Origin of the sequence: Streptomyces sp. NPDC088730, assembly GCF_044751215.1 — a bacterium.
Lineage (GTDB): Bacteria > Actinomycetota > Actinomycetes > Streptomycetales > Streptomycetaceae > Streptomyces.
Genome location: NZ_JBIVLK010000007.1, coordinates 227,747 through 284,303 on the forward strand (window position 1 = coordinate 227,747; position 56,557 = coordinate 284,303).

At 71.8% G+C, this 56,557-nt stretch carries 54 protein-coding genes (2 of these 54 cut by a window edge); 26 read left to right on the forward strand and 28 right to left on the reverse strand.

Going from position 1 to position 56,557, the window contains the following annotated elements:
• The 6 genes from ACIP89_RS22480 to ACIP89_RS22505 all read right to left on the reverse strand — a co-directional run.
• Positions 1–219: the 5' portion of an NADP-dependent succinic semialdehyde dehydrogenase gene (locus tag ACIP89_RS22480; protein ID WP_401929163.1), read on the reverse strand. The gene continues 1,194 nt to the left of window position 1, outside the view; 219 of the gene's 1,413 nt are visible here — the first part of the coding sequence; it begins with the start codon at positions 217–219; its stop codon lies off the left edge, out of view.
• Positions 220–387: 168 nt separating this feature from the next.
• On the reverse strand, positions 388–918 hold the full coding sequence (locus ACIP89_RS22485; protein WP_401928286.1) for an ATP-binding protein: 531 nt from the start codon (positions 916–918) through the stop codon (positions 388–390).
• 198 nt (positions 919–1,116) lie between these two features.
• Complete coding sequence (locus ACIP89_RS22490) at positions 1,117–3,216, reverse strand: xanthine dehydrogenase family protein molybdopterin-binding subunit (RefSeq protein WP_402116354.1); 2,100 nt, start codon at positions 3,214–3,216, stop codon at positions 1,117–1,119.
• A 19-nt stretch (positions 3,217–3,235) separates the two neighbouring features.
• Positions 3,236–4,222 carry an FAD binding domain-containing protein gene (locus ACIP89_RS22495; protein ID WP_402116356.1) on the reverse strand — a complete coding sequence of 329 codons (987 nt, stop codon included), beginning with the start codon at positions 4,220–4,222 and terminating at the stop codon, positions 3,236–3,238.
• Positions 4,219–4,785 (reverse strand): 2Fe-2S iron-sulfur cluster-binding protein, encoded by a 567-nt coding sequence (locus tag ACIP89_RS22500; RefSeq protein ID WP_402116357.1) that lies wholly within the window; start codon positions 4,783–4,785, stop codon positions 4,219–4,221. Before ACIP89_RS22500 ends, ACIP89_RS22495 begins: the two co-directional genes overlap by 4 nt.
• A 91-nt stretch (positions 4,786–4,876) precedes the next feature.
• On the reverse strand, positions 4,877–5,287 hold the full coding sequence (locus ACIP89_RS22505) for a hypothetical protein (RefSeq protein WP_401928276.1): 411 nt from the start codon (positions 5,285–5,287) through the stop codon (positions 4,877–4,879).
• A gap of 199 nt (positions 5,288–5,486) precedes the next feature.
• On the opposite strand from ACIP89_RS22505, the gene ACIP89_RS22510 reads away from it, so the two are divergent.
• From ACIP89_RS22510 to ACIP89_RS22520, 3 genes are all read left to right on the forward strand, one after another.
• The gene (locus ACIP89_RS22510; RefSeq protein WP_401928274.1) at positions 5,487–5,819 is read left to right on the forward strand and encodes a DUF6479 family protein; all 333 of its coding nucleotides are present in this window, start codon (positions 5,487–5,489) and stop codon (positions 5,817–5,819) included.
• Positions 5,820–5,946: 127 nt separating this feature from the next.
• Positions 5,947–6,768, forward strand: a complete 822-nt coding sequence (locus tag ACIP89_RS22515; protein WP_401928272.1) for a VOC family protein — start codon at positions 5,947–5,949, stop codon at positions 6,766–6,768.
• A gap of 155 nt (positions 6,769–6,923) precedes the next feature.
• On the forward strand, positions 6,924–7,313 hold the full coding sequence (locus tag ACIP89_RS22520) for a VOC family protein (protein WP_402116359.1): 390 nt from the start codon (positions 6,924–6,926) through the stop codon (positions 7,311–7,313).
• Between the two features lie 69 nt (positions 7,314–7,382).
• On the opposite strand, the gene ACIP89_RS22525 is transcribed toward ACIP89_RS22520, so the two are convergent.
• Both ACIP89_RS22525 and ACIP89_RS22530 read right to left on the reverse strand, forming a co-directional pair.
• Entirely contained in the window at positions 7,383–7,874 is a 492-nt protein-coding gene (locus ACIP89_RS22525; RefSeq protein ID WP_401928267.1) for a GNAT family N-acetyltransferase, read from the reverse strand.
• 57 nt (positions 7,875–7,931) lie between these two features.
• Entirely contained in the window at positions 7,932–8,336 is a 405-nt protein-coding gene (locus ACIP89_RS22530; protein WP_402116360.1) for a DUF1992 domain-containing protein, read from the reverse strand.
• 210 nt (positions 8,337–8,546) lie between these two features.
• Between ACIP89_RS22530 and ACIP89_RS22535 the strand changes: the two genes are divergently transcribed.
• Both ACIP89_RS22535 and ACIP89_RS22540 read left to right on the forward strand, forming a co-directional pair.
• Entirely contained in the window at positions 8,547–9,125 is a 579-nt protein-coding gene (locus ACIP89_RS22535; RefSeq protein WP_401928262.1) for a hypothetical protein, read from the forward strand.
• On the forward strand, positions 9,122–9,799 hold the full coding sequence (locus tag ACIP89_RS22540; RefSeq protein WP_402116362.1) for a hypothetical protein: 678 nt from the start codon (positions 9,122–9,124) through the stop codon (positions 9,797–9,799). The genes ACIP89_RS22535 and ACIP89_RS22540 overlap by 4 nt, the downstream gene beginning before the upstream one ends.
• 24 nt (positions 9,800–9,823) lie before the next feature.
• Here the strand turns inward: ACIP89_RS22540 and ACIP89_RS22545 are convergent, their stop codons facing one another.
• Both ACIP89_RS22545 and ACIP89_RS22550 read right to left on the reverse strand, forming a co-directional pair.
• On the reverse strand, positions 9,824–10,621 hold the full coding sequence (locus ACIP89_RS22545; RefSeq protein WP_401928258.1) for a tyrosine-protein phosphatase: 798 nt from the start codon (positions 10,619–10,621) through the stop codon (positions 9,824–9,826).
• Between the two features lie 461 nt (positions 10,622–11,082).
• Positions 11,083–11,448 (reverse strand): hypothetical protein, encoded by a 366-nt coding sequence (locus tag ACIP89_RS22550; RefSeq protein WP_402116363.1) that lies wholly within the window; start codon positions 11,446–11,448, stop codon positions 11,083–11,085.
• A gap of 222 nt (positions 11,449–11,670) precedes the next feature.
• Between ACIP89_RS22550 and mutA the strand changes: the two genes are divergently transcribed.
• The 7 genes from mutA (at position 11,671) to ACIP89_RS22585 (ending at position 22,283) form a co-directional block, all read left to right on the forward strand.
• The gene (gene mutA, locus ACIP89_RS22555; protein WP_402116365.1) at positions 11,671–13,530 is read left to right on the forward strand and encodes a methylmalonyl-CoA mutase small subunit; all 1,860 of its coding nucleotides are present in this window, start codon (positions 11,671–11,673) and stop codon (positions 13,528–13,530) included.
• Positions 13,530–15,731 (forward strand): methylmalonyl-CoA mutase, encoded by a 2,202-nt coding sequence (gene scpA, locus ACIP89_RS22560; protein WP_402116367.1) that lies wholly within the window; start codon positions 13,530–13,532, stop codon positions 15,729–15,731. Before mutA ends, scpA begins: the two co-directional genes overlap by 1 nt.
• Positions 15,732–15,742: 11 nt before the next feature.
• Positions 15,743–16,729 (forward strand): methylmalonyl Co-A mutase-associated GTPase MeaB, encoded by a 987-nt coding sequence (gene meaB / locus ACIP89_RS22565; RefSeq protein ID WP_402116369.1) that lies wholly within the window; start codon positions 15,743–15,745, stop codon positions 16,727–16,729.
• A 145-nt stretch (positions 16,730–16,874) separates the two neighbouring features.
• Positions 16,875–17,936, forward strand: coding sequence for an ATP-binding protein (locus ACIP89_RS22570; RefSeq protein ID WP_402116371.1), 1,062 nt, complete (start codon positions 16,875–16,877; stop codon positions 17,934–17,936).
• Positions 17,933–19,762 carry a hypothetical protein gene (locus ACIP89_RS22575; protein ID WP_402116372.1) on the forward strand — a complete coding sequence of 610 codons (1,830 nt, stop codon included), beginning with the start codon at positions 17,933–17,935 and terminating at the stop codon, positions 19,760–19,762. Before ACIP89_RS22570 ends, ACIP89_RS22575 begins: the two co-directional genes overlap by 4 nt.
• Before the next feature lie 321 nt (positions 19,763–20,083).
• Positions 20,084–21,253 (forward strand): transcription termination factor Rho, encoded by a 1,170-nt coding sequence (gene rho / locus ACIP89_RS22580; RefSeq protein WP_401929192.1) that lies wholly within the window; start codon positions 20,084–20,086, stop codon positions 21,251–21,253.
• 31 nt (positions 21,254–21,284) lie between these two features.
• On the forward strand, positions 21,285–22,283 hold the full coding sequence (locus ACIP89_RS22585; RefSeq protein ID WP_402116374.1) for an aldo/keto reductase family protein: 999 nt from the start codon (positions 21,285–21,287) through the stop codon (positions 22,281–22,283).
• 56 nt (positions 22,284–22,339) lie between these two features.
• On the opposite strand, the gene ACIP89_RS22590 is transcribed toward ACIP89_RS22585, so the two are convergent.
• The 4 genes from ACIP89_RS22590 to ACIP89_RS22605 all read right to left on the reverse strand — a co-directional run bounded on the left by ACIP89_RS22590 (position 22,340) and on the right by ACIP89_RS22605 (position 28,491).
• A complete protein-coding gene (locus tag ACIP89_RS22590) occupies positions 22,340–23,701 on the reverse strand; it encodes an NAD(P)/FAD-dependent oxidoreductase (protein WP_402116376.1) in 1,362 nt (453 codons plus the stop codon).
• 130 nt (positions 23,702–23,831) lie between these two features.
• Complete coding sequence (locus ACIP89_RS22595) at positions 23,832–24,176, reverse strand: hypothetical protein (RefSeq protein ID WP_401928560.1); 345 nt, start codon at positions 24,174–24,176, stop codon at positions 23,832–23,834.
• A 35-nt stretch (positions 24,177–24,211) separates the two neighbouring features.
• Positions 24,212–25,942 carry a cytochrome c oxidase subunit I gene (gene ctaD / locus ACIP89_RS22600; protein ID WP_401929197.1) on the reverse strand — a complete coding sequence of 577 codons (1,731 nt, stop codon included), beginning with the start codon at positions 25,940–25,942 and terminating at the stop codon, positions 24,212–24,214.
• Between the two features lie 326 nt (positions 25,943–26,268).
• On the reverse strand, positions 26,269–28,491 hold the full coding sequence (locus ACIP89_RS22605; protein WP_402116378.1) for an NADP-dependent isocitrate dehydrogenase: 2,223 nt from the start codon (positions 28,489–28,491) through the stop codon (positions 26,269–26,271).
• 194 nt (positions 28,492–28,685) lie between these two features.
• Between ACIP89_RS22605 and ACIP89_RS22610 the strand changes: the two genes are divergently transcribed.
• Entirely contained in the window at positions 28,686–29,186 is a 501-nt protein-coding gene (locus tag ACIP89_RS22610) for a tetratricopeptide repeat protein (RefSeq protein WP_402116380.1), read from the forward strand.
• Positions 29,187–29,231: 45 nt separating this feature from the next.
• Here the strand turns inward: ACIP89_RS22610 and ACIP89_RS22615 are convergent, their stop codons facing one another.
• Positions 29,232–30,263, reverse strand: a complete 1,032-nt coding sequence (locus ACIP89_RS22615; protein WP_401929201.1) for a glutathione S-transferase family protein — start codon at positions 30,261–30,263, stop codon at positions 29,232–29,234.
• 81 nt (positions 30,264–30,344) lie between these two features.
• Positions 30,345–31,838, reverse strand: coding sequence for an MFS transporter (locus ACIP89_RS22620; protein ID WP_402116381.1), 1,494 nt, complete (start codon positions 31,836–31,838; stop codon positions 30,345–30,347).
• Between the two features lie 226 nt (positions 31,839–32,064).
• Between ACIP89_RS22620 and ACIP89_RS22625 the strand changes: the two genes are divergently transcribed.
• The 7 genes from ACIP89_RS22625 (at position 32,065) to ACIP89_RS22655 (ending at position 38,825) form a co-directional block, all read left to right on the forward strand.
• A complete protein-coding gene (locus ACIP89_RS22625; RefSeq protein ID WP_401928224.1) occupies positions 32,065–32,460 on the forward strand; it encodes a molybdopterin-binding protein in 396 nt (131 codons plus the stop codon).
• A gap of 333 nt (positions 32,461–32,793) precedes the next feature.
• On the forward strand, positions 32,794–33,780 hold the full coding sequence (gene dhaK, locus ACIP89_RS22630) for a dihydroxyacetone kinase subunit DhaK (protein WP_401928558.1): 987 nt from the start codon (positions 32,794–32,796) through the stop codon (positions 33,778–33,780).
• A 60-nt stretch (positions 33,781–33,840) separates the two neighbouring features.
• Positions 33,841–34,455, forward strand: a complete 615-nt coding sequence (dhaL, locus tag ACIP89_RS22635) for a dihydroxyacetone kinase subunit DhaL (protein ID WP_401929204.1) — start codon at positions 33,841–33,843, stop codon at positions 34,453–34,455.
• Positions 34,452–34,862, forward strand: a complete 411-nt coding sequence (locus ACIP89_RS22640; protein WP_401928219.1) for a PTS fructose transporter subunit IIA — start codon at positions 34,452–34,454, stop codon at positions 34,860–34,862. The genes dhaL and ACIP89_RS22640 overlap by 4 nt, the downstream gene beginning before the upstream one ends.
• Before the next feature lie 56 nt (positions 34,863–34,918).
• On the forward strand, positions 34,919–35,425 hold the full coding sequence (locus tag ACIP89_RS22645; protein ID WP_401928216.1) for an NUDIX domain-containing protein: 507 nt from the start codon (positions 34,919–34,921) through the stop codon (positions 35,423–35,425).
• Positions 35,426–35,734: 309 nt separating this feature from the next.
• On the forward strand, positions 35,735–35,881 hold the full coding sequence (locus ACIP89_RS22650) for an RICIN domain-containing protein (RefSeq protein ID WP_402116505.1): 147 nt from the start codon (positions 35,735–35,737) through the stop codon (positions 35,879–35,881).
• 196 nt (positions 35,882–36,077) lie between these two features.
• Positions 36,078–38,825 carry a hypothetical protein gene (locus ACIP89_RS22655; protein WP_402116383.1) on the forward strand — a complete coding sequence of 916 codons (2,748 nt, stop codon included), beginning with the start codon at positions 36,078–36,080 and terminating at the stop codon, positions 38,823–38,825.
• A gap of 112 nt (positions 38,826–38,937) precedes the next feature.
• Here the strand turns inward: ACIP89_RS22655 and ACIP89_RS22660 are convergent, their stop codons facing one another.
• Together ACIP89_RS22660 and ACIP89_RS22665 are read right to left on the reverse strand one after the other, a co-directional pair.
• Positions 38,938–39,831 (reverse strand): SDR family oxidoreductase, encoded by an 894-nt coding sequence (locus ACIP89_RS22660; protein ID WP_401929212.1) that lies wholly within the window; start codon positions 39,829–39,831, stop codon positions 38,938–38,940.
• A 107-nt stretch (positions 39,832–39,938) separates the two neighbouring features.
• Entirely contained in the window at positions 39,939–41,426 is a 1,488-nt protein-coding gene (locus ACIP89_RS22665) for an MFS transporter (protein WP_402116385.1), read from the reverse strand.
• Between the two features lie 165 nt (positions 41,427–41,591).
• Between ACIP89_RS22665 and ACIP89_RS22670 the strand changes: the two genes are divergently transcribed.
• On the forward strand, positions 41,592–42,170 hold the full coding sequence (locus tag ACIP89_RS22670) for a TetR/AcrR family transcriptional regulator (RefSeq protein ID WP_402116387.1): 579 nt from the start codon (positions 41,592–41,594) through the stop codon (positions 42,168–42,170).
• 67 nt (positions 42,171–42,237) lie between these two features.
• On the opposite strand, the gene abc-f is transcribed toward ACIP89_RS22670, so the two are convergent.
• The 3 genes from abc-f to ACIP89_RS22685 form a co-directional block, all read right to left on the reverse strand.
• A complete protein-coding gene (gene abc-f, locus ACIP89_RS22675) occupies positions 42,238–43,881 on the reverse strand; it encodes a ribosomal protection-like ABC-F family protein (RefSeq protein WP_402116389.1) in 1,644 nt (547 codons plus the stop codon).
• A gap of 266 nt (positions 43,882–44,147) precedes the next feature.
• Positions 44,148–45,086 carry a M56 family metallopeptidase gene (locus ACIP89_RS22680; RefSeq protein ID WP_402116391.1) on the reverse strand — a complete coding sequence of 313 codons (939 nt, stop codon included), beginning with the start codon at positions 45,084–45,086 and terminating at the stop codon, positions 44,148–44,150.
• On the reverse strand, positions 45,083–45,415 hold the full coding sequence (locus ACIP89_RS22685) for a BlaI/MecI/CopY family transcriptional regulator (protein ID WP_401928557.1): 333 nt from the start codon (positions 45,413–45,415) through the stop codon (positions 45,083–45,085). The genes ACIP89_RS22680 and ACIP89_RS22685 overlap by 4 nt, the downstream gene beginning before the upstream one ends.
• 308 nt (positions 45,416–45,723) lie before the next feature.
• On the opposite strand from ACIP89_RS22685, the gene ACIP89_RS22690 reads away from it, so the two are divergent.
• Both ACIP89_RS22690 and ACIP89_RS22695 read left to right on the forward strand, forming a co-directional pair.
• Positions 45,724–46,368, forward strand: coding sequence for a DedA family protein (locus tag ACIP89_RS22690; RefSeq protein WP_401928556.1), 645 nt, complete (start codon positions 45,724–45,726; stop codon positions 46,366–46,368).
• A complete protein-coding gene (locus ACIP89_RS22695; protein WP_402116392.1) occupies positions 46,368–46,982 on the forward strand; it encodes a phosphatase PAP2 family protein in 615 nt (204 codons plus the stop codon). Before ACIP89_RS22690 ends, ACIP89_RS22695 begins: the two co-directional genes overlap by 1 nt.
• Positions 46,983–47,093: 111 nt before the next feature.
• Here ACIP89_RS22695 and ACIP89_RS22700 read toward each other — a convergent pair whose 3' ends face one another.
• The 7 genes from ACIP89_RS22700 to ACIP89_RS22730 form a co-directional block, all read right to left on the reverse strand.
• Positions 47,094–47,414 carry a DUF6191 domain-containing protein gene (locus ACIP89_RS22700; RefSeq protein WP_073737983.1) on the reverse strand — a complete coding sequence of 107 codons (321 nt, stop codon included), beginning with the start codon at positions 47,412–47,414 and terminating at the stop codon, positions 47,094–47,096.
• 112 nt (positions 47,415–47,526) lie between these two features.
• Positions 47,527–48,567, reverse strand: a complete 1,041-nt coding sequence (locus ACIP89_RS22705) for an NAD(P)-dependent alcohol dehydrogenase (RefSeq protein WP_401928197.1) — start codon at positions 48,565–48,567, stop codon at positions 47,527–47,529.
• 57 nt (positions 48,568–48,624) lie between these two features.
• Positions 48,625–49,398 carry an SDR family NAD(P)-dependent oxidoreductase gene (locus ACIP89_RS22710; RefSeq protein WP_401929220.1) on the reverse strand — a complete coding sequence of 258 codons (774 nt, stop codon included), beginning with the start codon at positions 49,396–49,398 and terminating at the stop codon, positions 48,625–48,627.
• Entirely contained in the window at positions 49,395–50,066 is a 672-nt protein-coding gene (locus ACIP89_RS22715; protein ID WP_401928192.1) for a TetR family transcriptional regulator, read from the reverse strand. The genes ACIP89_RS22710 and ACIP89_RS22715 overlap by 4 nt, the downstream gene beginning before the upstream one ends.
• Before the next feature lie 133 nt (positions 50,067–50,199).
• Entirely contained in the window at positions 50,200–51,414 is a 1,215-nt protein-coding gene (locus tag ACIP89_RS22720) for a PP2C family protein-serine/threonine phosphatase (protein WP_401928189.1), read from the reverse strand.
• A 325-nt stretch (positions 51,415–51,739) separates the two neighbouring features.
• Positions 51,740–52,513, reverse strand: a complete 774-nt coding sequence (locus ACIP89_RS22725) for a GNAT family N-acetyltransferase (protein WP_401928186.1) — start codon at positions 52,511–52,513, stop codon at positions 51,740–51,742.
• Positions 52,510–53,430, reverse strand: a complete 921-nt coding sequence (locus tag ACIP89_RS22730; RefSeq protein WP_401928183.1) for an NADP-dependent oxidoreductase — start codon at positions 53,428–53,430, stop codon at positions 52,510–52,512. Before ACIP89_RS22730 ends, ACIP89_RS22725 begins: the two co-directional genes overlap by 4 nt.
• 685 nt (positions 53,431–54,115) lie before the next feature.
• On the opposite strand from ACIP89_RS22730, the gene ACIP89_RS22735 reads away from it, so the two are divergent.
• The 3 genes from ACIP89_RS22735 to ACIP89_RS22745 all read left to right on the forward strand — a co-directional run.
• A complete protein-coding gene (locus ACIP89_RS22735; RefSeq protein WP_402116506.1) occupies positions 54,116–54,976 on the forward strand; it encodes an RNA polymerase sigma factor SigF in 861 nt (286 codons plus the stop codon).
• Positions 54,977–55,091: 115 nt separating this feature from the next.
• Entirely contained in the window at positions 55,092–55,982 is an 891-nt protein-coding gene (locus ACIP89_RS22740) for a TetR family transcriptional regulator C-terminal domain-containing protein (protein ID WP_402116395.1), read from the forward strand.
• A gap of 130 nt (positions 55,983–56,112) precedes the next feature.
• Positions 56,113–56,557: the 5' end (the start) of a 3-keto-5-aminohexanoate cleavage protein gene (locus ACIP89_RS22745; RefSeq protein WP_401928179.1), read on the forward strand. The gene runs 449 nt beyond the window's last position; 445 of the gene's 894 nt are visible here — the first part of the coding sequence; its start codon is at positions 56,113–56,115; its stop codon lies off the right edge, out of view.

Consider the following 56,557-nt stretch of genomic DNA (forward strand, 5'->3'; position numbering starts at 1 on the left):
CATCTCCAGGGTCATGGTGCGGGCGATGTCCTGCTGGTCCTCGTCCAGGAGATCGGCGGCCCGGTTCAGCAGCCGGGAGCGCTCACCGAAGCCGGTGGTGCGGTACTCCCGGAAGGCGGCGTCCGCAGCGGCGAGCCGCCGCTCGATCTCGTCCGCTCCTAGGGCGTCGAACGTCCTCAGGGTCTCGCCGTTCGCGGGGTTGACCGTCGCGATGGGCATGACTGTGGCCTCCTTGCCTCGGTACTCCGACCGTGCCGTGCCGCGCCCGGTGACGCAACGCGGGCCCGGCACACACGTACCCGTCCGGCGGGGATCATGCGTGCGGTACGCACACGATCCGCGCCGGACGGGAGGACTGCGGGGTGGCCGTGCTCCGTGCCGCGCGCCTCAGACGAGGGCGGGGGCGTGGGCCGGCTCGGCGGCGTCGCTCCCGGCGGGGGCCGCCGCCGCGGCCGCGGGGAACTCCGTGACCACCGCGGGCGGGCGGCGGAACTCGCGGACGTCGGGCAGCGGCGGGAGCGGCACCAGCTCGATGTGCTGCGGCTCCTGCGCGTACCGGGTGAACCAGACGACCTTGCCCTCGGCGGTCCGGCAGGTGCCCCAGCTGTCGCTGAGGGCCATCACCCGGCTGAGCCCGCCGCCCTCGTGGAGCAGCCGGGGCATTTCGGCACCACTGTCAGCGACGGAGACCGTGAGGTGCCGTCCGGACCAGCGGAGTTCGAGGACACAGGTGTTGTCGTCACCGACGTGCCGCTGGACGTTGGTCAGCAGCTCCTCCACAGCACGGCACACGGGCCGTACGTGGAGTTCGAGACTCCAGTGGCGCAGATGCGCGGCGACGATCCGCCGCAGCTGGGACACGCGCTCTGCCGAAACCTGGAGTTCGACCAGATAGTGCCGGTCGAGTGGAACGGTCATCGTCGAGGCTCCTCACATCGAGGCCCACATGCTTCACCCCGTTGAACCAACGACCCCCGAATGCAAAGAGTGAGCAGATGTCACTTCTGGGTCACTCCTTAGGGTGACCCGGTAGAGCCGGTTGCGCAACACATCCGGCCGCACACCCCCGGTGACCAGCGCATTTGCCTCTGCGGGGACCCAGGGGCACCACCGCCCTCAGGGCAGGTGCGGCAGCAGCCTGTCCGGGGTGAGCGGGAGGGTGCGGAGCCGGACACCGGTGGCGTGCCGGACGGCGTTGCCGATCGCCGCCGCCGTGCCGACGATGCCGATCTCACCGATGCCCTTGCTGCCCATCGGGTTGAGGTGCGGGTCCTTCTCGTCGATCCAGTGCGCCTCGATGCCGACCGCGTCCGCGCAGGCCGGCACGTGGTAGGAGGCGAGATCGCTCTCGGTGAAGTCCCCGAAGACCGGGTCCATGGTGCTGGACTCGGTCAGCGCCATCCCGAGCCCCATGGTCATCCCGCCGATGAACTGGGAGCGCGCGGTACGGGAGTTGAGGATGCGTCCGGCGGCGAAGACCCCGAGCATCCGGCGCACCCGGACCTCGCCGGTCCTGCTGTCGACGGCGACCTCGGCGAAGTGCGCCCCGAAGGCGTGCCGGGCGTACGGGGACTCGGCCGCCGTCTCGCTCCCGGTGTCGGCGGTGACCGTCACTCCCTCGCCGGGCAGCGCTCCGGTGCGCTCACCGAGCCGGCGTGCGAGGCCGGTCGCCGCCTTGTGCACCGACCAGCCCCAGGAACCGGTGCCGGAGGAGCCGCCGGCCAGCGGGGCGTCCGGCAGATCGCTGTTGCCGATGTCGACGCTCACGTTCTCGACCGGGGTCTCCAGCGCGCTCGCGGCGATCTGGGCGAGGACGGTGCGGGCGCCGGTACCGATGTCGGTGGCGTTGACCGCGATGCGGTACGAGCCGTCGGCTGCCGCGTGGGCCGAGGCGTGGGAGGCGCTCAGGTAGACGGGGTACGTGGCCGAGGCGACGCCCGTACCGAGCAGCAGCGCCCCTTCCCGGCGGATCGCGGCGCGGGGATCGCGGCCGTGCCAGCCGAAGCGCTCCGCACCCTCCCGCAGACACGCGGCCAGACCTCGGCTGCTGAAGGGTTTCCCCGAGTCGGGCTCTTCGGGCGGGTCGTTGCGCAGCCGCAGTTCGACCGGGTCGATGCCGAGCTCCACGGCGAGTTCGTCCAGGGCCGATTCGAGCGCGAACATGCCGGGGGCCTCGCCCGGTGCGCGCATCCACGAAGGGCTCGGGACGTCGAGGGCGGTGACCCGGTGGACGGTGCGGCTGTGCGCGGAGCCGTACATCACCCGGGCCGGTACGGCTGCCTGCTCCACGAACTCCTTGACGGTGGAGGTGTGGGTGACGACCTCGTGGGCGACCGAGGTGAGGGTGCCGTCGGCCTCCGCACCGAGCCGGACGCGCTGGAGGGTGGGCGCGCGGTGACCGACGACCGCGGCCATGTGGCGCCGGGGCATGGCGAGTTCGACGGGGTGACCGGTGTGCAGCGCGGCCATGGCGGCGAGCACGGCCTGGGGGCGCGGAGTGCCCTTGGAGCCGAAGCCGCCGCCCACGTGCTCCGAGACGACGGTGACCTGGTCCGGCCGCAGCCCGAACACCGTGGCGAGACTGTCGCGCACCTTGGTGGCGCCCTGACCGGAGTCGTACACGGTGAGATGCCCCTCCGGCGACCAGTGGGCGGTCGTGGCGTGCGGCTCCATGGGGTGGTTGTGCAGGGCGCCGAGCGTGTACGTGGCGTCGATCCGTACCGGCGCGGCGGCGAACGCCTGGTCGAAGTCGCCGCGTTCGCGTACGGCCGGGTAGCCGCCGTTGGCGGTCTCCGGGGTGTACAGGCCGGGGTGATCCGCAGTCAGTACGACGTCGTGCGGGGCGCTCTCGTAGGTGATGTCCAGCGCCCCGGCACCCGCCCGCGCGCTTTCCAGGGTGTCCGCCACGACGAGGGCGATCTGCCATCCCCGGTGCGGCACACGGCCGTTCTGCAGGACGGCGAGGATCGGATCGTCCGGTTCCCGGGTCCGCGGCGCGTTCTCATGGGTGAGGACGGCGCGGACTCCGGGGAGTGCCATCGCGTCCGCGGTGCCGATCGCGGTGACGCGGCCGCGCGGGACGGTGGCGGGCACCGGCCAGGCGTACAGGCAGCCGGGCAGGTTGCGTTCGGCGGAGTAGCGCGCGGCGCCGGTCACCTTGTCGCGGCCCTCGCGGCGGACGACGGGTGCGCCCAGGGGCTGGCGGGTGTGGCTCATGGTGGGAGTCCTCGGCTCTTCAGGGGCGGGCGGCGAGTTCGGCCAGCGCGTCGACGGCCAGCCGGCGGGCCAGGGTGACCTTGAACGCGTTGTCGCGCAGCGGGCGGGCCGCGGCGAGTCCGGCGTCCACCGCGGATTCGTAGGTCGCGTCGGTGGCGGGTGCGCCGCGGAGGACCTCCTCGGCCTCGCGAGCCCGCCAGGGGCGGTGTGCGAGGCCTCCGAAGGCGAGGGCCGCGTGTTCGGTCCGGCCGTCGCGGACGCGCAGGACGACGGCGACGGAGGCCAGGGCGAAGGCGAAGGAGGCGCGGTCGCGGACCTTGCGGTAGAGGGAGACCGTGCCGTCGGGCAGCGGCGGCAGGAGGACTTCGGTGATGAGTTCGCCCGGCCGGATCACGGTGTCGGTGGCCGGGTCGTCCCCGGGCAGCCGGTGGAAGGCGGTGGCGGATACGGTCCGTTCGCCGCCCGGTCCGTGCAGCACGACCGTCGCGTCGAGGGCGGCCAGGGCGACCGCCATGTCCGAGGGGTGGGTGGCGACGCACGCGGTGGAGTGGCCGAGGACGGCGAGGTCGCGGTGGGCTCCCTCGCGGGCCGGGCAGCCGCTGCCGGGCTCGCGTTTGTTGCAGGGCTTGGAGGTGTCCTGGAAGTACGGGCAGCGGGTGCGCTGGAGGAGGTTGCCGCCGGTGGTGGCGGTGTTGCGCAGCTGCCCGGAGGCGCCGGCCAGCAACGCCTGCGAGAGGGCGGGATAGCGGGTGCGTACCGCGGGATGTGCGGCCAGGTCGCTGTTGCGTACCGTCCCGCCGATGCGCAGCGCGCCGTCGGCGGATTCCGTGACCCGGTCGAGCGGGAGCCGGCTGACATCGATGAGCAGGCCGGGGGTCTCGACGCCCAGCTTCATCAGGTCGACGAGGTTGGTGCCGCCGCCCAGGAAGCGGGCGCCGGGATTGGCCGCGCTCTCCCGGACCGCCTCGGCGACGGATCCGGCGCGCAGATAGCCGAAGGGTTTCACGGTGCCACGTCCCCGATCGCCTCGACGATGTGCGGATACGCGCCGCACCGGCACAGGTTGCCGCTCATCCGTTCGCGGATCTCGGCAGCGTCCAGGTGGGCCGGAGCGGTGACGGGCGCGTCGTGCCCGGTCGCGTGGGAGGGGAAGCCCTCGGCCGCCTCGTCCAGCACTCCGACGGCCGAACAGATCTGGCCGGGCGTGCAGTAGCCGCACTGGAGCGCGTCACGGTCCAGGAAGGCCTCCTGGAGGGGGTGCAGCCGGTCACCGTCGGCCAGTCCCTCGATCGTGGTGACGCGGGCGCCGTCGTACGCGACGGCCAGGAGCAGGCAGCTGTTCGCCCGCCGGCCGTCCACCAGGACGGTGCAGGCGCCGCACTGGCCGTGGTCGCAGCCCTTCTTCGCGCCGGTCAGGCCCAGGTGGTGACGGAGCGCGTCCAGGACGGTGGTGCGGTGGTCGAGCGTCAGGGTCCGCTCTGTTCCGTTGACGTTCAGGGTCAGTGCGGAGCGGCCGGCGGTCGCCCGCGAGCCCCCTGCGCCGCCTTCCCGCCGGATGGTGGGATCCACGTGCCGCAGCCTTTCACTCGGGGTCGGTCTTGGGTGTCCTGCCGAACGGCGGCGCTTCGGCCCGTTTCGGCTCATGCCGCCTCACGCCACTTCACGGCGTCGCGGAGCCGGACTGCTTGTTCGCCAGCCTCAGCCGCACTTCCTCCTCCTGGTCGCCGGAGACGGTGCCCACGACCCGGACCGCGAAGGCTCCCGCCAGGCTGTGCCTGAGCCGTTCGACCGCCCAGTAGCCGCCCTGGACGTCGACCGTGACGCTCGCGCCGAGCTGTACGGTCCCGGACACGACGCGCTCCTCGGTGACGTCGACGGTCGCGGCCCAGACGGTGGGCCGCTTTCCCGTGACGTCCTGTGGCACGTCGGCCGAGGCCCGGTCGGTGACGAACGCGGCCCGCAGCACGTCGAAGACCGTGCCGGCGTCGTCCTTCGCGCACCCGCTGAGGACGACCGACACCTCTCCGCCCTGCTGGTTCTCCGCCGCCTGTACTTCCCCTGTGCTGTTCACCGCGGTTCCTTCCTGAGGGTGTGTCTCCAGGCTCTCCCCGCGGCCGGGTGTCTGCGAGGCGAGCGGAGCCCGCCGTCGCGGGATGGCCGATGCGGAGCGACTTGTACCGATCGAAACGCTTTTCGCTTTTATATCCACTTAAAACATGAATTCGACCTCCGTGCCGAATGACAGCCCGGTCCGGGGGTATCCCGCATGCATGGACGTATCGAATGGAGCCCTGAATTCTCTGGCCCTCACCCTCGCGGACGGGCGGGGAGCGACCGGGGTGGTGATGGCCGTCGTAGGCGTGGTCCTGGTGGCCATGCTGATCGGTGCCGTGTGGCTGGGCAGGCGGCGGCAGGCCCAGGGACCACCCCCGCCCCGGCCGGAGGAGCAGCCGGTGGCGCCGGACCACCGCACCCACGTCGAGGAGTCCGACGTCCACGGCGACGACCGCTTCCCGGCCGACGGCCACGGGCTCTCGCCGTACGAGCTCGGTGAGCACCAGGACGGGACCGTCCGCCGGGAGAACGACGAGCAGCGCGACTGAGGCGGGAGCAAGGGCGACCGGTCCGGTCCGGCGCGTGTTGCGGGAGCGGGCGGCCGCGGTGAGGCTGGTGAGGACCCGCAGGCCATCGGCACATATCTGCCGCACACCCGATGAAGGCAGTAGGACCATGACCGCAAGCAGCTCTGGCACGGCACCCGCTCCCCTGACCGGTCCCGCGGCACCGTGCTGGGTCAACCTCATGACCCGGGACCTGGAGTCGGCCCAGGAGTTCTACGGCCCGGTGATGGGCTGGACCTTCCGGCCGGGCAAGCTCGGCCAGGAGTTCTCGGTGGCCCGCCGCGGGGACGTGCCCGTCGCCGGGATCGGCGCGGTGGCGACCACGTTCCGCGTCGCGGTGGCGTGGACGCCCTACTTCGCCGTCGGGGACGCCGATGTGGCCGCTTCCCGGATCCGTGAGCGCAGCGGCACGGTGGCGGTGGGGCCGCTGGCCCTGGGCAAGGGGCGCGGCGCGCTGGCCGCCGACCGCGAGGGGGCGGGGTTCGGCATCTGGGAGCGGACGGAGCCCGCGACCTCGCCGCCCGCGCCGGACGGCCATTCGCACGCCTGGCTGCGGCTGCACACCAGGAGCGCCTTCGACGCCGCGATCTTCTACGGCGAGGTGCTGGACTGGGCGAGCGGGCAGCCCGGCTCCTGCGAGGTGTCCTATGCGAAGGACGAGGTGATCGTCACGTGCGGCGGGCGTCAGCTGGCCCGGATCAGCTCGGGCGCGGTCGAGGCGGCCCCCGATCCACTGGTCCGTCCGCACTGGCAGGTCAACTTTCCGGTCCCGGACGTGGCCGCCGCCGTCGCGGCGGCGCGGGAGCACGGCGGTTCGCTCGTCGAGGAGCTGTCGCGGCCCGACGCCCGGGAGGCGACGCTGCTCGACCCGGACGGCGGACTCTTCACCCTCACGGACGTCCACAACCCCGCCACGACCGCCCTGGCGTGACGGACCTGGCCTGATCACAGCTCCCGGACGTCACCGGGAGGGCTCGACGATCCGGGGAGGGCGCGCCTAGGATCCCCGGTACGGCATCGCGCGTCGGTCACCGGCCGGGTGAGGCGTGGAGGTGCCCGTGAGATGCCCGTTGGAGGCATTCCACAGTGTCAGTCGAGTTGAATCACACCATCGTTCACGCCCGGGACAACCGGGAATCCGCAGAGTTCCTGGCCGGCATCCTGGGGCTGGAGACCGGCCGGGAGTGGGGCCCGTTCATCCCGCTCAGCACGGCCAACGGAGTCACTCTGGACTTCGCGACCATCCCCGCCGAATCCATCACTCCCCAGCATTACGCCTTCCTCGTGTCGGAGGCGGAGTTCGATACCGCGTATGCCCGCATCCGCGAGCTCGGGGCCCCGTACTTCGCCGATCCGCACGGCAGGCAGCCGGGCGAGATCAACCACAACGACGGTGGCCGGGGCGTCTACTTCACCGATCCCTCCGGGCACGGGATGGAGATCATCACCCGTCCGTACGGGGGCTACGAGTCCTGACGGCCGGGCACCGCTCCGGGGCCCGGCCGGATCCGCCGTACGCGGGTCCGGCCGGGCCCTTCGCCGTCCTCAGGTGACCGGGAGCAGCAGTTCGGGCCGGTCCCACATCACGGCGGGCGGAGCGGCTCGCTCGGTGCCGGTGCGCAGGGCGCCCAAGCTCCGGTAGAAACCCTCGGCCGGCGGGTGCGAGACGATGCGGACGCCGGTGAGGCCGGCCTGCCGCGCCTCGTCCAGCAGGTGGCCGGCGAGCAGTCGGCCGATGCCGCCGCCCTGTACGTCGTCGGCGACGAACATGAGGTCGAGCTCGGGCGGATCCAGGACGAGGGAGTAGAAGCCGAGCAGCCGTCCGGTGGCCTCCTCGACGGCCGCGAAGACCCTGTGCGCCTCGATGTAGTCGGGGCCCACCCGGTATCCGGCGACCATCGGGGCGTACGGCCCCTCGTAGGCCCGCGAAGCCTGGACCAGTCGGGTCAGCCGCCTCGCGTCCCGGGCGACCGCCCGCCTGATCCGTACGCCTTCGCCCGGCGCCGGGCGCCCCGACTGCGTAACACTTGATCTCATGCGCCGAGTATTACGCACTCGGAGCGCGGGACCGTCGGTGGTCCACCTGCCACCGGCTCAGGCGGAGTCGCGCGCCGCGCGCCACTCCCCGGCCAGGGCCTCGACGTCGAACGGCTTGAGGTTCAGGAGGGGTCCCGGCGGCGGCCGTCTGACGGTCTCGGCGATCTTCTCGTTCACCTCGGTCAGCATCCGCCGCACCTCGGCCTCCGTCCGGACTCCGGGCAGAGCCGCGAGGACGTCCTCCGCCTCCTTGCGCAGAGCCAGTGTCGGCGGCAGCACCGATACGCCCTCGCGCTGCATCTTCGCCTTGATCCACCACGTCTCGTCGTACGGGCGGTCGAGACCGTCGAGCGGTTTGCCGAATCCCGGCAGCTGGGAGAAGTCACCGCGCTGTTCGGATTCGCGGATCTGCTTGTCGACCCAGGACTCGAAGCTGATGCCCGCCGGTTTGCGTTCGGTCACCGTGACGCCCCTCTCGGAGAATTCCTGATGGCCCCTTCACGATACCGAGGAGCCGTGGGCGGACCCGCGCCGGAGGCGTCGCGCAGCGTTCGCACCACCGCCGTCCGGCAAGCAACTCGCGGTTTCGGGGCATGAATCCGTGCGGCGGGGTACACGAGCGGCACGCCCGGACCGAATCTCGGCCGGGGCACGGACCGAAAGGAATGGAGCATGACCACTGTCGTGATCATCGTCGCGGTCGTCCTGGTCGTGGCCGCCGGACTCTTCTTCGCCTTCGGCCGGAAGACGGGCGGGCGCGGTCTGCAACGCCGCTTCGGACCGGAGTACGACCGGGCCGTCGCACGCCATGACGGCGACGCCAAGGCCGCCGAACACGAACTGAGCGATCGGTTGAAGCGTCACCGTTCGCTCGACGAACGCCCGCTCTCACCGGAGGCCCGTGCGCGGTACGCCGAGCGCTGGACCCAGATACAGGGCGGGTTCGTCGATGCCCCGCAGCAGGCCGTCGCCGAGGCCGACGCCCTCCTCGCGGAGCTGGCCCGGGACACCGGATTCCCCGACGGCAGCGACTTCGAGGAGCAGACAGCGGCCCTCTCCGTCCACCACGCCGAACATCTCAACGGCTATCGCCGGGTGCACGCCGTCCAGCGGGGCGAGGGCAGCACCGAGGAGATGCGCGAAGCCATGATCGAGGCCCGCGGCCTCTTCGACGTCCTGGTCTCCAACGGTAACGAGAACCCGGTCCGAGAAGGCCACCACCACCATGCCGAAGGAAGTGGCACAGCATGACGTACGACACCGAACGCACCCCCCGGATCCCCACCGGATCGCCTGCGGCCGCCGAGCAGTCACCGGTCACCACCGACCGGTCCGCCGAGCAGTCACCGGTCACCCCTGACCGCACCACCGGCCGCGCCAACGAGCAGTCACCGGTCACCACCGACCGCGCTGCCGGAAAGTCCCCGGTCACCACCGACCGCGCCAACGAGCAGTCACCGGCCACCACCGACCGCGCCACCGGACAGTCCCCGGCCACCACCGACCGCGCCACCGGACAGTCCCCGGCCACCACCGACCGCGCTGCCGAGCAGTCCCCGGTCAGCACCGACCGGTCTCCGGCAGGCCACGGCCGGAGCGCCGGACAGCCGCACACCGGCTCCTCCCCGACAGGCGACACCGCCGCCCCGGCCAACCGGCCGCTTTTCCGGGAGGGCGATCAGGAAAAGCTGGCGCTGCGGCTCCAGCAGGCGGTGACCGAATTCGTCGAGAACCCCCTGCGTGCGGTGGAGGAGGCCGAAGGCACCTTCGACGCGGCAGTCGACGGCCTCGCGCACGCTCTCAAGGAGCGCCGGCGCGAGATAGACGTCCAGCAGCAGGGCAAGGAGTCCGGAACCCGGACCGAGGAACTCCGGATCGCCCTGCAGCAGTACCGCGATCTCACCGAACGGCTGCTGAAGATCTGAGCCGACCGGGAAGGGAAGAGCCCCTCAGGCGGTAGCCACCAGTTCGGCACGCAGGCGCCGCAGGGCCTCTTCGGGGAGGCGGAGCCCGTCGCGCACATAGCCGTCGAGTCCTCCCCACCGTTCATCCATGGCATCCAGTGCCGTGTCGAGATAGCGGGGGCGGACCTCGATGATCGCGGACGCGATCTCGGGGTCGCCCCCCGCGTCGAGAAAGTTCTGCACGTACGGCCGGAAGGCGACCCGCACCACCGGGTTCACCGCGAGGTACTCGATCCTCACCGTGTCCCTGGAAGCGCCCAGCAGAAGCAGGAGCAGCGCCGCCGCCCAGCCCGTACGGTCCTTGCCCGCCGTGCAGTGGAAGAGCACCGGGCCGGCGGCGCTGTCGGCGACCGTGTCGAGGAAGGCCCGGTACGCGGCCGCGGCGCGGGGCGAGAGCACCATCTGCCGGTACGTCTCCGCGAACATCTCCTCGGCCTTTCCGTCCCCGAGCAGCCGCTCGGCCTCGACGGTGTCGGCGAGCAGGGACCGGAGCCGGGCCGGCGCCACCCCCGGGTTGTCCCCGAGCACATCCGCGACGAAGAGCCGGGCTCCGGGCGGCAGGCGGTCGGGGGCTGACGCCCTTTCGTCCGCGGTGCGCAGATCGACGACCGTGCGGATGCCGAGCGCCGCCACCGAGGCCTCGCCCGCCGGATCCAGCCCGCTGAGCTGGCCGGAGCGCAGCACCCGGCCGGGCCGGACCCGACAGCCGTGCTGCAGGGCGATGCCGCCCAGGTCACGCAGGTTGAGAACGGACACTGCCGGGACGGCCCTGACGGTTTGCACGATGAACTTCCTCTTTTCCCGGCACGTATCCGAGTTTCATTTCGGTCTGGCCGGATCAAAAGTCGCATGAGGTCCCGAAATCGACAATGTAAAACGCCGGGGATGATCGATCGGGCATGGCGGTGGGCGCGGAGGAAACGGATGAGGAGACGAAAGAGAACCGCTGCCCGACCGGCCGCGACTCCATGGGGACAACGGGAACGAGCGCCATCCACCGGAACGCGAGGAGAGCGGGTACGAAATCGCGGCGGCGGGGTTCCGTACTGATCGTGTGTCCGTCGGGCCGAATGACCGTTACGGAGTCGGCCTCGGCGAATTCCCGGTAACCTCCCGTCCCGCACGGGAGAGGAACGCGTCCACAGAGCCCACGGAGGCGGTCGCGGTCATTCAGCCAGAAGTCTGTTCTTCCGGGCCGCGAACTCGGCGTCCGTGAGGACTCCCCGCTTATTCAACTCGCCCAGTCACTCCAGCTGGTCGATCAGGTCGCCCGGAGCCGGGGCGGCGCCCGGCCGCTCCATCTCCCGTTCGGCGGACCTCTCCCGCTGGTGCTGCCGGTCCCGGCCGCTGACCGCGGAGGCGGTGCCCGCGACGACGGCCGTGCCGGTGACCGCGCTCTCGACCGGCTCGAACGGGTCGAGGCCGTCGGGGCCGAGATCGTCCCGCTCAACGGTCTCGATCGTGCCGTCGCCAGCCCGGTGCACGAAGGTCGGGTCGATGACGCGGACCGCCTCCGAGGCGTCCGTGTCGGCCGGCGCGGACGCGATGGCGCCGGTGGACCGGTTGCCGGGGAAGGCGACGGCGAGGTACTCGACAGGTCCCACAGCCACGGGGTGTCCTCTCCGGGGGGATCGATTGTCAGCAGCATAACTTCGGTCATTTACTGCCGCACTGCGACAAATAGGCCACTGGCCTCCGGGACAGAGAAACCGGGTGCGCCACACCCCCGCTTGTTACTGCACAGTACGTAAAGGATCAAGCGCGCTCGGGGAGGGCAAGGTCACAGCCGGCGCCTCTGCTGCGCCTCTAGAAACCTGCCCTAGCATCTGGGCATGACGGTCCTGCCTGCTGACGGGCTTTCGTTGGCCGCCGAATTCCCTGACCCCGCCCATGAGCAGTGGCAGAGCCTCGTCGAGGGTGTGCTGCGCAAGTCGGGCAAGGACGTTTCGGGTTCGGCCGCCGAGGAAGCGCTGTCCACCACGGTGGAGGACGGGCTCATCACCCGCCCCCTCTACACCTCGCGCGACGACGCGCCCGATGCCGGTCTCCCGGGCTTCGCCCCCTTCACCCGCGGCGGCAAGCCGGCGGGGAACACGGCGGGCGGCTGGGGCGTCCGGCAACGCCACACCATCCCCGATCCCGCCCGGCTCAACGAAGCCGTGCTCGCCGATCTGGAGAACGGAGTCACCTCGCTGTGGCTGACCGTGGGGGACGCCGGTGGCGGCGTCCCGGTCTCCGGTCTCGCCCGCGCCCTGGACGGCGTCCTTCTCGACCTGGCTCCGGTCGTCCTGGACGCGGGCGCCGAACTCGACGCCGCCGCGACGGAGTTGCTGCGCCTCTACGCGGAGCGGGGGGTGCCGCCGCAGTCGGCGCGCGGCAGTCTGGGCGCCGACCCGCTGGGGCAGGCCGCCCGCTCCGGCGCGGCGCCGGAACAGGAGGCGGCGGTCAGCTGGGCGCTGCGCTGCGCCCGTGAGTACCCCGGGCTGCGGGCGCTGACCGTGGATGCGATGCCGTACCACGAGGCCGGCGGTTCGGCCGCGCAGGAGCTGGGCAGTTCGCTGGCCACGGGGGTCGCCTACCTGCGGGCACTGACCGAGGCGGGCCTCGGCGTCGAAGAGGCCTGCGCGCAACTGGAGTTCCGGTACGCGGCCACCGCCGACCAGTTCCTGACGATCGCCAGGATGCGGGCCGCGCGCCGGCTGTGGGCGCGGGTCGCCGAGGTCTGCGGCGCCGCTCGGGCCGGAGCGCAGCGGCAGCACGCCGTGACGTCGCCGGTGATGATGACGCGGCGCGATCCGTGGGTGAACATGCTCCGCACCACGCTGGCCTGTCTGGGCGCGGGCGTCGGCGGGGCCGACACGGTCACCGTGCTGCCGTTCGATCACGCGCTGGGCCTGCCGGACGCGTTCGCGCGGCGCATCGCCCGTAACACCTCGACGATTCTGGTGGAGGAGTCGCATCTGGCCCGGGTGATCGACCCGGCGGGCGGTTCCTGGTACGTGGAGCGGCTGACCGACGAGCTCGCGGAGTCCGCCTGGGCCTTCTTCCAGGAGATCGAGCGGGCGGGAGGCCAGGCGGCCGCGCTGGAATCCGGGATGCTCGCGGAGCGGCTCGCGGCGACCTGGGCGGCGCGCAAGAAGAACCTGGCGCGGCGCAAGGAACCCATCACCGGCGTCAGCGAGTTCCCGCAGCTCGCCGAGCGCGCGGTGGAACGCGAGGCCGCGCCGTCCACAGCAGGCCGGGGCGGGCTGCCGGTGGTCCGCCGCGACGAGGCGTTCGAGGAGCTGCGGTCCCGCTCGGACGCCCATCTGGCGGCGACCGGTCAACGGCCGCGGGTGTTCATCGCCGCGCTCGGCCCCGCCGCCGCGCACACCGCCCGTGCCTCGTTCGCCGCGAACCTCTTCCAGGCGGGCGGCATCGAGCCGGTCCACGAGCCAATCCAGGTGAATGCCTCCTCGGTCGCCGCGGCCTTCGCGGCCGCCGGGACGGACGTGGCGTGCCTGTGTTCCAGTGACGCGCTCTACGCCGAGCAGGCCGGCGAGGTCGCCGCGGCGCTCGTATCGGCGGGTGCGCGGCGCGTGTACCTGGCGGGACGGCCGGGCGACTACTCCGGTGTCGACGAGTACGTCTTCGCCGGCTGCGATGTGGTGGCCGTGCTCTCCTCCGTTCTCGACCGTATGGGTGTGGCGTAATGCGGATCCCCGATTTCTCCGACATCGAGCTCGGCCCCGGCAGCGGCGCCGAGGTGACAGAGGACCAGTGGCGTACGGCGGTGAAGGAGTCCTCCGGGAGCTCCGACGGCGACCTCCGGTGGGAGACCCCGGAGGGCATCGCGGTCAAGCCGCTGTACACCGGCCAGGATCTGGAGGGGCTCGACTTCCTGGGTACATATCCGGGTATGGCGCCGTATCTGCGCGGCCCGTACCCGACGATGTACGTGAACCAGCCCTGGACGATCCGGCAGTACGCGGGGTTCTCCACCGCCGAGGAGTCCAACGCCTTCTACCGCCGCAATCTGGCGGCCGGCCAGAAGGGGCTCTCGGTCGCGTTCGACCTGCCGACCCACCGGGGTTACGACAGCGACCACCCGAGGGTGACCGGTGACGTCGGCATGGCCGGGGTGGCGATCGACTCGATCTACGACATGCGCCAGCTGTTCGAGGGCATCCCGCTGGACAGGATGTCGGTGTCGATGACGATGAACGGCGCGGTGCTCCCCGTACTCGCCCTGTACATCGTGGCCGCCGAGGAGCAGGGCGTACCGCCGGAGAAGCTGGCCGGGACCATTCAGAACGACATTCTGAAGGAGTTCATGGTCCGCAACACCTATATCTATCCGCCGAAGCCCTCGATGCGGATCATCTCCGACATCTTCGCGTTCACCTCGCAGAAGATGCCGCGCTACAACTCGATCTCCATCTCCGGGTACCACATCCAGGAGGCCGGGGCCACGGCCGATCTGGAGCTGGCGTACACCCTGGCCGACGGGGTCGAGTACCTGCGCGCCGGGCGGGACACCGGCCTGGACGTGGACGCGTTCGCACCGCGACTGTCGTTCTTCTGGGCGATCGGCATGAACTTCTTCATGGAGATCGCGAAGCTGCGGGCCGCCCGGCTGCTCTGGGCCAAGCTGGTGAAGCAGTTCGATCCGCAGAACCCCAAGTCGCTGTCCCTGCGCACCCATTCGCAGACCTCCGGCTGGTCACTGACCGCGCAGGACGTCTTCAACAACGTCACCCGCACCTGCGTGGAGGCGATGGCAGCCACCCAGGGGCACACCCAGTCCCTGCACACCAACGCCCTGGACGAGGCGCTCGCCCTGCCCACCGACTTCTCCGCGCGCATCGCCCGCAACACCCAGCTCCTGCTCCAGCAGGAGTCCGGCACCACCCGGGTCATCGACCCGTGGGGCGGCAGCGCCTACGTCGAGAAGCTGACCTACGACCTGGCCCGGCGGGCCTGGCAGCACATCGAGGAGGTCGAGGCGGCCGGCGGCATGGCCAAGGCCATCGACGCGGGCATCCCCAAGCTCCGCATCGAGGAGGCCGCCGCCCGCACCCAGGCCCGCATCGACTCCGGGCGCCAGCCCGTCATCGGCGTCAACAAGTACCGCGTCGAGACCGACGAGAAGATCGACGTCCTGAAGGTCGACAACACCTCGGTGCGCACCCAGCAGATCGAGAAGCTGCGGCGGCTGCGCGAGGAACGCGACGAACAGGCCTGCCAGGACGCGCTGCGCGCGCTGACGGACGCGGCAGGCCGGGAGCCCGGCCCCGGGCTGGAGGGCAATCTGCTGGCGCTGGCCGTCGGCGCGGCACGCGCGATGGCGACCGTGGGCGAGATCTCGGACGCGCTGGAGAAGGTGTACGGCCGGCACTCGGGCCAGATCCGTACGATCTCCGGTGTGTACCGCAACGAGGCAGGGGAGTCACCGTCGGTGGACCGTACCCGCGCGCTGGTCGACGCGTTCGAGGAGGCCGAGGGGCGGCGTCCGCGGATCCTGGTCGCCAAGATGGGCCAGGACGGACACGACCGGGGCCAGAAGGTCATCGCGACCGCCTTCGCCGACCTCGGCTTCGACGTCGACGTCGGCCCGCTGTTCCAGACACCGGGCGAGGTCGCCCGGCAGGCGGTCGAGGCGGACGTGCACATCGTGGGCGTCTCCTCCCTGGCCGCCGGCCACCTCACCCTCGTCCCCGCACTCCGCGAGGAACTCGCCGCCGAAGGACGGGAGGACATCATGATCGTGGTGGGCGGAGTGATCCCCCCGTCGGACGTCGAGGCCCTGCACGAGGCGGGTGCGGCGGCGGTGTTCCCGCCCGGAACGGTCATCCCGGACGCCGCGTACGACCTGGTGACGCGGCTCGGCGCCTCACTCGGCCACGAGCTGTGAGCCGCTGACCCATGGCACCCAAGATCGACCTCGACAACTACGCGAAGGGCGTACTCGACGGGAAGCGGGCGCACATCGCACGCGCCATCACCCTCGTCGAGTCCACCCGGCCCGACCACCGCGCACTGGCACAGCAGTTGCTGCGCGAGCTCCTGCCGCACTCCGGCAGCGCCCGCCGCATCGGCATCAGCGGGGTGCCGGGAGTCGGCAAGTCCACGTTCATCGACGCCCTCGGCACGATGCTCACCGGCCTCGGGCACCGGGTCGCGGTGCTGGCCGTCGACCCGTCCTCCAGCCGGACCGGCGGCTCCATCCTGGGTGACAAGACCCGGATGGAGCGGCTCGCGGTGGACCCGGCGGCATTCGTGCGCCCCTCCCCCACCGCGGGCACGCTGGGCGGGGTGGCCAAGGCGACCCGGGAGTCCATCGTGGTGATGGAGGCGGCGGGGTACGACGTGGTGCTGGTGGAGACGGTCGGGGTCGGCCAGTCGGAGACGGCGGTCGCCAATATGGTCGACACGTTCCTGCTGCTGACCCTGGCCCGTACCGGCGACCAGCTCCAGGGCATCAAGAAGGGGGTGCTGGAGCTGGCCGACGCCATCGCGGTGAACAAGGCCGACGGACCCCACGAGCGCGACGCCCGCTCCGCCGCACGTGAACTCGCGGGCGCGCTGCGGTTGATGCACCCTCCGGACGCGGCCTGGACCCCGCCGGTACTGACGTGCAGCGCCCGCGAGGGAAGCGGCCTCGACACCCTGTGGGAGCGGCTGGAACAGCACCGGACCCTGCTCGAATCGACCGGCCGGCTGACGGCCAAACGGCGTGAGCAGCAGGTCGACTGGACCTGGACGATGGTGCGCGACGAGCTGCTGGAGAGCCTGCGCGGCCACCCCGGGGTGCGGGCCCTCGCACCGGAGCTCGAACTGCGGGTCAGGGAGGGCACCCTGCCTGCCACACTGGCCGCCGAACAGATCCTGGAGGCCTTCCGGGGCCGGTAGGACGCTTCCGGGAGCGACGCCCGGGGCCGGACAGAGGAGCGGTCCGCCCCGCGGGCGGACGGGCGAAAATCGGGCTGCGGCGGGAGTCCAGGCCTCGCCATACTGGGCGGGCCCGAACTCCCGGACTCCGAAGGAACTCCCCCGCGTGCAGGCCGCTGTCACCGTCACACCCGCCCAGATACCCGAACTGCTCCTGGGACTCGCCACCGTGCGGCCCGTGTTCCTGTGGGGAGCACCGGGGATCGGCAAGTCGTCGCTCGTGCGACGGTTCGCCGAGTCGCTCGGACTGGAGTGTGTCAGCCTGCTCGGGACGCAGCTCGCCCCGGAGGACCTGATCGGCGTACCGCAGATCCGCGACGGCCGTTCGGTGTTCTGCCCGCCGGAGTCCATCGCCCGCGACGAGCCCTACTGCCTCTTCCTCGACGAGCTCAACGCCGCCACGCCCGATGTCCAGAAGGCGTTCTACTCCCTCATCCTGGACCGCCGGATCGGCTCGTACGAGCTGCCCGCCGGCTCGATCGTCATCGGGGCCGGCAACAGGGCGACGGACAACGCGCTGGCCAGGCCCATCGCGTCCGCGCTGGTCAACCGGCTCACCCACGTCCATCTGCGGGCCTCGTCGCAGGACTGGCTGGTGTGGGCGGGCGAGAACGGCATCCACCCCTGGGTGACGGACTACCTGACCGACCGTCCCGACCACCTGTGGTCGCAACCGCCCAAGACCGAGGAGCCGTTCTCCACGCCGCGGTCCTGGCACATGCTCTCCGACGCCCTGCACTCCTTCGGGCCGGACATCGGTGAGGAGACGCTCAAGGTGATCGTGCACGGCACGCTGACACCGGCCCACGCCGTCTCCTTCTGCGGATACGCGAAGATCGTGCGCCACACCTTCGGTATCGAGGCGATCCTCAAGGGGGACGCCTCCTGGCCCACCCGGCTGGAGGACCGTGACCTCCTGTACTACCTGGCGGAGGCGTTTCGTGGCCGGCTCGTGAAGGAACTGCCGCGCCGGAAGGAGCACGTCTCCGCGTCGATGCGGCAGACGTCGTACCGGGCCAAGTCGCTGCTCGTGCAGCTTGCCGAGATATCGGTCGAGGTCGCGCAGACCGTCATCGCGGACGACGCCGACGGACTGCCGGTGCTGCCCGCCTGGTTCCTCGTCGAGGCGGCGCGCGACATGCCCAGGCTGGTCGAGGCCCGGCGATGAAGGCCTCGGCCCGCCGCGCGAACAGCAAGGGCGGCAAGGGCGGCGACTCCGACCCGGCCGCCGCGGCGTTCGCCGCCGGGCTCGCGCTGGTCACGCGCAATCCCGCCTTCGCCGCCCTGAAGGCGTCCGTGTGCAGAGAGCCCGGCTGCGACCTCGCCCCGACGGGAGGGCTGGCCGCTGTCACCTCCAACGGCACCATCCACGTCCACCCCGCCAAGCGCGCGGACCCGGCCGAATGGGCCTGGGCCCTGGCCCACTGCCTGCTGCATCTGGGCTTCGGCCATGTGCCGGCCGCCGCGGACGATCCGCGTGAGCAGCCCGACCGGTTCGACCTCGCGGCACGGTGCGTGGTCGTCAACCGCTTCCTGCTCGCCCATCCGGTGGGACGGCCCCCCGACGACCTGCCGACGGACAGTCCTGGGGGCGACGAGGAGCAGCTGGCCGCACGCTGGCGCCGCGACGGCATCCCCGCCGTCCATGAGCACTGCGGCACCGCGGGCGACCGCGCGGACCAGATCCTCACCACCTGGCACGCCTGGAACGGCTCCGCCGTCCCGGACTGGGAGACCGCCTTCGCACACGCCCTCACCCGCAGCGTGTCCGCCGCGATGGACGTGGCGGGCGGCCGCGTCGACCGCACGACCGGGGAGCGCCTGCCGCAGCGCCCCTGGGACCGGGCCCTGAACTGGTTCGTCTCGTCCTACCCGCTGCTCGGCGGGATCGCCGCCGGGCTCACGGTCGTGGCCGACGCCGAACTGGCCCGCTCGCAGAGCATCGACATCGCCGCGGTCAGCTCCGTGGCGGGCGAGATCTACATCAACCCGCTGCGCACGTTCACGGACGAGGAATGGCGCTTCGTCCTCGCCCACGAGATGCTGCACGCCGCGCTCCGCCACGGCGAACGCCGCGGTGGCCGCGACCCGTTCCTGTTCAACGTGGCCGCCGACTACGTCGTCAACGACTGGCTGGTCCGGATGCGCGTCGGTGACATGCCCGCCGGCCTCCTGTACGACCCCGGGCTGCGGGACCTGTCGGCCGAGGAGGTGTACGACCGCATCGCGGGCGACCTGCGCCGGCGCCGCAGGCTCGCGACGCTGCGGGGCAAGGGCGCCGGTGACATCCTCGGCGACCCCCTGCCGCGCCCCGGGGCCCGTCCGTACACCGACCTGGACGAATTCTACCGGCGCGGCCTCGTCCAGGGCTTCGACCTGCACCAGTACGGCGAGCGCGGCCTGCTGCCCGCCGGGCTGGTCGAGGAGATCCGGGCGCTGGCCCACCCGCCGGTGCCGTGGGACGCGCGACTGGCCCGCTGGTTCGACGAGTACGTGCCCCGGCCGGAGCCCGTACGGTCCTACGCCCGTCCGGGACGGCGGCAGGCATCGACCCCCGGCATCCCGAGAGCGGGCCGCTACTTCCCGCCCGAGGAGACGGCCCGCTGCACCTTCGGCGTCGTCCTCGACACCTCCGGCTCGATGAACAGCCGCCTGCTCGGGAAGGCGCTGGGCGCCATCGCCTCCTACGCCGAGGCGCGCGACGTCCCCACGGCCCGTGTGGTCTTCTGCGACGCGGCGGCCTACGACGCCGGCTACCTGCCACCGGCCGAGATCGCCGGCCGGGTACGGGTGCACGGTCGCGGCGGGACCGAACTGCAGCCGGGAATCGACCTCTTGCACCGGGCGGACGACTTTCCGCCGGCGGCGCCGCTGCTCGTGATCACCGACGGCTGGTGCGACACCCTGCGGATCCGGCGCGAGCACGCCTTCCTGATCCCGCAGGGGGCGTCCCTGCCGTTCACACCGCGCGGCCCGGTGTTCCGGCTGAGCTGAGCGCGGCTCCGGCCGGCGTCCACAGGCCCCAGCCGCCGGACCGTGACCTCCGGGTACGGTCCGTGCTACATTGCCCTTGGTACGTGTGTACGCCTTGAGATTCGGGCGCCGGTACCGGTTCACCGCTCATCGCATTCATTTCTCATCACGCTGACGCGCCCGTCCATTCCGGCCGGCGATCCGGCGTTACCGCATTTTATGCCTCAGTCCGGCGCGGGCTGTCCCGCCGGTCTTTCCTTGCCCGTCGTCCGGGGCGTGAGATCTCCGCCCCCGTTTCTGCCGGGCCCCTTCATTCGCATGTCCGCGAAAGGACCACCCCGCATGACCACCACACTCGAACACCCCGTTACCACCGAGCCCGCCGCCCGCGCGGCCGCGGCCGGTGTCCTCGACATCACCCAACAGGGACACGGCACCCTGCGTCCCGCCGACGGCCACGCCACTCCGCGCGACGTCCAGGTACCGGCCGCCCTCATCCGCCGGCACGGCCTGCGCAAGGGCGACGCCGTCGAGGGGACCTGCGACCGGCCCCGTGCCCTGAGCACCGTCGTCCGCGTCAACGGCCTTCCCCCGCAAGCCCTCCGGGGCCGGCCGCACTTCCGTGACCTTACCCCGCTCCACCCCCGGCGGCGGCTGCGCCTGGAGACTCCCTCGGGCGGCCCGTCGACGCGCGTCGTCGACCTCGTCGCCCCGGTCGGCAAGGGCCAGCGCGGGCTCATCGTCGCCCCGCCCAGGACCGGCAAGACGGTCCTGCTCCAGCAGATCGCGGCGTCGGTCGCCGAGAACCACCCCGAGTGCCACCTGATGGTGGTGCTCCTCGACGAGCGCCCGGAGGAGGTCACCGACATGCGGCGCTCGGTACGGGGCGAGGTCTACGCCTCCACCTTCGACCGGCCCGCCAAGGAGCACATCGCGCTGGCGGAGCTCGCACTCGAACGCGCCAAGCGGCTGGTCGAGCAGGGCCGGGACGTCGTCATCCTGCTGGACTCCCTCACCCGGCTGTGCCGGGCCCACAACAACGCGGCCTCGGCCGGCGGCCGCACCCTCAGCGGCGGTGTCGACGCGGCGGCCCTGCTCGGACCCAAGCGCCTCTTCGGGGCGGCACGGCTCACCGAGGAGGGCGGCTCCCTCACCATCCTGGCCACGGCCCTCGTGGACACCGGCTCGCGCGCCGACGAGTACTTCTTCGAGGAGCTGAAGGGGACCGGCAACATGGAACTGCGGCTCGACCGCTCCCTGGCCGAGAAGCGCGTCCACCCTGCCGTGAACATCGCGGCCTCCGGGACCCGCCGCGACGAACTCCTGGTACCGGCCGAGGAACTGACGGCCGTACGCGGTCTGCGGCGCGCCCTGCACTCCAGGGACGCGCAGACCTCGCTCGAAACGCTGCTGGACCGGCTCCGGCACACCCCGGACAACGCCGCCTTCCTCAAACTGATCCGCGACACGGTGCCCAACGCCTCAGCGTCGGTCACCCGTCCTACCATGTAGCGCCACTTACCAGCAGAGGGAGAGCAGCCACATGGAATTCCGCCGACTCGGCCGCAGCGGTCTGACGATCAGCGAGATCGCGTACGGGAACTGGCTCACCCACGGCTCCCAGGTGGAGGAGGAAGCGGCGCTCGCCTGTATCCGTGCCGCCCTGGACGCCGGCATCACCACCTTCGACACCGCGGACGTCTACGCGCAGACGCGGGCGGAGGCAGTGCTCGGGCGGGCCCTCAAGGACGAACGCCGCGAAGGGCTGGAGATCTTCACCAAGGTCTACTTCCCGACCGGCCCCGGGCAGAACGACCGGGGGCTCGGCCGCAAGCACATCATGGAGTCGATCGACAACTCACTGCGCCGGCTCCAGACCGACCACGTCGACCTCTACCAGGCGCACCGCTACGACCACGCCACGCCGCTGGAGGAGACGATGGAGGCGTTCGCCGACGTCGTCCGCTCCGGCAAGGCGCACTACATCGGCGTATCGGAGTGGACGGTCGGCCAGCTGCGCGCCGGGCACGCGCTGGCCCGCGAACTGCGGGTGCCGTTCATCTCCAACCAGCCGCAGTACTCGGCGCTGTGGCGGATCATCGAGGACGAGGTGGTGCCCGCGTCCGAGGAGCTCGGCATCGGCCAGATCGTCTGGTCACCGATCGCCCAGGGCGCGCTCACCGGCAAGTACCGACCCGGTGCGCCGCTGCCGGCGGGCTCGCGTGCGACGGATGACAAGGGCGGGGCCGACATGGTCGCCGACTGGCTGCGCGACGAGGTGCTGGAGCGGGTGCAGCTGCTGCGCCCGCTGGCCGAGCAGGCCGGACTGAGCATGGCGCAGCTCGCGGTCGCCTGGGTGCTGCAGAATCCCAACGTCTCCGCCGCGATCATCGGCGCCTCCCGTCCCGAGCAGGTGACGGAGAACGCCGTGGCCTCCGGTGTGCGGCTGGACACGGACCTGCTGAAGGCCGTCGACCAGGCGCTGGACCCGGTGGCGAGCCGCGATCCCGGGCTCACCGCCGGCCACAAGGAGAACAGCTGACGTGACAGCGGCGGGGCCCGGCCGGGATTCCGGCCGGGCCCCGCCGCTGTGCCGGGTCACATCCGGGTGTGCAGCTCGGCGGTGTGCTCGCGGACCTGCTCCGGGGTGAGATAGCTGTCCGTGTGCTCGAAGTCGCGCAGGGTGGCGGGTTTGCGGGACTGGAATCCGGTGCGGACGAAGTCGTCGCCCGCGGCCGCGTTGATCAGCCAGTTGGTCATCACCCTCGCCTTGGCCACGTTGGTCCGCAGCGCCGACCAGTGGTAGCCGCGGGCCACGGCCTGGGCGCCGATCCCGTGCATCTCGATGCCGAGCGGCTTGGAGACGGCGTCCTTGCCGCCGAGGTCCACGACGAGCCCGAGGTCCTTGTGGACGTACGGCTGGAGCGGCTGGTTGCGGAGGGTGGCCAGCAGGTTGTCGGCGATCCTGCGGCCCTGGCGCATCGCGTGCTGCGCGGTGGGCGGGCAGACCGCGCCGTCGCCCTTGGCCAGGTCCGGGACGGCCGCCGCGTCACCGAGGGCGAAGATGCCGTCGTGGCCGGGCAGGCTCAGATCCGGGGTGACCGCCAGCCTGCCGCGTACCGTCTCCGCGTCGAAGGTGGCGACCAGCGGGCTGGCGGTGACGCCCGCCGTCCAGATCAGGGTGCGACAGGGCAGCACCCGCCCGTCGGTGAAGGTCACCTTGTCGGGGCCCGCCTCGGCGACCGACACTCCGAGGGACACCTCGATCCCCCGCTCGCGCAGGACCTTCAGCGCGCTCTCACCGAGCTTGTCGCCCAGTTCGGGCATGAGCTTGGGGGCGATGTCGATCAGATGCCATTTGATCAGCCTGGGGTCGAGCCTGGGATAGTGCCGGACGGCGTTGGTGGTCAGCCGCTGCAGGCAGGCCGCGGTCTCGGTGCCCGCGTACCCGCCGCCGACCACCACGAACTGCAGCCGCGAGGCCCGCTCCTCCTGGTCGTGGCTGGCGTCCGCGAGATCGAGCTGCGCGATGACGTGGTCGCGCACGAAGGCGGCCTCCGCCAGGGTCTTCATGCCCCGGGCGTTGTCGAGCAGCCCGGGGATGTCGAAGGTGCGGGTGACGCTTCCCGGGCTGAGCACGATGTAGTCGTAGCGCTCGTTGACGACCTCGTCGGTGATCTTGCGGATCACGCAGACCTTCGCCAGCGGGTCCACTCCGATGGCCCCGCCGGGAATGATCCTGGTGCGGTGCCGGCTGCTGCGGCGCAGTGACACCGCGACCGACTGCGGGGTGAGGACGCCCGAGGCCACCTGGGGCAGCAGGGGCAGATAGAGCTGGTAGGAGAACGGGGCCACGAGTGCGATGTCGGCCTCGCCGGGACGGAGCCGGCGTTCCAGACGGCGTACGCACTCGACCCCGGCAAAACCGGCTCCGACAACGAGAATCCTGGGTCGTGCCACAGTGTTCGTCCCTTCTCGGGGTCTGCACGGTCATCCGTTCGCCTGCCCCGTCGCACGCGCACGTCACCTCTCATCTTCACGAGACAGCGGCGACTTCGCCTGCTGGGGCGGCGGAACGGACGATCCGTACTCACCTGACCAGGTACGTCACCACGGTGCAGGCGCCGCCGGCCGTTCCCAGGCAGACCACGGCCGCGGCCGCGACGCAGCGCGCCCGCAGCGTGCGGTACCGCCGGCCGTACTCACCGCGCAGCTCGGCGGCACGGGCACAGACGCGCACCAGCATGACCCGTGAGGCCTCGGCCCGGTCGGCGGCGTACACCCGCTCCACGTCCTCGCGCTGGGCGGTGGTGAGCCAGGGCAGCTCGTCGGTGAAGCGGCGGGCGTACCGGCGCGCCTGCTCGATCTCGGCGTTCCACAGCAGATAGCCCTCCAGCTGGACCAGCCCGCGGGCGCTGTCCTTGTCGGGGTCGATGAACACCCGGTCCTCCTCTCCGCCGGCCCGCCCGCTCACGCCTGCTTGTCCCCCGGAGCGACCGTCACCGAGCGGTCGAGGCGGTTGGACGCGTCATCGAGCTCACGCACGGCGGGGTGGTGCAGGTCGAACGCCGGGGACTCGGAACGGATCCGGGGCAGCGTGACGAAGTTGTGCCGGGGCGGCGGGCAGGAGGTCGCCCACTCCAGCGAGCGGCCGTAGCCCCACGGGTCGTCGACACCGACGTTCCTGCCGTACTTGGCCGTCTTCCAGACGTTGTACAGGAACGGCAGCATCGACAGTCCGAGCAGGAACGAGGAGATCGTGGAGATGGTGTTCAGCGCGGTGAAGCCGTCCGCCGCGAGGTAGTCCGCGTAGCGGCGCGGCATGCCCTCGGCGCCCAGCCAGTGCTGCACCAGGAACGTGCCGTGGAAGCCCACGAACAGCGTCCAGAAGGTGATCTTGCCGAGCCGCTCGTCCAGCATCTTGCCGGTGAACTTCGGCCACCAGAAGTGGAATCCGGCGAACATCGCGAAGACCACGGTGCCGAAGACCACGTAGTGGAAGTGCGCCACCACGAAGTACGAGTCCGAGACGTGGAAGTCCATCGGGGGCGACGCGAGGATCACGCCGGTCAGGCCGCCGAAGAGGAAGGTGACGAGAAAGCCGATGGACCAGAGCATGGGGGTCTCGAAGGACAGCGAGCCCTTCCACATCGTGCCGATCCAGTTGAAGAACTTCACCCCGGTCGGCACGGCGATGAGGAACGTCATGAAGGAGAAGAACGGCAGCAGTACCCCGCCGGTGACGTACATGTGGTGGGCCCACACGGTCACGGACAGACCCGCGATGGCGATCGTCGCGCCGACCAGGCCGATGTATCCGAAGATCGGTTTCCGGCTGAAGACCGGAATGATCTCGGTGACGATCCCGAAGAACGGGAGCGCGATGATGTAGACCTCCGGATGGCCGAAGAACCAGAAGAGGTGCTGCCAGAGCAGCGCGCCGCCGTTGGCCGCGTCGAAGACGTGTGCGCCGAACTTCCGGTCCGCCTCCAGTGCCAGCAGCGCCGCGGCGAGGACCGGGAAGGCCAGCAGGACCAGGACACCGGTCAGCAGGACGTTCCAGACGAAGATCGGCATGCGGAACATCGTCATGCCGGGTGCGCGCATGCAGATGATCGTGGTGATGAAGTTGACCGAGCCGAGGATCGTGCCGAATCCGGAGAGGGCCAGACCCATGATCCACATATCGGCGCCGACGCCCGGCGAGCGGACGGCGTCCGTCAGCGGGGAGTAGGCGAACCAGCCGAAGTCGGCGGCACCCTGCGGGGTGAGGAAGCCGGCCACCGCGATGACCGAGCCGAAGAGGTAGAGCCAGTAGGCGAACATGTTCAGCCGGGGGAACGCCACGTCGGGGGCGCCGATCTGCAGCGGCATGATCCAGTTGGTGAATCCGGAGAACAGCGGTGTCGCGAACATCAGCAGCATGATCGTGCCGTGCATCGTGAACGCCTGGTTGAACTGCTCGTTCGACATGATCTGCATACCCGGACGGGCCAGCTCGGCGCGCATGAAGAGCGCGAGCAGACCGCCGATGAGGAAGAACGCGAACGAGGTGACCAGGTAGAGCGAGCCGATCGTCTTGTGGTCCGTGGTGGTCATCCACGTGATGACGACGTTTCCCGGTTCCCTGCTGTGTACCGGGAGCTCGTTGGCGTAGGACTCGTCGTCCTGCGCCGTCCCTGTTGTGCCCGTCGTCGTCACTGGGACGCTCCTTCGATTGTCTGCCGCCGGTGGACCGCGCACCCGGCGTGGCGCCGCCTGAACCGGGGCGGCCGAACGGCCCTGCCCGCACGTCGCGCGCGTTTCCGGTTGCAGCAAACCAGCAGGGTGGCCGCCCGGGGTGGCCCTGCGCCCGCCGTGGCGCGACATTCACCCGTCAGGGTGTCCCCCGAGGCACTCCGCGGCACCGGTCCGCCGCCGGAAACGGCGCCGCCCCGGCTCGACGGTGTGTCGGCCGGGGCGGAACGGTCATGAGCGGTGCGGGTGGGGGAAGGGGCAGGGCCCGTCCCCCCGTCCACGGCATCCGGTCAGGCGAGGCTCGCGATCGCCTGGTTGAACGTCGCGGAGGGCCGCATGACGGCCGAGGCCTTGGCCGGGTCGGGCTGGTAGTAGCCGCCGATGTCCACCGGCTTGCCCTGGACCGCGACCAGCTCGTCGACGATGGTCCCCTCGTTCTCGGACAGCGTCTTGGCGAGCGGCGCGAAGGCCTCGGCCAGCTTGGCGTCGGCGGTCTGCCGCGCCAGCTCCTGGGCCCAGTAGAGGGCCAGGTAGAAGTGGCTGCCGCGGTTGTCGATGCCGCCGAGCCTGCGGCTGGGCGACTTGTCCTCGTTCAGGAACGTGGCCGTCGCGCGGTCCAGCGTGTCCGCGAGGACCTGGGCGCCGGCGTTGTCCGTCGTCTGCGCGAGGTGCTCGAAGCTGACGGCGAGGGCGAGGAACTCACCCAGGCTGTCCCAGCGCAGGTAGTTCTCCTTGACGAGCTGCTGCACGTGCTTCGGCGCGGAACCGCCGGCGCCCGTCTCGAACAGGCCGCCGCCGTTCATCAGCGGGACGACGGAGAGCATCTTCGCGCTGGTGCCCAGCTCAAGGATGGGGAACAGGTCGGTGAGGTAGTCACGCAGCACGTTGCCGGTGACCGAGATGGTGTCCTCGCCGCGGCGGATGCGCTCCAGGGAGAACGCGGTGGCCTTCACCGGCGACATGATCTCGATCCGCAGACCGTCGGTGTCGTGGTCGGCCAGGTACGTCCTGACCTTCTCGATGAGCTTGGCGTCGTGCGCGCGGTCCTCGTCGAGCCAGAACACGGCCGGGTTGCCGGTCGCGCGGGCGCGGGTGACGGCGAGCTTGACCCAGTCCTGGATCGGCAGGTCCTTGGCCTGGCACACGCGGAAGATGTCTCCGGCGCCGACGGCCTGCTCCAGCACGGCGTCGCCGTTGCCGTCGACGACCCGCACCGTGCCGGTGGTGGGGATCTCGAAGGTCTTGTCGTGGCTGCCGTACTCCTCGGCCTTCTGCGCCATGAGGCCGACGTTGGAGACCGAGCCCATCGTGGCCGGGTCGTACGCGCCGTTGGCCCGGCAGTCGTCGATGACGACCTGGTAGACGCCCGCGTAGCTGCTGTCGGGCAGCACGGCGAGGGTGTCGGCCTCTCCGCCGTCCGGGCCCCACATGTGGCCGGAGGTGCGGATCATGGCCGGCATCGAGGCGTCCACGATGACGTCGCTGGGGACGTGGAGGTTGGTGATGCCCTTGTCGGAGTCGACCATCGCCAGGGCGGGGCCCTCGGCGAGCTCGGCCTCGAAGGAGGCCTTGATCTCGGCACCGATCTCCGGCACCGAGTCCAGGCCCTTGAGGATGCCGCCGAGGCCGTCGTTCGGGGACAGTCCGGCGGCGGCGAGCGCCTCGCCGTACTTGGCGAAGGTGTTCGGGAAGAAGGCGCGGACCACGTGGCCGAAGATGATCGGGTCGGAGACCTTCATCATGGTGGCCTTGAGGTGCACCGAGAAGAGGATGCCCTCCTCCTTGGCGCGGGCGACCTGTGCGGTGAAGAACTCGCGCAGCGCGGCGACGCGCATGACGGCGGCGTCCACGACCTCGCCGGCGAGCACCGGTACGGACTCGCGCAGGACCGTGGTGGTGCCGTCGTCGCCCACCAGCTCGATGCGCAGGCTGCCGGCCTCCTCGATCACGACGGACTTCTCGGTGGAGCGGAAGTCGTCGACGCCCATGGTCGCGACGTTCGTCTTCGAGTCGGCCGTCCAGGCGCCCATGCGGTGGGGGTGCGCCTTGGCGTAGTTCTTGACCGACGCGGGGGCGCGGCGGTCCGAGTTGCCCTCGCGCAGGACGGGGTTGACCGCACTGCCCTTGATCTTGTCGTAACGCGCGCGGGCGTCCTTCTCCGCGTCGGACTTCGGGTCGTCCGGGTAGTCCGGGAGCGCGTAGCCCTGCCCCTGGAGCTCCGCGATCGCGGCCTTCAGCTGCGGGATCGACGCCGAGACGTTCGGCAGCTTGATGATGTTGGCGCCGGGGGTGGTGGCCAGCGCGCCGAGCTCCGCGAGCGCGTCGTCGATGCGCTGGTTCTCCTGGAGGCTGTCGGGGAAGCTGGCGATGATACGGCCCGCCAGGGAGATGTCACGGCTCTCCACGGTGACCCCGGCCTTGGAGGCGTAGGCCTCGATCACCGGCAGGAACGAATACGTCGCCAGGGCCGGGGCCTCGTCGGTGTGTGTATAGATGATGGTCGAGTCAGTCACCCTGTGCTCCGCTCCACGTCTGCAACATTGCTTGACATCAAGATATCTCGTGATCGGTGCCGCCTCGACAGGGCCCTGCCCCGCACGGGCCGGAACCCGCCGTACCGCCGCGCGGCCCGGCGGGCAGACGCGTCCGCCGCCGCGCTTTGCCATTGATTTGCCGTATCGCCGCGCCCCTGGCAGCGTGCGGCGGTATGGGTGCGGAAATCGAACACGGCGATCCGGCGGCGCTGGCGGTGCGGCTGCGCGAGCAGAAGAGCCCGGGGGCGCACGAGCGGCTGCTGGCCCTGGCGGCGCGGAACCCGGAGGACGCCGCCGTCGCCTACCAGACCGCCTGGTCGCACGATTCCCTCGGCCTGGAGGCGCAGGCCGTGCCGTTCTACGAGCGGGCGCTGGAGCGGCCGGGGCTTTTGGCCGAGGACCGTCACGGCGCTTTCCTCGGCCTCGGCAGCACACTGCGGGTGCTGGGCCGCCACGAGGCGGCGCGCGAGGTGTTCCGCCGCGGTCTGGAGGAGTTCGCGCAGGATGCCTCGCTCCTGACGTTCCTGTCGATGACGCTGTACAACCTCGGCGAGTCCCGCGAGGCCGTACGGACCCTTCTCCAGGTCACGGCGGCCACCAGTGCGGACGGCCGGGTCCAGTCGTACCGCCGGGCGATCGAGTACTACGCCGACCGCCTGGACGAGACGGAGTAAGGGGGCGGTGGCTCTCAGGGGCGCGGTGGCTCCCGAGGCTGCTCCTCAGGGCCGCCCCTCCGCCGGGATCTCCTCGCCGGCCGGCACCGGGCCCGGCGGGGTGCCGTCGCCGAAGGGCCGGCCGCCCAGCTGTTCACGGTGGTGCGGGGACAGCCAGCCCGACAGGTCGGGGCCGACGGGCACGATGCCGGTGGGGTTGATGCCCGTGTGGACCCGGTAGTAGTGCTGCTTGATGTGGTGGAAGTCGACCGTGTCACCGAAGCCGGGGGTCTGGTAGAGGTCCCTGGCGTAGGCCCACAGGACCGGGTCCTCGGTCAGTTTCGAGCGGTTGCACTTGAAGTGTCCGTGGTACACGGCGTCGAAGCGCACAAGCGTGGTGAAGAGCCGGATGTCGGCCTCCGTGATGGTGTCGCCCACCAGGTAGCGCCGGTCCGCGAGGCGCTGCGACACCAGGTCCAGGCGGCGGAACACATCCGCGTAGGCGGCCTCGTACTCCGGCTGTCCGGCCGCGAACCCGGCCCGGTACACGCCGTTGTTCACGTCGCGGTAGACACCCTCCATGACCTCGTCGATCTCCTCGCGCAGCGGCTCGGGGTAGAGGTCGGGCGCCCCGGGGCGGTGCAGCGCGGTCCATTCGGTGGCGAGGTCCAGGGTGATCCGCTGGTAGTCGTTGGTGACGAGCTTGCCGCTGGGGATGTCGACGACGGCGGGGACGCTGACTCCACCGGGGTACCCGCTCTCCCGCTTGTCGTACGCCTCGGCGAGGTACTTGATGCCGAGCACCGGATCCCGGTCGTCCTCGTCCAACGTGAAGCGCCAGCTGCGGTCGTCCTGTAGCGGATCGGTGACGGCGAGCGAGAGCGCGTCCTCCAGCCCCAGCAGCCGGCGGGAGACCAGGGCGCGGCTCGCCCAGGGGCAGGCCCGGCTGACGACCAGGCGGTAGCGGCCGGCCTCGACGGGCCAGCCGTCCCGGCCGTCGGCGGTGATCCGGTCGGCGAAGTGGCTGCTGGACCGCTTGAAGGGCTTGTGCCCGTAGGCGTTGTTGCCGTCCGGTTCGGTACGGGCGGGATCGTTCATGGTGTCTCTCCCTGCGGCAGGACCTGAGGACTTGTGCCGGATCAGGCCGGGTTCGCGGATTGCGATCGTAGCGACGGCGTGTCAGGGCGCGGCGGGCTGCCGGTTGCGGCTTCTCCCCCGCCGGCTCCCGCCGACGTCGGCCAGGGCCACGATCAGCCCGGCCAGCACGAAGGCGACGGAGACGACCAGCCCGTGGTCGTACGCGCTGGACCAGCCGGCCGACCCCATCCGGGCGAAGAAGACCGAGCCGACAGCGGCGATCCCGATCGCCGAGCCGACGCGCTGGCCGGTCTGGAGGGTGCCGCCGGCGCTGCCCGCGGTGGCCACCGGCACCTGGGACAGGGTCAGGGTCTGGTTGGGTGCGATGACCAGGCCGCTGCCCAGACCGGCCACCAGCAGCGGGGCGGCCATCGCCCAGCCCGCGCCTCTGCCGGGCACCAGGTGGACGGCGAGCGCGGTGGCCCCGAGTCCGACGGCCACGGTCGCCATGCCGATGACGACGAGGGGGCGCCCGTACCGGCCGACCAGCCTGCCGCCGGGGCCCGCGGCTACGGCGGACCCGAGGGCGAAGGGCGTGATCGCGAGACCCGCCATCAGGGCGGTGTAGTGCAGTCCGCTCTGCAGGTAGAGCGTGGTGATGAAGAAGATCGAGGTGAATCCCGCGAAGTACAGCAGGATCAGCAGGCACCCCAGCCAGTAGGAGCGGACGCGGAAGAGCGAGAGGTCCACCACCGGCTGGGTGCCTCTGCGGGAGCACCGGGACTCCCAGCCGACGAAGGCGGCCAGCAGCACGGCGGCCACCGGCAGGAACAGCCATTTGCCGTCGCCCGGCCACTGGCGCGCCTGGACGAAGGGCAGCAGCAGCGCCAGCACCCCGGAGCCCAGCAGCAGCACCCCGGCCGGGTCCAGGTCCCGCAGCCGCACCGGTCCGGCGGACGGGGTGTCCGGCAGCAGCCGGTGCGCCAGCAGCAGGCAGACGGCCCCGAGCGGCAGGTTGACGTAGAACACCCAGCGCCAGCCCTCCTCCGCGCCGGCCGCCTGGATCAGGAGCCCGCCCAGCAGCGGGCCGACGGCGGTGGAGATGCCGACCACGGTGCCGAACATGCCGAAGGCCCGGCCCCGTTCGCGGCCGGAGAACATCTGCTGGATGAGAGCGGAGATCTGGGGCGACACCAGGCCGCCGGCCAGGCCCTGGACCAGTCGGGCGATCACCAGCCAGAGGCTGGACTGGGCGGCTCCGCAGGCCGCGGACGACAGGGTGAAGAGCGCCAGCCCGGCCATGAAGACCTGGCGGCGCCCCCGGGCGTCGCCGAGCCGTCCGGCGGGGATCAGGAAGAGTCCGAAGGCAAGGGCGTAACCGGACAGCACCCACTGCAGGTCGGACTCCGGGGTGTGCAGGCCCTCCCGGATCGAGGGCAGCGCGACGTTGACGATCGACACGTCCAACAGGGTCATGAAGCCCGCGACCAGGCACACCGCGAGCGCCCGCCACCGCCGGGGATCGGGCGCGTCCGGCCCGTCGGCGGACTCCGCGCTCCGCCCCCCGGACCCCCCGTACGCCGCACTCTCTGCCATGGCTCGCACCCTAGGCCGCACGCCCCGATTCCTCATCCCGGCAGGGCCACCCGGCCGTGCACCGCGCGCTACATTGGCGCGGTCACCTGGATGCGGACGGGAGACGTAACGGGGCCGACCGCCGTGCGCGAGCAGCGGAGAGAACGAGCGTCAACCGTCCGCGCTTGCCGCGAAATAACCAGAAAAAGCTTGCACATGCAATCAACACTCCCCTAAGGTGCGGCATATGCAGTCCTACACAATCGGGCAGGCCGCCCGCCTGCTGGGGGTCAGCCCGGACACCGCGCGCCGCTGGGCGGACGCCGGCCGCGTGGCGACGCACCGCGAGGACGGCGGGCGCCGCCTCATCGACGGCCGCGATCTGGCGGCGTTCTCCGTGGAGGTCGCCCAGGGTGGCGCCGGCGAGGACGACGCCTCCTACACCTCGGCCCGTAACGCCTTCTCCGGCATCGTCACCGCCGTCAAGCTCGGGGACGTGGCGGCGCAGGTGGAGATCCAGGCCGGTCCGCACCGGCTCGTGTCCCTGCTGACCCGGGAAGCGGTCGAGGAGCTCGGCCTGGAGGTGGGCATGCAGGCCACCGCCCGGGTGAAGTCGACCAGCGTGCACATCGACCGCACCTGACCCGGACACGGCCGGCCGTCTACGCGGCTGCGCCGTAACGCTCTCCGGCACCGGCGGCGTCGGCAACGACAAGCGCGGCTGCGCGTTCGGCGCGCCGGGTGGCGGCCCCGCGCACGCGGCCCGCGCCCGTCCACCGGTGCGCGCCGGAACGCACCGCCCCGCGCTGAGGACAGCCCGTCAGTAGACTCGGCCGCGAGCCGCCACCGGTCCCGCCGTCACCGACCGCCAAAGGCCCTGCACCACCGGGATCAACGACTCACGAAGCGGCCCCTGAGCTGCGAGAACCTGATCAGGGCGCCACCTGATGGCCCTACTGGGAGGTTACCGTTGAAGATGCTGATAAACGTCCCCGAGACCGTGGTCGCGGACGCTCTGCGCGGAATGGCCGCCGCCCATCCGGAACTGACCGTGGACGTCGAGAACCGTGTCGTCGTACGGCGCGACGCGCCCGTGGCCGGAAAGGCCGCCCTGGTCTCCGGTGGCGGGTCCGGGCACGAGCCGTTGCACGCCGGGTTCGTCGGGCCCGGGATGCTGTCGGCCGCGTGCGCCGGCGAGGTGTTCACGTCCCCGGTGCCGGATCAGATGGTGCGGGCCGCCGCCGCCGTGGACAGCGGTGCGGGCGTGCTCTTCGTCGTCAAGAACTACACCGGCGACGTGCTCAACTTCGAGATGGCCGCGGAGCTGGCCGAAGAGGAGGGGGTACGGGTCGCCCAGGTACTCGTCAACGACGATGTCGCGGTCACCGACAGCCTCTTCACTGCGGGGCGGCGGGGCACGGGGGCGACGCTGTTCGTCGAGAAGATCGCCGGCGCGGCGGCCGAAGAGGGTGCTCCGCTGGACCGGGTGGCCGCGATCGCGCGCCAGGTGAACGAGTCGTCGCGCAGTTTCGGGGTGGCGCTGACTTCCGTTACCACGCCCGCCAAGGGCTCGCCCACCTTCGATCTGCCCGCGGGCGAACTCGAACTCGGGGTGGGGATCCACGGTGAACCCGGGCGTGAGCGGCGTCCGATGATGACGTCACGGGAGATCGCGGACTTCGCGGTGGACGCGGTGCTGGAGGACCTGCGGCCGCACGGTCCGGTGATGGCACTGGTCAACGGGATGGGGGCGACACCGCTGCTGGAGCTGTACGGGTTCAGTGCCGAGGTGCAGCGGGTGCTGTCCGAGCGGGGCATCGCCGTGGCTCGTACGCTCGTCGGCAACTACGTGACCTCGCTCGACATGGCGGGCTGTTCGGTGACGCTCTGCCAGGTGGACGAGGAACTGGTGCGGCTCTGGGACGCGCCGGTGGAGACCCCCGCACTGCGCTGGGGCCGTTGAGCCTTCCCGCTCAGCCGTCGCAGCGCACCGTGCCCCACCCGATGGACCCAAGGAGATCATGTGCTGGACACCGACTTCTTCCGCCGCTGGATGACCACGACCGCCGCCGCCGTGGACCGCGAGTCCGCGCATCTGACCGAGCTCGACTCGGCGATCGGGGACGCCGACCACGGCAGTAATCTCCAGCGCGGATTCACCGCGGTGACGGCCGCCCTCGGCAAGGAGCCGCCGCAGACGCCGGGTGCCGTACTGATGCTTGCCGGACGGCAGTTGATCTCCACCGTCGGAGGGGCGTCCGGCCCGCTGTACGGGACGCTGCTGCGGCGTACGGGAAAGGCACTGGGTGACGCCCCCGCCGTGACCCGCGAAGAGCTGGCGCGGGCGCTCGGGGCGGGCGTTGCGGCGGTGGCCCAGCTGGGCGGGGCCCAGGCCGGGGACAAGACGATGCTCGATGCCCTGCTGCCGGCGGCCGAGGCGCTCGGGACGTCGTTCGGGGCGGCGCGGGACGCGGCACGGGAGGGCGCGCTGGCGACCGTGCCCCTCCAGGCGCGCAAGGGCCGGGCGAGCTATCTGGGCGAACGGAGCATCGGGCATCAGGACCCGGGGGCCACGTCCGCCGCGCTGCTGATCGCCGCGCTGGCGGAGACCGGCGATGCCGCCGGGGGCGCCGCATGAGCGCGGACAAGCAGGTCGGGATCGTGCTCGTCTCACACAGCGGGCCGGTGGCGGAGGCCGTCGCCGCGCTGGCCAGGGGGCTCGCGGCCGGTGGCGCGACCGCACCGGTGGCCGCCGCCGGCGGTACGCCCGCGGGCGGCCTCGGAACGAGTGCGGAGCTCATCGCGGAGGCCGCCAGATCGGTGGACGCCGGAGCGGGTGTCGCCGTACTGGTCGACCTGGGCAGCGCGGTGCTCACGGTCAAGGCGATGCTGGCCGAGGGCGACGAACTCCCGGACGGGGCACGGCTGGTGGATGCCCCGCTGGTGGAGGGCGCGGTGGCGGCGGTGGTGGCCGCGTCGGCGGGCGGCGACCTCGACGCCGTGGCGGCCGCCGCTTCGGAGGCGTACGACTACCGCAAGGTGTAGCGCGGGGCCGCCGTGTCGCCGGCGCGGCCCCAGCCCCTTCGCCCACACTTGACGGCATGTCACCGAACGAGCGGCGCAGCGCCGGGCTCCTCCTCTTCCGCACCACCGGGGACGCCGGTCTGGAAGTCCTCCTCGGCCACATGGGCGGGCCCTTCTGGGCAGGCCGGGAGAGCGCGGCGTGGTCGGTACCGAAGGGTGAGTACGGCCCCGGGGAGGAGCCCGCGGCCGCGGCCCGGCGGGAGTTCGGGGAGGAGTTCGGCCACCCGGCCCCGGACGGTGAGTGGGTGGCGCTGGGCGAGTCCCGGCAGTCCGGCGGCAAGACCGTGACGGTGTGGGCGCTGGAGGCCGACCTCGATCCGGCGACGGCCGTTCCGGGGACGTTCACGATGGAGTGGCCCCGGGGCTCCGGCGTGCGGCGGGAGTTCCCGGAGATCGACCGGTTCGCCTGGTGCCCGCCGGAGGTGGCCGCCGAGCGGCTCGTCAAGGGGCAGCGGATCTTCGTGGACCGGCTGGTCGACGTGCTGGCGGGCGAGCGGGGGCCGTCCGCGCCGGGCGGGTCCTGAGCGGCGGAGCCGTGTCGGCGCGGCGGGTCACGGTGACGCCCAGGGGGCGGGTCGGCGCACAGTTCTTCCAGGTGGCGCCGCATCGGGCCGGCGAGGCTCTCGCCGGCCCGGAGATGCCGCCGCCGATGACCACAAGTTCCGGGTTCACCGTAAGAACCATGGCGGCGGCGCTCTGGGCGTAGGTGCGGGCGAAGAGGTCGGCACGCCCGGCGGACACCACGTGACCACCCGCGGTGAGGTGGGGACCGCCTGCGCCTCCGCCCAACGCCGCCCGCGTCCTTGGTCCTGTAACGGCGGCTCCGACCAGAACTGGGTCACCGCCTCGACGGATCCCCTCGCAACCCCGCTTCCGGACGCTGCCTGGACGCCGCGGACGGAGGCACGTCCAGCGGTACCCCGCTGGTGATCCGGGACTGCGAGGACTCGTCCAACCAGCACTGGACGTACTCCTCCTGAAACCCGGCGGTGCCTGAGCCCCTGCCCCTCACGCACCGCCGTTGCCGGTCGGCACAGACCGGTCGGCACGGGCCAGTCGGCATCATGGGTTGCCGCCGGGACAATCCGCCCCTGAACCGCTGCTCCACCGGTACCGTGCTCAGCACGCCATGGATACCGCGGCGCCCCCGGATCGCCCTCACCCCGGAGTACTGCAGTGGAACAGCACGCGTCGGCCTCGGACTACGCGCGCATCGTGCAGGCGGGCCGAGACGTGGTGATACTCGACGAGAGCGCGCCGTACCGGCTCCGGATGTGGCCGCCTCCTCCTCAGCGGCTGTCGGCCGAGGAGGCGCGCGCCCAGCCCAGCCGGCTGCTCCGCGCCGGGCACGAGGTCGTCGAGTTCGCCGGCCGGGAGGCCGAGATGAAGACCCTGCGCACCTGGCGGGACAGCTGTCTGAGCCACCCACGCGTCGCCTTGGGGCTCATCCACGGCCCAGGGGGGCAGGGTAAGACCCGGCTGGCCTCCCAGGCCGCCCGAATATGGCGGCAGGAGGGTTGGAACACCTTTCACGCGGTCCTGCGGCCGGATCGCCCGGTCCGTCCCGCGCCCGAGACCCCACCGTTCGGCACCGGCCCCGGAACGGTGGTCGTGGTCGACTACGCCCAGGAATGGGACACCGGTGATCTGCTCGGGCTCATCCACGACATGTCCTCCCCAGGAGCGGCACCGGTACTGCTCCTGCTGCTGGCACGGTCCGCGGGTGTGTGGTGGCAGACGCTCCAGTCCCGTCTCGTCAGGAACCTCGGCATTGTTCCGGAAGCGCTCCGGCTCGAACCTCTCGTCGGGAGGCCGTCCGACCAAGCACCCTTATTCTCCGAGGCCGTCCGTCGCTTCGCCGCCGCTCTTGAGGTCCCCGTAGCACCTCTTCCCAGCCCCCCGTCCGGCCTCGGGGACCACAGCGCCTTCAACCAGGCACTGACGTTGCACATGTCCGCCCTCGCCACCGTTCTCGCGGCCGCGGACGACACCGTCGCTCCCGATGCCCCTGGCAAGCTCTCGGCCTACCTCCTGGCCCGTGAGCGCACCCACTGGGCGCTCCTGCACGAACGCGGCCTGCTGAAGGCCGACCCGAACGCGATGTCCCAGGTCGTGTACATCGCGGCGCTGACGGGGCCGTTGTCGTACGCGGACGGGACGGCGGCGCTCCAGGCGGCCCCCGTCGAGCTGTGGGAGCACCCTGGAAGGCTCATCAAGGACCATGCGGTGTGCTACGCGCAGAGCCGGGCGGATTCCGTACTCGAACCGCTCTATCCGGACCGGCTCAACGAGGACTTCCTGGCGCTCATGCTTCCGGGGCATGACCGCGACTGGCCGGCGGACCTGTGGAGCGCTCAGGCATTCGGGCTTCTCGTGAAGCCCGGCGGCACGCCCTGGACCCGTACCGCGCTCACCAGACTGGCCGAAACGGCGAAGCGATGGCCCCATGTCGCACACAGCCACCTCATCCCCCTGTTACGCGAACACCCCGAACTCTGCCTGGAGGCGGGGAGCGCCATGATCGTGGCCCTCACCGAACTGCACGAGCTCGATGTCACGCTGGCAGCCGACCTGTACGGGCTTCTCGCGGAGCGTCGCCCCATCGATCTCACCGCCGGGTATGTCGCCCTCCTCACCAGGCTGACGAACATCCCGGAACGTCTCCCGCCTCATGAGCGAGCAATCCTCGACGCGGCGTTGTGCGCGGCGCTCGGTGAGATCGGCCGCTACCCGGAAGCCGCCGAATACGGCGAAGCGGCCGTCGCCCGTCTCCGGGGGCTCGTGGCAGACGGGACCGAGGAATGCCGCGATCATCTCGCGGCCGCTCTGACCAACCTCGCCGAGTACCGCTCTGTGGCCGGGGCGAACCAGAGCGCTCTGGACGCCACACGGGAGGCGGTTTCCCACTATCGGGCCCTCGTACGCCGCTCCCCCGGTGCATACGGACTCCGCCTGGCGGTGGCACTCAGCAAATTCGGAAACATTCTGGCCTTGCGTATGGGCAGGGCGTCGGAGGCACTGGCTCCCGCCGACGAAGCGGTCCGCATTCTGAAGGGCCTCGACGAGGCCGACTCGGCTTCCCGCACGGAGGCTCTCGCCACGGCGCTGGCGACCCTCAGCCGCGCGGCCGACGCTCATGCCGACGGCACTCTGGCTCTTGAGTCCGCGAAGGAATCCCTCATCCTGCGCAGACGTCTGGCCGAGGCCCAGGGAGCCGTTCACTCCCCGGCGCTCTCCAGGGCCCTGGACACCTTTGGCAGGGCCCTCTGGCGAACGGGCCGTACGGACGAGGCCCTTGCCTCCCTGGTCGAATCCGTCACGATCCACAGAGAGCTGGCCACGATCGCGCCCGAGCGGTTCGAGCCCATACTCGAAGGCCAGCTCCACCACCTCTTCGAGTGCTACCGGGAATCGGGACTTCGGCAGAAGCTCGTCCCCACCGCCGAAGAGCTGGTTGCGCTGGCCCAACGTCTGGTCGACAGAGGCTGTCAGGAGTTCCGGCCCTCGCTAGCCGTCGCGACCTACCACCTCGCAGTCGCACGGGCCGGGGCCGGGCAATGGGGCGAGGCGTGCTCGGCGGCCGACCTTGCGGCCGAACTGATCCGTCCCCGGGCCACGCTCGGGTTCGTGGCCTCGGAAGTGGCGCTCGTCCGCTTCCTCTGCGGATCCGCCCTGATCCGCGTGGAGGGACGGAGAGACCGTAGTGGGGTGCCGGACAGGTTGGACGAAGCGCTCGCTGTCTACGCGAGGCTCCCCGTCACCCTCGCGGCGAACCTGCGGCGCGAATGCCTGGACGCCTTCGAGGTGCTTGAGGAATCACTGATCGCGGCGGGAGACGATGGCTGGGCACTCGGGCTGAGGAGGCGGCGTATACGCCGCACCCCGGCTGATCACGTCAACCCGCGTCTGAGAGGCCGAAGTTGAGGGATGCCTCCATACCTTGTCCCCGAGCGCGTGGACGGCCGGAGGACAGCGGGTGGACGCGGGAGGGCGGCCTCCGCGGGCCGCTCCTCCCACGCCTCGTCGGCGTCGGGTCTCAGCTCGTGTAGGCGCCCGCGTCGATGTCCGCGAGCAGGGACGGTCCGGTGGGCTCCCAGGGGAGCAGCAGCCTGGTCGCGTCGCTGGACGCGGTCATGGTGGAGGCGAAGAAGCCGCCGACGAAGCCGAAATGGCTTTCGGTGTCCCGTGGGGGTACGGAGCCGGCCGGCAGGCCGAGACTGCGGCCGATCGCCTCGGCTATCGCCTTGGTGGTGATGGCCTCCTCGGCGACGGCGTGGAGGCGGGTCCCCGCGGGTGCCTGCTCCATGCCTAGGCGGATGAGACGGGCGGCGTCGCCGCGGTGCACCGCCGACCAGGCAGCCGAGCCGTCACCGACGTAGCCCGAGACTCCCCGCTTGCGGGCGGCCGCGGTCAGGAAGTTGACGAACCCCCAGTCACCGCGGCCGTGAACGCTCGGCGCGAACCGGGTGATCACGGTCCTCACCCCCCGGGCCACGTAGTCCAGGGCAAGGTTCTCGCTGCCTCCCCGGTTGGAGTCCGGGCCGATGGCCGGGGAGACATCGGCCTCCGTGGCGGGCCGGCCCTCGACGAGTCCGGAGAGCGGCGCGGCGACGACGAACGGTCGGTCGGTTCCGGTCAGGGTGTCGCCGAGGACCCGGACCGCGGCGCGTTCGGAGCGGTCCGACTCGGCGGGGTTGCCCCAGTCGTGCTTGTTGGCCATGTGGATGACCGCGTCCGCCCGGGCGGCGCCTCGCCGCAGCGAGGCGAGATCGTCCAGGTCACCGCGGACGATGCCGGCGCCCTTGGCCGTGAGGGCCTGTTCGGCCTGGTCGGACCGGGCCAGGCCGATGACCTGGTGGCCTGCCGAGATGAGTTCGTCGACAACGGCGGATCCGATCCAGCCGGTCGCTCCAGTGACAAACGCACGCATGAGCGTGTCCTCCTTCGCCCTGAAAGGGGCAGGTGAATGGTGGAGACGGTGGGAGTTCCCTGATCACGACGCGAGCGCCGGGCCAGGTGGTGTGAAGGGGCGCGCCGTTACCGCGTGGCGGTCCGGTGGGCGCGGCGGGCGCCGGCGACGACGAGGGCTCCGGCCAGGAGCACCACGAGGGCCGCGGCGCGCAGCGCGGTGTCGGCGCCGTGGGTGAACGCTTCGGTGACGGCGGTGCGGTCGGCCGGGGCCGACGCGAGCGCTTCCCGCACGGTACGCGGGAGCGGGGCGTGCCGGCCCAGGCCGGCGGGCAGGTGTCGGGTGAACCCGGCTGTGAGGATGGTGCCGACGACCGCCACGCCCAGGGCGCTGCCCAGTTCTCGGGTCGCCGACTGCAGACCGCCGGCGATGCCCGCTCGCTCCACGGGCAGGGCGGCGGCGATCTGAGCGGTCAGGCACGGCGCGGCCAGCATGATGCCGAGCCCGATGACGAACAGACCGGCCGCGTACACCGGGTAGGCCATGGCCGAGGCGTACGAGAGGCCGGCCAGGCCGGCGCCGGTCAGCGCGAAGGCCGCGGCGAGGGTCGCGGGGACGCCGGTGCGGCGGATGAGCCCGGGAACGTAGCGGGTTCCGGCCAGGAGCGGGACGGTCAGCGGGATGACTCCGAGCCCGGCCTGCAGTACGGAGAAGCCGCGCCCGTACTGCAGGAGTGAGGCGTTGACGTAGAAGAGCCCGAAGCTTCCGAAGAAAGTGATGGTCATGCCGAGGCAGGCGCTGCTGAGCGCCGCGCTGCGGAACAGCCGCGGGTCGAGCATGGGATGGGGGGCTCTCCGCCCGACCCGCACCCACCACAGGATCAGCAGGACGCTGGAGGCGAAGGCGCCGAGGACGACCGTGCTGCCCCAGCCCTGTTCGGGCCCTTCGATGATGCCGGTCAGCAGCGCCACGAAGGCCGCCACGAACAACAGCGTGCCTGGCAGGTCGAGGGCCCTGTGGTGCCGGGCACCGCGCGGTGCGGACCGGGCCGCCCACGCCAGGCAGCAGAGCGCGACGGCCGCGACCGCCGTGAACAGCGCGCGCCAGGAGCCCGCGCTCAGCACCGCGCCGCCTCCGACGTTGCCGACGACGCCGCCGGCACCGGAGGCCGCCGCCCAGACTGCCAGCGAGTGAGGACGCCGCTCGGGGGCCGTGGCGTGCAGGAGGATGCCGACGCAGTTGGGCAGGACGCACGCGGCACCGAGGCCCGTCACGGCACGCCCGGCCAGCATGATCGCCACGTTCGGCGCGACGGCCGACACCACGGCGCCGGAGGCGAATACGCCGAGCCCCGCCAAGAGGACGCCCTTGCGGCCGAGCTTGTCCCCGACGGCACCGGCGGGGATGACCAGGCAGGCGAAGATCACGACATAGGCGTCGACGATCCAGAGCAGGTCCGACGAGGTCGGGCGCAGTGAACTCGCGGCCAGCTCCGGCACTGCCAGGTTGATCGCCGCAACGAATCCGACGACCAGGGCGGTGCACACGCTCACGCAGGCGAGCACGGAGCCGGACCGCCGCGTGGGGCGCGGCGCGCCCTCCGGTATGGGAGCCATCGCTCTCGATTCCTTCTGGGGTTGATGTACGCGAAGCACGGCGGGACACCGCCCTGCAGGCCGTTCACGAGAACGGTCGCGGGAAGGCCGGACACCCATTTACGAGTCACCGTGCACCGTAAAGCTAACACATACGAGACACGGTGACTCGTATAAAGTGGCGGCATGAGGGATGGAAGTGGCCGCGGACGGCCCCGCAGCGAGGACGCACGCGCCGCCGTGCTGCACGCCGTCGACGACCTTCTGGTCGAGGTCGGATACGCGGCCCTGACCATGAAGGGCATCGCAGAGCGGGCGGGCGTGGGCCGTCAGACCGTGTACCGCTGGTGGTCGAACAAGGCGGAAGTCCTCTACGAGGCCAGCGCCATCGACGCCCGGCACGAACTGTCCGTGTCCGTCGGCGACGACCCCCGCGAAGACCTCAAGGCGTATCTCGACGCCCTCGTCACCTTCTTGTCCCGCTCCCACGCGGGTGCGGCCTACCGCGCCCTCATCGGGGAAGCCCAGCACGACACGGACGTCGCCGCGCTGCTCACCTCCCGCGACGTCCTGGGGGAAAGCGCCGCGGCGGTCGTGGAGGCGGCGCGGGAGTCGAGCGGCACAGCCCTCTCGCTCGAACAGGCCACCGCGCTCCTGATCGGTCCGCCCTTCTTCCACATCCTGTCCGGACGCAGCGCGGACGACCTCGATACCGAGCAGCTCTCGGCGCAGTTCCTACGAACCCTCAACCATCCGGGGACATGAGCCGCCGGCGAGCGGAGGTCACCCGTACACGCCGGGCACGGCCCGGTGCGGCCCCTCGGACGACGGGTCAGGGGCTCCCGACGGGCGCGCCCCCGCGGAGTTCGAGCCGGTCGCCGGTGAAGCGGCCGCGGAAGCTGCGGTCGTGCGAGACGACCACGACAGCTCCCCGGTACGCCGCCAGCGCCGCTTCCAGCTCCTCCACCAGGCCGAGTGCGATGTGGTTCGTCGGCTCGTCGAGCACCAGCAGATCGGCCGGCCGGGTGACCAGCCGGGCCAGCGCCAGCCTGCGCTGCTGGCCGGCGGAGAGGCCGGCCACCGGGACGGCCAGGTCCTCGGGACGGAACAGTCCGAGGGCGAGCAGCATGTCGGTGTACTCGTCGGCGTGACCGGGGCGACCGGCCGCGAAGGCCGCCAGGAGCGTGCGGCGGGTGGGCCGGGCGGGGAGGTCCTGCGGGAGATACCCGGTCCGGGCCCGGCGGCGCACCGTGCCGCTCTCGGGGGCGAGGTCTCCCGCCAGGATCCTCAGCAGGGTCGACTTGCCGGCTCCGTTGGGCCCGGTGACCAGCAGGCGCTGCCCGGCCGCCACCCGCAGTGCGGGCACGCGCAGCCGGTTTCCCACCGAGACGGAGTCGAGCTCCACCAGTGGGCCCCGCGGCCGTTCGCCCTCGGCGGCGAGGTCCAGTCGGGCGGTGAAGCGCAGGGGCCGGGGCGGGGCGGGAACCGGGGTCCGGCGCAGCGCCTCCAGTCGGGTCCTGGCGGCTCTGACCCGCCCGGACAGCTTGGCCTCGTGCGAGCGGCGGTGTTTGCCGAAGCCCTCCCCCGGGTCGCTCCCGGTGCCGGCGAGCCGCCGGCCCGTGGCGCTCACCAGCTCTTCGGTGCGGGCCAGTTCGTCCAGCCACTCCTGATGGTCCTGCGCCCAGCGCCGCCGGGCGGCCGCCCTGGCCGTGCGGTAGCCGTCCCAGCCGTCGCCGTAGGTGACGACGCGGCGCAGGTCGCGGTCCACCTCGACGATGACGGTGGTGGTCCGCTCCAGGAACGCCCGGTCATGGGTGATCACGACGGCGGTGCCGCGGTGGGCGCGCAGCTGGTCCTCCAGCCAGGTGGTGGCCGCGAGATCGAGGTGGTTGGTCGGTTCGTCGAGCAGCAGCAGTTCGGGCGCGGACGCCAGCACACAGGCGAGCGCGAGCCGGGACTGCTCGCCGCCGGAGAGCGTGCCGAGCCGGCGCTCCCTGGTGAGGTGCCCGAGTCCGAGGCCGTGCAGCGCCGCGTCGACCCGGGCGTCGGCCAGGTAGCCGCCGCGCTCCTCGTACTCGGTCAGCAGGTCTCCGTACGCGGCGAGTTGGGCGTCGTCCGGGCCGCCGGGCAGGGCGAGTGCGGCTTCGGCGGTGCGGATCCGCCGCTCCAGCGCGCGGAGTCCGGCCAGGGCCGTGTCGACGGCGTCCTGAACCGTGTGGGCGGGATCCAGCGCGAGTGTCTGGGAGAGGTAACCGGTGCCGCCCGGGAAGCGGACGGTGATTTCGCCGCTGTCCGGTGTCTCGGCGTCGGCCAGCAGCCGCAGGAGTGTGGATTTGCCGGAGCCGTTCTCACCGATGACCCCGACGCGGTCGCCGGGGCGGACGGTGAGGGACACCTGGTCGAGGACGGTGCGGTCTCCGTACGCCTTGGAGACGTCCTTCATGGCCAGTTGGGCGCGGTCGTGCTTGGGGGACATGGGTCGCTCTCCCTCGGATGACATGCCTCTGCGGCCCGTGAGCGGGCGCGGCGGGCGGGGATGCCGAACGGACGGAGGGGCGGTGCCACGGGGGTGGCCCGTACGGGCCGGCAGCGACGCTCGGCGTCGCGCGGGGTGGCGCCCCGGGCCGGTATCAGCGGAAGAAGTAGTACGAACCCATGGGCGTCAGTGTATGCACGGGGCGCTTGGCTGTCAGGCGGCTTTTCGCCGGTCATGGCCTGACCACGGCCGGCCCTCGGCAGCGGCTACGGGGTCTCGCCCTGGGCGGTCTCGATGCTGCTGTGCAGGTCGTGCGTCGCGTCGAGGGCGGCCGCTCCCGAGACGGCCAGGCAGGCGATCAGGGTCGCGGCTGCGGCGCGGCCGATGCGCGGGTGCCCGGCGGTCCGGCCGAGCAGAGCGGCGACCCGGCGCGGGACGGGGCCGGCCGCCGCCGCGAGGGCCGGGGCGGGGCGGGGAGCGGCGGTTCCTCCGGCCGTCCGCGCGGCCAGGGCGGCGCGCCCGATGGCGCGGGCGGCGACTGAGCGGTCCCCGACGGCTTGCGCGGCGGCCTCGTCGGCGCAGCGTTCCAGGGCGTATCCCATGGGTGCCCGCAGGGCGCGGAGCGCCGGGTGGCAGCGGGCGGACAGCTCGGCGGCCACGAGGTACAGGTGGTGGCGCCCGGTGAGGTGCGCGCGCTCATGGGCCAGGAGGGCATCCCGTTCGACGGGATCCAGGGCGTGCAGCATCCCGGTGGTGACGACGATCCGGCCGGGTCTGCCGGGCCGTCCGGGCAGCGCGTAGGCGTCGGGCCGGACGTCCCGCAGCACGGCGAGCTCGCTCCCGCCGTCCGGTTCCTGGCCGGAGTCACGGTGGAGCTGGGCCCAGTGCCTGCGCGCGGCCCGGGTCGCGGTTGCGGCGCAGCCCAGGAGCAGCGCGAGTGCGGCGGCCGCGAGCGGGACGGCCAGGGCGGGTTCGGCGGCGGCGAGCGGGCGTACGAACTCTCCGGCGGCGGCGACGGCGGACAGCCGGGCGGCGCCGGGCACCACCAGCAGGGCCAGCGCGCACACGGTGCACAGGGCCAGGCCCGCGCCCGTCGCCACGAGCAGCACAACGGCCCGCCGGGGCGACAGCGCGTCCGCGAGCCGCCGGGCCGCCGGAACGGCCAGGAACGGCACCAGCAGCGGAATCCAGACGGCGTAGATCATCCGGCGTCCCCGTCGAGCAGTTCGCGCAGGAGCCGCTCGTCCTCGTCACTGAGCTGCGAGACGAAGCGAGCCAGTACGGTCCCGCGGTCCTCGTCCTTGCGCAGTTCGCTGTGCATCCGGCGGGCGGTCAGTCCGGCGGCGTCCTCCGTGGGGGTGTAGGCGAATCCACGTCCGGACCTGGTGCGGGCGACCGTGCCCTTCTCATGGAGCCGGGACAGGATGGTGGTGACGGTGGTCCGTGCGAGTTCCGCCCCGATCGCCCCCTGCACCTGACCGGCGGTGAGCGGTGCGTCCGCCGCCCAGAGGGCCGCCAGGATCGCGGATTCCAGCTCACCGGACGGGCGCCGCTCGACCGGGACCTGACCCGGTTCCGGTGCCTGACCCTCGTCCGGCGCCTGCGGGGCGGGCCGCCGCCGGGCCCGGGGCGTCTTCCCGGTGTCCGGTCCTTCGTGCGGCCGGGGGGCGGATTCTCCGCCGGATATTCCGTTCACCTGTGGCATGGGAACTCTCCTCCCCCTTCGGGCGTCTACAGTGATGTAGACCGTCTACATCACTGTAGTCAGTCCGGGTGTTCCACCGGACACCCGCTCACCATTATGGGAGACCCTCCACCGTGTCCGTACTCTCACTGGCGGCCATGCCGCAAGCGGTGAACCTGCTGGATGCCGGTTCGCTGCTCGGCACGTTCGGCGCGCTCGGCGTCGCCGTCGTGCTCTTCGCCGAGACGGGGCTGCTCGTCGGCTTCTTCCTGCCCGGCGATTCCCTGCTGTTCACGGCGGGCCTGCTGAGCGTCGACGGTGCCCACGGCCCGGTCGGGCTGTCGCTGCCGCAGGTGCTGCTCGCGGCGGTGGCCGGAGCGCTGCTCGGCGCCCAGACGGGCTACTGGCTCGGCCGCCGGGGCGGGCGGGCGCTGCTCGCCCGCCGCCGCTCCGGCCGGCTGCGCGAGGGCGCCGACCGCGCCGCGGAGCTGCTCGCCAGATACGGCCACGCCCGCGCGATCGTGCTGGCCCGCTTCGTCCCCGTCGTACGCACGGTGCTCAATCCGTTGGCCGGCGCGCTCGACGTCCCGGCCAGGGTGTTCGCCCTGTGGCAGGTCATCGGTGGCGTGGTCTGGACGGCCGGGCTGGTCCTCGCCGGATACGCGCTGGGGTCCTCGGTCCCGAACGTCGACCGCTACCTGCTGCCGATCGTCGCCCTCGTGGTCGTGGTCTCCCTCGTCCCGCTCGCCGCCGAACTGCTCCGCTCCCGCAACCGGAACACCGCCGAAGGAGACAACAGCTGATGCCGCTCGCCTCCGCGGCCACCTCGATCGACGGTGGGCTGTACACCTGGGTCACCGAGCTGGCCCAGCGCTCCCCCGCCCTCCTCGACTCGGCCGTCCGCCTCTGGTCGGACTACGGGCTCGCCCTGTTCGCGGTGCTCATGCTCGCGTCCTGGTGGCGTTCGCGGTCGTCGGACCCGGCGCGTACCGCCATGGCGCTCTGCGCCCCGCTCGTCGTCGTCGCGACGTATCTCGCCAACGACGTGGTGAAGTCCGCCTTTCACGAGCAACGCCCCTGCCGGACGCTCCATGTCGTGACGGTGGAGGCGTGCCCGGCGCTCGGCGACTGGTCCTTCCCCAGTAACCACGCCGCCATCGCCGCGGCGGCCGCGACGGCGATCTGGCTGGCCGACCGGCGGCTCGGAGCGGTCGCGGTGCCGGCCGCGCTGCTGATGGCGGCGTCCCGGGTGTGGATCGGCGCGCACTACCCGCACGACATGCTCGTCGGGCTGCTGATCGGCGCGCTGGCCGCCTGGCCGCTCACCGTCGCGGCCGGCCGGTGCGCCCCGGCGGTGGTCCGGCTGCGTGACAGCCGGCTGCGACCGCTGGTCGCGGTCGGAACAGGCCGCGTCTAACCTTCGTGGCCGCTCTGGTCCTCGTGCCGCTCCACTTCGTACCGCCCTGGTCCTCGTGCCTCTCCAGCTTCGCGCCGTCTGGCCTCGTGCCGCTCTAGCCTCCGTGTCGTTCTAGCCTTCGTGGCCGGGCATTCGGATGACGGCGAGTCCGCCGTCGAGGTCCACGGTGGAGCGGTGCGGCGGGGCACCGTCCTCCTCGTCGTCGCGGAGCAGCAGGGCGCTCTGCCGCTCCTTGAGCTCGCTCTGCTTGCCGGGCGAGAAGGTCGCGTGCAGCTGCTCGAAACCGGTCGCCGACACCTGGCCCTGCCGGGCGCTGTTGCGCCACGGCAGCAGGCCGGCCCGGCCCGCGCGAAGCATCAGCTGATCGAGGAAGGCGACGACGGTCAGACCGATCACCAGGCCGGGCAGTGTCATCATCGCGGCGAATTCCATGCGGGCAGTATCCCCCGCGTGCGGCACGGCGTGAACCCGTCCGCGCCTACGCCCCCGCGGGCCGTCGCGTGGTGCGACGGCCCGCGAGGGCGGTGCGGACGGGCTCGGAAGGTCAGCCGTTGGGGAGGATGACGGCGCGGCCGCTGATCTTGCCGTCGTGCAGCCGTTCGTACGCCAGCGGCGCCTCGTCCAGCGAGTACGTCTCGACGTGCACCTCGACCGATCCGGCATGGGCGAGATCGAGGACCTCGGCCAGCTCGGAGCGTGAACCCCAGTACGGTGCGGCGACCGTGGTGTTGAACGGCAGGGAGCCGAAGCCCACCGGCAGCGCCCCGCCGCCGATGCCCACGATCGTGACGTCGGAGTCGATGGCGGCCGCGGCGCCCGCGGTGGCCACGGTGGGCGGTGCGCCGACGAAGTCGAGGACGACCTGTGCACCGATGCCGCCGGTCAGCTCGCGGATACGCGCCGCGGCGTGCTCGTCGGACAGAACGGTCTCGTGCGCCCCGACAGTGCGGGCGAGAGCGAGCTTGTCCTCCGTGACGTCCAGGGCGATGACCCGGACGGCCGTCATGGCGCGCAGCAGCTGGATCGCCACGTGGCCGAGCCCGCCGGTGCCGATGACGACGGCGGTCGCACCGGGTACCAGCTTCGGCAGGGAGCGCTTGATCGCGTGGTACGGGGTGAGGCCGGCGTCGGTGAGGGGCACGGCCTGGACCGGGTCGAGGTCTCCCAGGGGCACCAGGTGGCGCGGATCGTCGACGATCATGTACTCGGCCATGGCGCCGGGCGAGCCGAGACCGGGCGGGTTGATGCCGAGCTCCTTGGCGCGCAGGCAGTAGTTCTCCTTGCCCTCGGCGCACTTGACGCACGTCCCGCAGCCCCAGGGGCCGTAGACGGCCACCGAGTCGCCGACGGTGAGTCCGTCGACCCCTTCGCCGAGTGCGGCGATGGTCCCGACGCCCTCGTGTCCGAGGGTGAGCGGCAGCGGGAACGTCAGCTGCTCGGCGGGCCAGCTCATCACCGCGATGTCCGAGTGGCACACACCCGCGGCGGTGACCTTCAGCAGAACCTGGCCGGGGCCGGGTTCCGGGTCCGGCACGGTGACGACCTCCGGCGCGGCGCCGACGGTACGGTACTGAACGGCTTTCATGGGTCCTCCTTGACCTCTGCTGTTCTATTTGTCACCCCCGAAGCCCCCGTGCGCCATTCAGGAGGCGGAGTATCCGCCGTCCACCAGGTGGTAGCTGCCGTGGATGAACGAGGCGCGGTCGGAGAGCAGGAAGGCGGCGAGCTCCGCCACCTCCTGCGCGGTGCCGAGGCGGCCGGCCGGGTGCAGCGAGATGAGGTGGTCGCGGGCAGGGCCGTCCGTGTTGCGCAGCAGCGGGGTGTCGATGAAGCCGGGGCCGACCGCGTTGACGCGGACGTTCTGTGCCGCGTACTCCAGTGCCGCCGTCTTGGTGAGGCCGACGACTCCGTGCTTGGCGGCGACGTACGCGGGCGATCCGGCGAAGCCGTTGGTGCCGAGGATCGACGACATGTTGACGATGGCGCCACCGCCGGCGGCGACGATCGCGGGAAGCTCGTAGCGCATCGAGTAGAAGACGCCGCTGAGGTTGGTGGCGACGACCCGGTTCCAGTCCTCGACGGCGTAGTCGCCGGTCGGGCTGCTCGGGCCGCCGATCCCCGCGTTGTTCACCGCGAGGTGAAGGGCTCCGAAGGTGTCGACGGCGAACCGTACGCCCGCTTCGACGGAGGCGGGGTCTGTGACGTCCATGGCGACGGCTGCGGCCTCGGCCCCGGTGTTCTTGAGTGCGGCGACCGCCTTGCGGGCGCTCTCCTCGTCGTAGTCGGCCACGACCACGGACGCGCCCGCGTCGGCCAGCCGGTGGGCGAGGGCCAGTCCGATGCCGGAGGCCCCTCCGGTGACGAGGGCCGTGCGTCCGGCGAATTCCTGCTCGGTGGTGGCGGGGGTGGTGCTCATGATGTTCCGTTTCCTTCCGTGGTGCTGTGTGACGCCGGTCCGGCGGGGAGCTGTGCGAACAGTTCCGCCGAAAGGGCGTCGAATGCCTGCTCGACGAGCCGGGGCAGCTCCTCGGGGCAGCTGCCGCGGACCCAGGCGGCCTGGGCGGCGAGGAGCGCCCCCGCTCCGGCCGCGACCGTGACGGCGGGACGGAGGTCCTGCCGCGGGTCGGTGCCCAGCCGCTGCGCGACGATGGCGACCGAGTCCTCCTGGGCGTCCACCCGGATGTGGTGGAACGCCGCGTAGAGGGTCGGCTCCCGCTCGGCGAGGACCAGCAGTTCGAAGATCCTCGGGCGGCGGTGCCAGGCCTCCGCCCCGGGATCCTCCAGCCAGTCCAGGACGGCCCGGCGGTAGGCGGTGAGCGGCGGTTCCCCGGCGGGACGGGCCCGCAGGGCCTCGTTGATCCGGTCGCCGTCGCCCCGGACCGAGTCCAGTACGGCGGCTTCCTTGCTGGTGAAGTAGCGGCTGAAGGTACGGCGGTCGACATCCGCGTGTTCCGCGATCTCCTCGACCGTCACTTCCCTCAGACCCCGGTCGAGCACCAGCTCGAACGCGGCCTGGGCCAGTGTGTCCCGGGTCCGGCGGGCCTTGCGGCTCCGCCTCTCCGGGGGCTTCCGTTCCCGGTTCATATCTGCACCGTACACCCGATAATGTCCCGGTGCGACAAATGCCCCTCCGGGACATCCGAAGGGGCTGCGGCGAGGACGCGGGACAGGCGTTACGGGCCGGTGGACCGGTGGCATGGGGGCATGGGGGCCGGCCCTACCGCCCGCTGAACGCCTCCGCGGCCCGCCGGGCTCCGTCGTCGGCCGCCTCGGGAGGACGGTGGGTACCCGACGACGTGGCGCGCAACGTGATCGCCGCGATGTCGTCGCGCCGCACGCCGCCGGAGAAGGCCTCCAGGTCCGCGTGGAGCGTGTCCAGCAGCTCGCGGGGGCCGAGCCGGGTCCAGTGGCTCAGGCGTGCGTCCAGCGGGTAGAAGGCTCCCGAGGCGTCACGGGCCTCGGTCACTCCGTCGGTGAACATCAGGAGCGTCGCGCCGGGCGGGAAGTCCAGCCACTCGGCGACCCGCGCCTCGTTGCCCAGCTCCGCCATACCCAGCGGCACCGACGTACGGCGCAGCGGAACGACGGCCGCCACCCCCTCGTGCAGCATCCGGGGCGGCAGGTGGCCGCAGTTGACGGCTTGTATCCGGCCGCCGCCGTCGAGGCCGAGCACCAGCGCGGTGACGAAGCGCTCCGTCTCGCCGGTCTGCGCGGAGAAGGCGTTGTGCCGGGCGACCGCGTCCTCGACCGCGTCCACCACACCGGTCAGGGCGGGCTCACGGATGGCTGCCTCCCGGAACGCGCCGAGCGCGGCGAAGCCCACCCCTATGGCGGCGAGGCCCTTCCCCTGCACGTCACCGATGATGACGCGGGTGCCGTACGGGGACTGGACGATCTCGTAGATGTCGCCGCCGACCAGGTGGTCCTCCTCGATCGGCGCGTAGATGCCGTCCACCAGGACCTGGTCGGTCAGCACGGGCAGCGGGCGCAGGATCTGGCGCTGAAGGGTGACGGCCGCGGACCGCAGCCTGGCGATCGCGCTGACGTGCCGGATCCTGCGCGTACAGGCGGCGACGCCGAGCGCACAGGCCAGCACGGTGAAGCAGACGCCGCTCGCCAGGTCCCAGAACGTGCCCCCCGACACCAGCCGCGAGATGACGACGACGGGCATGATCCAGAGCGCCGCGGCGACGGTCTGCCGGACCGTGCAGAAGACGGAGACAAGTGCGGGCACGACGACCAGCAGGGGGATCAGCTGCAGGTCATCGCCGGTCAGGACGTCGAGGCACACCACAGCGAGGGAGAGCAGGGCCAGCCCGCCCATCAGAACCGGGGTGCTGAACCGGGCCGCGACGGCGGCCCGCTCCCCGGCATCGGCCACCAGTGGCTCCACGCTGTGCGCCATCGCCGGACGCCGCACCCCGATCGTCACTGTGTCCTCTCCTCCCGCAGGCGCCGGGCACGCCCCGGCAGTCAACTCCAGTCCACCTGGGTCTGGGGCATCGGCGCAGGGGGCTTTCGGCCTTTTGAGCCACGCCGAAGGTCACGCGACACCGGACGGCGGCGCTCTTCGGGCCGGAAGACCCGGACGGAAGACCCGGACGGACGTCCCGGACATGACGCCCGGAGACGCGTCCGTCCGGGATGCCGGGGTTCCCTCTGTCCGGGATGCCGGGGACAAGCGTCCGTCCGGGATACCGGGGCCCCTCCGTCCGGGACACCGAAGATCAGCGTCCGTCCGGGACGCCGGGGAGGGATCAGCCGCGGGCCACCGCGTTCGCTTCTGCCGTCTCACCCCGGGCCGGACGGACCGGACGGGGAGTCTCGGCGCCGGGGACGAGCGCGGCCAGGAAGGCCGTTCGCCGGCGGAGCCGGAATCCGAGGGACTCGTAGAGCCGCACGGCATGGACGTTGTCCGCCGCGGCGTGCAGGAACGGCGTTTCGCCGCGTTCCCGGATCTCGTGGGAGACCGCGAGCAGCAGCCGGGTGGCGAGACCCTGGCCCCGGACGGACTCGTCGGTGCAGACCGCGCTGATCTCGCTCCAGCCGGGCGGGTGCAGCCGTTCCCCGGCCATCGCCACCAGCGCCCCCTCGCGCCGGATTCCGAGATAGGTGCCGAGCTCGATGGTGCGGGGCAGGAACGGTCCCGGCCGGGTGCGTGCCACCAGGTCGAGCATCTCGGGCACGTCGGCCGGTCCGAGCCGGACCGCCTCCGGGTCCGGGGCGGCCGCGACGCCGTCGTCGACGAGCTGGACGCCCTCGGCGTGGAAGGTCCGCTCCCAGTCGTCCGGCGGCGGCTCCCGGAAGGCGGTGATGGTGATCTCTCCGCCCGGACCGGCGAGCGCCGCGGCGTCGGCCCAGTCCGCCGGCCCCGGCCGGTCCGGAAGCGCGACCCAGGGGGTGACGGCGGCCGGGTAGCGCAGGACGCGGCCGCGGCGTTCCGCGAAACGGGCGTGCGGCCCGGTCAGCGAGGAGCCGACCGGGTCGTCCAGCGGATGGCCGCCGCCGGACAGTGGCTGCCGCGTGCTCACGCGGTCACCTCGATCACGGTCTTCCCCCGGGCGTGGCCACTCTCCACGGCCCGCAGCGCCTCGCCCGCCTCGCTCAGCGGGTAGGTCCGGGTGACATGGGTCCGCAGGGCTCCGGCGACGACGAGGTCCGCGACCTCGGCAAGGACCGCAGAGGTACGGGCCCGCACCACCGCGGCGCCCCCCAGCTCCACCGCGAGCGCTTTGTCGGCGGCGCTGATGAGCGCGGCGGGATCGGCGAGCAGCGAGGCGGCCTCCCGCAGGGTGTCCCCGCCGACCAGGTCGAAGACCGCGTCTACGCCGTCGGGGGCCGCCGCCCGTACCCGGTCGGCGAGCGAGGCGCCGGATTCCACGTGGACCGCGCCGAGCGACTCGACGAAGTCCTTCTTGGCCGCGCCCGCCACCGCGACGACCCTGACGCCCGCGTGGTGTGCGAGCTGGACCGCGGCGTTTCCGACGCCGCCTCCCGCGCCGGTGACCAGCAGCGTCGAGCCGGGGGCGGGAGCGAGCTGGCGCAGCCCGTCGTAGGCGGTGGCGGCCGCGACCGGGAGCGCCGCCGCGTCGGTGAACGACAGCCCGGCCGGCTTGGGCGCGGTCACCGCCACGGGCAGCAGCGTGTACTCGGCGTACCCGCCGGTCACCGGAGTGCCGAACACCTCGTCGCCGGGCGCAAACCCTTCGACGTCCGGGCCGACCGCCACGACGACCCCGGCGGCCTCGCTGCCGAGGACGGTGGGGAACGGCTGCGGTTCGCTGCCGGGCCGGGTGTATCCCGTGCGCAGCTTCCAGTCGACCGGGTTGACGCCCGCCGCCCGTACGGCGATGAGCAGCTCCCCGGGACCGGGTACCGGGGCCTCCTGCTCGACGAGGGCCTCCACCTCCGGCCCGCCGTTGCGGGTGAACACGTACGCCTTCGGCATGAGCTCCCTCTCCTGTTTCCCACGGCTGTTCGCCACGGCTGTTCGCCACGGCACCGGCCACCCGGACGGTGCCCTCAGCAGCAGGAAGGCTCTCCCGGGTGCGGGTATTCCCAGGGAGGCGCCGGGTTCACGGAGCCGTGACACGACACCGCCGTCCGCCCGCTGACCGATTCCCGCCAGTCGGGTCGCGGCCGCTCTCCGCTCCCCCACCGCAGGTCATCCGCGCGAGCGCGGCCATCGGCCCGAGACCGCGAGCCGGGGCACCGTCGATTTCGACTCAACTACCGCTGGATATGCGCCGGTCGGTGCCCATTGCGCCCGGGGCTGTGGCACTCTGGTGACGACCGCCCCACCGGGCTCCCCCGTACCGGTGGGGCGGTTCTGCTGCCGATTCCGTTGTCCTGAACGGACATGACGAGGGATCACGTCGATTCCCGGTCATTGACCGGCTGTGACCTGATCAACTCTCAGCCGCCCGCATGGGCGGGCTCTCCGCGGGCATACGCCTACACCTCATGGCCTACGAGCAGGGGAGCGTGACGAGATGACGGCGCACACTGCGCAGACCGCCGGTTCGGAGCGAGCGGAGAGTGCACGGTCGACGGCGGCGGGAGCCCCTGCCGCGACAACGGCGGCAGCCGCCGCGGTCATGGTGGACACCACCGGCATGACAGGTGTGACGGACATGCCCGACGGCGGGAACGCCGCGGACGCCCTGGGTGCCGCGGACGGCCTTCCGTGGATCGAGGACACCGGCAAGATCGCCCCCAAGGACGCGCGGGCGCTGTCGAAGCTGTTCTTCGACCGGCTCCAGGTCCTGGAGGAGGGCACCGCCGCCCATCAGTACGCGCGCAACACGCTCATCGAGATGAACCTCTCGCTCGTCCGGTTCGCCGCGGGCCGGTTCCGCAACCGCGGCAGCGGCGACATGGAGGACATCGTCCAGGTCGGCACGATCGGGCTGATCAAGGCGATCGACCGGTTCGACCTGTCCCGCGAGGTCGAGTTCACCTCCTTCGCGGTCCCGTACATCGTCGGGGAGATCAAGCGGTTCTTCCGCGACACCACCTGGGCGGTCCATGTGCCGCGCCGGCTCCAGGAGCTGCGCGTGGACATCGCCAAGGCGAAGGAGAGCCTGGCCACGGAGCTCGACCGGGAACCCACGGTCCAGGAGCTGGCCGGACACCTGGGGATCACGCAGGAGGAGGTGGCCGAGGGGATCGTCGCGGCCAACGGATACACGGCGGGGTCCCTGGACATGCCGACCGACGCGACGGACACGGGCCGCAACGGCACTGCGGGGCGCACCTTCGCCGACGCGCTGGGCGAGGCGGACCCCGCCATCGAGACGGTGGAGAACCTGCAGACGCTGGCGCCGCTGCTCGGTGACCTGGACGCACGCGAGCACCGGATCATCGAGATGCGTTTCGGCCAGGAGCTGACGCAGTCGCAGATCGGCACCGAACTCGGCATCTCGCAGATGCACGTCTCGCGTCTGATCAGCCGGATTCTGGACAAGCTCCGCACCGGGATGCTCGTCGACTAATGAGCGACGAATGTGCTGACTGATGCATCAGTCAGCACCTCAATGCACACCCGTTCACGGCATTGACCCCGCCTGATGTTGAGATCCTCTCAACACATGGGTAACGTGGCCGACCATGCAGCACGATGAGGCGGCCGAGCGGGTCCGGCAGGTGATCCGGGATGCCGGAGTGAGTCAGCGCGAGTTCGCGCGGCGGATGGTCATCGATCCGTCGAAGCTCTCGCGCTCGCTCGGCGGCACCCGCCGCTTCACCACGGCCGAGCTGGCCCGGGTGGCCGACATCGCCGGGGTCGACGCCGGATGGCTGCTCGGGACGCGTCCGGAGCAGGGCACGGCGCCCTCTCGGCAGACCGGGTCCCCGGTGCCGGCCGCCCGCCCCCGGCGTATCCGGAACGCCGCCGCCGACCGGTCGGCGGCGGACAGCGGCAGACCGCTCCAGATCGTCCGGCAGACCGTCCGGCTGATCGCGGAGCACGGATTCCATTCCGTACGGGTCTCCGACATCGCGGACGCCTGCGGAACCAGTACCGCCGCCATCCACTACCACTTCCCCGGGCGTGACGAGCTGCTGGAGGCGGCCGCCCGCTGGTGCATGGACGAGGACACCGCCAGACGCGCCGCTGGGACCGCGGACACGCAGCATGCCGGCGACGAACTCCGCCTGCTGATCGAACTCCAGACCCCGTACACCCCGCAGCAGCGCCGCCAGTGGAGCGTCTGGCTCGACCTGTGGGCCGAGGCGGCGCGCTCCACCGCGGTCGGTGAACTCCATGTGGAGTACTACCGGCAGTGGCGGGCCACGGTCGCGGAGGTGATCGGGCGCGGCGTCGCCCAGGAGGTCTTCCGGCCGGTCGATCCGGAGTCCGCCGCCGTCGGCCTCACCGCCCTCATCGACGGACTGGCCACCCAGGTCCTCGCCACGAAACCGGGGGAACCGGGCACCAGTGCCGAGGACATGCACGGTGCGCTGCTCCGCTATGTGGACGCGACCCTGACCGCAGACTGACCCCCGCCCGCCCCGCGCCACCACTCGATACGGCGGACCCCACGTCAGCACATCCCCGCCTCAGCAGACCTCCAGCTCAGCAGAGCCCCACCGGGTTCAGCAGACCCATCGAATCAGGAGCCGCTTCCGCATGCCCGTAAACCAGGACGTCATCATCACGTGTGCCCTCACCGGAGCCGGTGACACGGTCCGCAAGAGCCCCCATGTGCCCGTCACTCCCGAGCAGATCGCCCGTTCCGCCGTCGAGGCGGCCGGGGCCGGCGCGGCTGTCGTGCACATCCACGTCCGCGAGCCGGAGACCGGTGCGCCCTCCCGCGATCCGCGCCTGTACCGGGAGGTCGTCGAGCGGATCAAGGAGACCGGAACCGATGTCGTCATCAATCTGACCGCCGGCATGGGCGGCGATCTGGTGATCGACCCCGACGCCCCGCTGCGGCAGCTGCCGGGCACCGACCTGGTCGGCGGGCTGGAACGCCTCCCCCACGTCGAGGACCTGCTGCCGGACATCTGCACCCTCGACTGCGGCTCCCTGAACTTCGGCGACGGCAGCAATCTGTACGTCTCCACCCCGGACA

Bases quoted from the DNA above. Each gene is read 5' to 3' on its own strand.
- ACIP89_RS22485 (WP_401928286.1), bottom strand. From the start codon at position 918: ATGACCGTTCCACTCGACCGGCACTATCTGGTCGAACTCCAGGTTTCG.
- ACIP89_RS22490 (WP_402116354.1), bottom strand. From the start codon at position 3,216: ATGAGCCACACCCGCCAGCCCCTGGGCGCACCCGTCGTCCGCCGCGAG.
- ACIP89_RS22510 (WP_401928274.1), top strand. From the start codon at position 5,487: ATGGACGTATCGAATGGAGCCCTGAATTCTCTGGCCCTCACCCTCGCG.
- ACIP89_RS22515 (WP_401928272.1), top strand. From the start codon at position 5,947: ATGACCGCAAGCAGCTCTGGCACGGCACCCGCTCCCCTGACCGGTCCC.
- ACIP89_RS22525 (WP_401928267.1), bottom strand. From the start codon at position 7,874: ATGAGATCAAGTGTTACGCAGTCGGGGCGCCCGGCGCCGGGCGAAGGC.
- ACIP89_RS22535 (WP_401928262.1), top strand. From the start codon at position 8,547: ATGACCACTGTCGTGATCATCGTCGCGGTCGTCCTGGTCGTGGCCGCC.
- ACIP89_RS22540 (WP_402116362.1), top strand. From the start codon at position 9,122: ATGACGTACGACACCGAACGCACCCCCCGGATCCCCACCGGATCGCCT.
- mutA (WP_402116365.1), top strand. From the start codon at position 11,671: ATGACGGTCCTGCCTGCTGACGGGCTTTCGTTGGCCGCCGAATTCCCT.
- scpA (WP_402116367.1), top strand. From the start codon at position 13,530: ATGCGGATCCCCGATTTCTCCGACATCGAGCTCGGCCCCGGCAGCGGC.
- meaB (WP_402116369.1), top strand. From the start codon at position 15,743: ATGGCACCCAAGATCGACCTCGACAACTACGCGAAGGGCGTACTCGAC.
- ACIP89_RS22575 (WP_402116372.1), top strand. From the start codon at position 17,933: ATGAAGGCCTCGGCCCGCCGCGCGAACAGCAAGGGCGGCAAGGGCGGC.
- rho (WP_401929192.1), top strand. From the start codon at position 20,084: ATGACCACCACACTCGAACACCCCGTTACCACCGAGCCCGCCGCCCGC.
- ACIP89_RS22585 (WP_402116374.1), top strand. From the start codon at position 21,285: ATGGAATTCCGCCGACTCGGCCGCAGCGGTCTGACGATCAGCGAGATC.
- ACIP89_RS22610 (WP_402116380.1), top strand. From the start codon at position 28,686: ATGGGTGCGGAAATCGAACACGGCGATCCGGCGGCGCTGGCGGTGCGG.
- ACIP89_RS22615 (WP_401929201.1), bottom strand. From the start codon at position 30,263: ATGAACGATCCCGCCCGTACCGAACCGGACGGCAACAACGCCTACGGG.
- ACIP89_RS22620 (WP_402116381.1), bottom strand. From the start codon at position 31,838: ATGGCAGAGAGTGCGGCGTACGGGGGGTCCGGGGGGCGGAGCGCGGAG.
- ACIP89_RS22625 (WP_401928224.1), top strand. From the start codon at position 32,065: ATGCAGTCCTACACAATCGGGCAGGCCGCCCGCCTGCTGGGGGTCAGC.
- dhaK (WP_401928558.1), top strand. From the start codon at position 32,794: ATGCTGATAAACGTCCCCGAGACCGTGGTCGCGGACGCTCTGCGCGGA.
- ACIP89_RS22640 (WP_401928219.1), top strand. From the start codon at position 34,452: ATGAGCGCGGACAAGCAGGTCGGGATCGTGCTCGTCTCACACAGCGGG.
- ACIP89_RS22645 (WP_401928216.1), top strand. From the start codon at position 34,919: ATGTCACCGAACGAGCGGCGCAGCGCCGGGCTCCTCCTCTTCCGCACC.
- ACIP89_RS22660 (WP_401929212.1), bottom strand. From the start codon at position 39,831: ATGCGTGCGTTTGTCACTGGAGCGACCGGCTGGATCGGATCCGCCGTT.
- ACIP89_RS22665 (WP_402116385.1), bottom strand. From the start codon at position 41,426: ATGGCTCCCATACCGGAGGGCGCGCCGCGCCCCACGCGGCGGTCCGGC.
- ACIP89_RS22670 (WP_402116387.1), top strand. From the start codon at position 41,592: ATGAGGGATGGAAGTGGCCGCGGACGGCCCCGCAGCGAGGACGCACGC.
- abc-f (WP_402116389.1), bottom strand. From the start codon at position 43,881: ATGTCCCCCAAGCACGACCGCGCCCAACTGGCCATGAAGGACGTCTCC.
- ACIP89_RS22680 (WP_402116391.1), bottom strand. From the start codon at position 45,086: ATGATCTACGCCGTCTGGATTCCGCTGCTGGTGCCGTTCCTGGCCGTT.
- ACIP89_RS22690 (WP_401928556.1), top strand. From the start codon at position 45,724: ATGCCGCAAGCGGTGAACCTGCTGGATGCCGGTTCGCTGCTCGGCACG.
- ACIP89_RS22695 (WP_402116392.1), top strand. From the start codon at position 46,368: ATGCCGCTCGCCTCCGCGGCCACCTCGATCGACGGTGGGCTGTACACC.
- ACIP89_RS22700 (WP_073737983.1), bottom strand. From the start codon at position 47,414: ATGGAATTCGCCGCGATGATGACACTGCCCGGCCTGGTGATCGGTCTG.
- ACIP89_RS22705 (WP_401928197.1), bottom strand. From the start codon at position 48,567: ATGAAAGCCGTTCAGTACCGTACCGTCGGCGCCGCGCCGGAGGTCGTC.
- ACIP89_RS22710 (WP_401929220.1), bottom strand. From the start codon at position 49,398: ATGAGCACCACCCCCGCCACCACCGAGCAGGAATTCGCCGGACGCACG.
- ACIP89_RS22715 (WP_401928192.1), bottom strand. From the start codon at position 50,066: ATGAACCGGGAACGGAAGCCCCCGGAGAGGCGGAGCCGCAAGGCCCGC.
- ACIP89_RS22730 (WP_401928183.1), bottom strand. From the start codon at position 53,430: ATGCCGAAGGCGTACGTGTTCACCCGCAACGGCGGGCCGGAGGTGGAG.
- ACIP89_RS22735 (WP_402116506.1), top strand. From the start codon at position 54,116: ATGCCCGACGGCGGGAACGCCGCGGACGCCCTGGGTGCCGCGGACGGC.
- ACIP89_RS22740 (WP_402116395.1), top strand. From the start codon at position 55,092: ATGCAGCACGATGAGGCGGCCGAGCGGGTCCGGCAGGTGATCCGGGAT.